The organism is Saccharibacillus kuerlensis DSM 22868 (assembly GCF_000378145.1).
GTDB classification, from domain to species: Bacteria; Bacillota; Bacilli; order Paenibacillales; family Paenibacillaceae; genus Saccharibacillus; species Saccharibacillus kuerlensis.
In genome coordinates, this window is record NZ_KB899280.1 from 230687 (window position 1) to 288357 (window position 57671).

50 protein-coding genes (2 of these 50 running past the window's edge) are annotated in these 57671 nt (G+C 50.3%); 12 read left to right on the plus strand and 38 right to left on the minus strand.

The features are described from left to right. The 4 genes from F456_RS0107180 to F456_RS0107195 form a co-directional block, all read right to left on the minus strand. Nucleotides 1-798, minus strand: the 5' portion of a protein-coding gene (locus F456_RS0107180; protein ID WP_018976330.1) for a hypothetical protein. Its footprint begins 294 nt before the window's first position; 798 of the gene's 1092 nt are visible here — the first part of the coding sequence; the start codon lies at nt 796-798; its stop codon lies off the left edge, out of view. A 32-nt stretch (nt 799-830) separates the two neighbouring features. Then, nucleotides 831-1925 carry a DUF3900 domain-containing protein gene (locus F456_RS0107185; protein ID WP_018976331.1) on the minus strand — a complete coding sequence of 365 codons (1095 nt, stop codon included), beginning with the start codon at nt 1923-1925 and terminating at the stop codon, nt 831-833. A gap of 311 nt (nt 1926-2236) precedes the next feature. Then, nucleotides 2237-2590 (minus strand): hypothetical protein, encoded by a 354-nt coding sequence (locus F456_RS0107190; protein WP_018976332.1) that lies wholly within the window; start codon nt 2588-2590, stop codon nt 2237-2239. 29 nt (nt 2591-2619) lie between these two features. After that, a complete protein-coding gene (locus F456_RS0107195; RefSeq protein ID WP_018976333.1) occupies nt 2620-3570 on the minus strand; it encodes a tyrosine-type recombinase/integrase in 951 nt (316 codons plus the stop codon). A 273-nt stretch (nt 3571-3843) separates the two neighbouring features. Between F456_RS0107195 and F456_RS0107200 the strand changes: the two genes are divergently transcribed. Beyond that, on the plus strand, nt 3844-5418 hold the full coding sequence (locus F456_RS0107200) for an outer membrane protein assembly factor BamB family protein (protein ID WP_018976334.1): 1575 nt from the start codon (nt 3844-3846) through the stop codon (nt 5416-5418). 186 nt (nt 5419-5604) lie between these two features. Then, complete coding sequence (locus F456_RS0107205) at nt 5605-6552, plus strand: alpha/beta hydrolase (RefSeq protein ID WP_018976335.1); 948 nt, start codon at nt 5605-5607, stop codon at nt 6550-6552. Nucleotides 6553-7157: 605 nt separating this feature from the next. On the opposite strand, the gene trpS is transcribed toward F456_RS0107205, so the two are convergent. From trpS to F456_RS0107240, 6 genes are all read right to left on the minus strand, one after another. Further along, nucleotides 7158-8171: a tryptophan--tRNA ligase gene (gene trpS / locus F456_RS0107215; RefSeq protein ID WP_018976337.1), complete on the minus strand. Its 1014-nt coding sequence runs from the start codon at nt 8169-8171 to the stop codon at nt 7158-7160. A 525-nt stretch (nt 8172-8696) separates the two neighbouring features. Beyond that, nucleotides 8697-9227, minus strand: a complete 531-nt coding sequence (locus F456_RS0107220) for a hypothetical protein (RefSeq protein WP_018976338.1) — start codon at nt 9225-9227, stop codon at nt 8697-8699. Next, the gene (locus tag F456_RS0107225) at nt 9220-10998 is read right to left on the minus strand and encodes a sensor histidine kinase (protein WP_018976339.1); all 1779 of its coding nucleotides are present in this window, start codon (nt 10996-10998) and stop codon (nt 9220-9222) included. The genes F456_RS0107220 and F456_RS0107225 overlap by 8 nt, the downstream gene beginning before the upstream one ends. Next, on the minus strand, nt 10995-11675 hold the full coding sequence (locus F456_RS0107230; protein ID WP_018976340.1) for a response regulator transcription factor: 681 nt from the start codon (nt 11673-11675) through the stop codon (nt 10995-10997). Before F456_RS0107230 ends, F456_RS0107225 begins: the two co-directional genes overlap by 4 nt. A 75-nt stretch (nt 11676-11750) precedes the next feature. Then, nucleotides 11751-12221, minus strand: a complete 471-nt coding sequence (locus F456_RS22010) for a hypothetical protein (protein WP_018976341.1) — start codon at nt 12219-12221, stop codon at nt 11751-11753. Nucleotides 12222-12309: 88 nt separating this feature from the next. Next, nucleotides 12310-13164, minus strand: a complete 855-nt coding sequence (locus tag F456_RS0107240) for a LysR family transcriptional regulator (protein WP_018976342.1) — start codon at nt 13162-13164, stop codon at nt 12310-12312. A 110-nt stretch (nt 13165-13274) separates the two neighbouring features. Between F456_RS0107240 and F456_RS22015 the strand changes: the two genes are divergently transcribed. Then, nucleotides 13275-13895 (plus strand): alpha/beta fold hydrolase, encoded by a 621-nt coding sequence (locus tag F456_RS22015; RefSeq protein ID WP_211223570.1) that lies wholly within the window; start codon nt 13275-13277, stop codon nt 13893-13895. Then, nucleotides 13876-14106, plus strand: coding sequence for an alpha/beta fold hydrolase (locus F456_RS25115; protein ID WP_373290952.1), 231 nt, complete (start codon nt 13876-13878; stop codon nt 14104-14106). Before F456_RS22015 ends, F456_RS25115 begins: the two co-directional genes overlap by 20 nt. 184 nt (nt 14107-14290) lie before the next feature. Here F456_RS25115 and F456_RS23515 read toward each other — a convergent pair whose 3' ends face one another. From F456_RS23515 to F456_RS0107295, 10 genes are all read right to left on the minus strand, one after another. Then, nucleotides 14291-15847, minus strand: coding sequence for a DUF1963 domain-containing protein (locus tag F456_RS23515; protein ID WP_157060016.1), 1557 nt, complete (start codon nt 15845-15847; stop codon nt 14291-14293). Nucleotides 15848-15975: 128 nt separating this feature from the next. Further along, on the minus strand, nt 15976-17388 hold the full coding sequence (locus F456_RS0107255) for an extracellular solute-binding protein (protein ID WP_229675687.1): 1413 nt from the start codon (nt 17386-17388) through the stop codon (nt 15976-15978). 204 nt (nt 17389-17592) lie between these two features. After that, nucleotides 17593-18444, minus strand: a complete 852-nt coding sequence (locus F456_RS0107260) for a carbohydrate ABC transporter permease (RefSeq protein ID WP_018976346.1) — start codon at nt 18442-18444, stop codon at nt 17593-17595. A gap of 17 nt (nt 18445-18461) precedes the next feature. Beyond that, the gene (locus F456_RS22020) at nt 18462-19358 is read right to left on the minus strand and encodes a carbohydrate ABC transporter permease (RefSeq protein WP_373290951.1); all 897 of its coding nucleotides are present in this window, start codon (nt 19356-19358) and stop codon (nt 18462-18464) included. Between the two features lie 417 nt (nt 19359-19775). Further along, nucleotides 19776-20048, minus strand: coding sequence for a hypothetical protein (locus F456_RS0107270; RefSeq protein ID WP_018976348.1), 273 nt, complete (start codon nt 20046-20048; stop codon nt 19776-19778). A gap of 164 nt (nt 20049-20212) precedes the next feature. Further along, nucleotides 20213-20992, minus strand: a complete 780-nt coding sequence (locus F456_RS0107275) for an ABC transporter permease (RefSeq protein WP_018976349.1) — start codon at nt 20990-20992, stop codon at nt 20213-20215. Next, nucleotides 20989-21633 (minus strand): ABC transporter ATP-binding protein, encoded by a 645-nt coding sequence (locus F456_RS0107280; RefSeq protein ID WP_018976350.1) that lies wholly within the window; start codon nt 21631-21633, stop codon nt 20989-20991. Before F456_RS0107280 ends, F456_RS0107275 begins: the two co-directional genes overlap by 4 nt. A gap of 314 nt (nt 21634-21947) precedes the next feature. After that, nucleotides 21948-22592, minus strand: a complete 645-nt coding sequence (locus F456_RS0107285; protein ID WP_018976351.1) for an HAD-IA family hydrolase — start codon at nt 22590-22592, stop codon at nt 21948-21950. Nucleotides 22593-22883: 291 nt separating this feature from the next. Further along, entirely contained in the window at nt 22884-23744 is an 861-nt protein-coding gene (locus F456_RS0107290) for a hypothetical protein (RefSeq protein WP_026293715.1), read from the minus strand. Between the two features lie 136 nt (nt 23745-23880). Then, entirely contained in the window at nt 23881-24786 is a 906-nt protein-coding gene (locus tag F456_RS0107295; protein ID WP_026293716.1) for a LysR family transcriptional regulator, read from the minus strand. A 221-nt stretch (nt 24787-25007) separates the two neighbouring features. Here F456_RS0107295 and F456_RS0107300 point away from each other — a divergent pair, with 221 nt between their 5' ends. The 4 genes from F456_RS0107300 to F456_RS0107315 are packed head-to-tail and all read left to right on the plus strand — an operon-like array spanning nt 25008 to nt 30106. After that, nucleotides 25008-26018, plus strand: a complete 1011-nt coding sequence (locus tag F456_RS0107300) for an ABC transporter ATP-binding protein (protein WP_018976354.1) — start codon at nt 25008-25010, stop codon at nt 26016-26018. A gap of 20 nt (nt 26019-26038) precedes the next feature. Next, nucleotides 26039-27124 carry an ABC transporter substrate-binding protein gene (locus tag F456_RS0107305; protein WP_018976355.1) on the plus strand — a complete coding sequence of 362 codons (1086 nt, stop codon included), beginning with the start codon at nt 26039-26041 and terminating at the stop codon, nt 27122-27124. A 4-nt stretch (nt 27125-27128) separates the two neighbouring features. Continuing rightward, on the plus strand, nt 27129-28805 hold the full coding sequence (locus F456_RS0107310) for an ABC transporter permease (RefSeq protein WP_018976356.1): 1677 nt from the start codon (nt 27129-27131) through the stop codon (nt 28803-28805). Then, entirely contained in the window at nt 28802-30106 is a 1305-nt protein-coding gene (locus F456_RS0107315; protein WP_018976357.1) for an MBL fold metallo-hydrolase, read from the plus strand. Before F456_RS0107310 ends, F456_RS0107315 begins: the two co-directional genes overlap by 4 nt. 173 nt (nt 30107-30279) lie before the next feature. Here the strand turns inward: F456_RS0107315 and F456_RS0107320 are convergent, their stop codons facing one another. From F456_RS0107320 to F456_RS22040, 13 genes are all read right to left on the minus strand, one after another. Next, nucleotides 30280-30993: a pyridoxine/pyridoxamine 5'-phosphate oxidase gene (locus F456_RS0107320; RefSeq protein ID WP_229675691.1), complete on the minus strand. Its 714-nt coding sequence runs from the start codon at nt 30991-30993 to the stop codon at nt 30280-30282. Further along, a complete protein-coding gene (locus F456_RS0107325) occupies nt 30956-31822 on the minus strand; it encodes an aldo/keto reductase (RefSeq protein WP_018976359.1) in 867 nt (288 codons plus the stop codon). The genes F456_RS0107320 and F456_RS0107325 overlap by 38 nt, the downstream gene beginning before the upstream one ends. 131 nt (nt 31823-31953) lie before the next feature. After that, nucleotides 31954-32871 (minus strand): Cof-type HAD-IIB family hydrolase, encoded by a 918-nt coding sequence (locus tag F456_RS0107330; protein ID WP_018976360.1) that lies wholly within the window; start codon nt 32869-32871, stop codon nt 31954-31956. A gap of 131 nt (nt 32872-33002) precedes the next feature. Further along, nucleotides 33003-34178, minus strand: coding sequence for an epoxide hydrolase family protein (locus tag F456_RS0107335; RefSeq protein ID WP_018976361.1), 1176 nt, complete (start codon nt 34176-34178; stop codon nt 33003-33005). Between the two features lie 192 nt (nt 34179-34370). After that, complete coding sequence (locus F456_RS0107340) at nt 34371-34784, minus strand: DUF3592 domain-containing protein (RefSeq protein WP_018976362.1); 414 nt, start codon at nt 34782-34784, stop codon at nt 34371-34373. Between the two features lie 61 nt (nt 34785-34845). Continuing rightward, nucleotides 34846-35787: an NAD(P)/FAD-dependent oxidoreductase gene (locus F456_RS0107345; RefSeq protein ID WP_018976363.1), complete on the minus strand. Its 942-nt coding sequence runs from the start codon at nt 35785-35787 to the stop codon at nt 34846-34848. A gap of 319 nt (nt 35788-36106) precedes the next feature. Beyond that, nucleotides 36107-36559, minus strand: a complete 453-nt coding sequence (locus F456_RS0107350) for a hypothetical protein (protein WP_018976364.1) — start codon at nt 36557-36559, stop codon at nt 36107-36109. Nucleotides 36560-37010: 451 nt separating this feature from the next. Next, nucleotides 37011-37841: a hypothetical protein gene (locus tag F456_RS22025; RefSeq protein WP_018976366.1), complete on the minus strand. Its 831-nt coding sequence runs from the start codon at nt 37839-37841 to the stop codon at nt 37011-37013. Nucleotides 37842-38057: 216 nt separating this feature from the next. After that, on the minus strand, nt 38058-39005 hold the full coding sequence (locus F456_RS0107365; RefSeq protein WP_018976367.1) for a phosphotransferase family protein: 948 nt from the start codon (nt 39003-39005) through the stop codon (nt 38058-38060). Nucleotides 39006-39026: 21 nt separating this feature from the next. Next, the gene (locus F456_RS0107370; RefSeq protein WP_018976368.1) at nt 39027-39653 is read right to left on the minus strand and encodes an NUDIX hydrolase; all 627 of its coding nucleotides are present in this window, start codon (nt 39651-39653) and stop codon (nt 39027-39029) included. A 129-nt stretch (nt 39654-39782) separates the two neighbouring features. Continuing rightward, on the minus strand, nt 39783-40073 hold the full coding sequence (locus tag F456_RS0107375; protein ID WP_018976369.1) for a hypothetical protein: 291 nt from the start codon (nt 40071-40073) through the stop codon (nt 39783-39785). A 35-nt stretch (nt 40074-40108) separates the two neighbouring features. Then, the gene (locus tag F456_RS23520; RefSeq protein ID WP_018976370.1) at nt 40109-41542 is read right to left on the minus strand and encodes a GNAT family N-acetyltransferase; all 1434 of its coding nucleotides are present in this window, start codon (nt 41540-41542) and stop codon (nt 40109-40111) included. Nucleotides 41543-41630: 88 nt separating this feature from the next. Further along, nucleotides 41631-43412: an ABC transporter substrate-binding protein gene (locus F456_RS22040; protein ID WP_018976371.1), complete on the minus strand. Its 1782-nt coding sequence runs from the start codon at nt 43410-43412 to the stop codon at nt 41631-41633. A 215-nt stretch (nt 43413-43627) separates the two neighbouring features. On the opposite strand from F456_RS22040, the gene F456_RS0107395 reads away from it, so the two are divergent. Continuing rightward, complete coding sequence (locus F456_RS0107395) at nt 43628-44866, plus strand: MDR family MFS transporter (RefSeq protein WP_026293718.1); 1239 nt, start codon at nt 43628-43630, stop codon at nt 44864-44866. 226 nt (nt 44867-45092) lie between these two features. On the opposite strand, the gene F456_RS0107400 is transcribed toward F456_RS0107395, so the two are convergent. From F456_RS0107400 to licT, 3 genes are all read right to left on the minus strand, one after another. After that, nucleotides 45093-46535 (minus strand): glycoside hydrolase family 1 protein, encoded by a 1443-nt coding sequence (locus F456_RS0107400; protein ID WP_018976373.1) that lies wholly within the window; start codon nt 46533-46535, stop codon nt 45093-45095. Between the two features lie 55 nt (nt 46536-46590). Next, entirely contained in the window at nt 46591-48453 is a 1863-nt protein-coding gene (locus tag F456_RS0107405) for a beta-glucoside-specific PTS transporter subunit IIABC (RefSeq protein WP_018976374.1), read from the minus strand. Nucleotides 48454-48576: 123 nt separating this feature from the next. Next, nucleotides 48577-49425 carry a BglG family transcription antiterminator LicT gene (licT, locus tag F456_RS0107410; protein WP_018976375.1) on the minus strand — a complete coding sequence of 283 codons (849 nt, stop codon included), beginning with the start codon at nt 49423-49425 and terminating at the stop codon, nt 48577-48579. 276 nt (nt 49426-49701) lie between these two features. Here licT and mgtE point away from each other — a divergent pair, with 276 nt between their 5' ends. After that, a complete protein-coding gene (gene mgtE / locus F456_RS0107415; RefSeq protein ID WP_018976376.1) occupies nt 49702-51078 on the plus strand; it encodes a magnesium transporter in 1377 nt (458 codons plus the stop codon). Between the two features lie 212 nt (nt 51079-51290). Here the strand turns inward: mgtE and F456_RS0107420 are convergent, their stop codons facing one another. Beyond that, entirely contained in the window at nt 51291-53618 is a 2328-nt protein-coding gene (locus F456_RS0107420) for a heavy metal translocating P-type ATPase (RefSeq protein WP_018976377.1), read from the minus strand. Nucleotides 53619-53834: 216 nt separating this feature from the next. Here F456_RS0107420 and F456_RS0107425 point away from each other — a divergent pair, with 216 nt between their 5' ends. Then, entirely contained in the window at nt 53835-54221 is a 387-nt protein-coding gene (locus F456_RS0107425) for an ArsR/SmtB family transcription factor (RefSeq protein WP_018976378.1), read from the plus strand. Between the two features lie 429 nt (nt 54222-54650). Further along, a complete protein-coding gene (locus F456_RS0107430) occupies nt 54651-56840 on the plus strand; it encodes an anthranilate synthase component I (protein WP_018976379.1) in 2190 nt (729 codons plus the stop codon). A gap of 116 nt (nt 56841-56956) precedes the next feature. Here F456_RS0107430 and yidC read toward each other — a convergent pair whose 3' ends face one another. Further along, a protein-coding gene (gene yidC, locus F456_RS22045; RefSeq protein WP_229675694.1) for a membrane protein insertase YidC crosses the window boundary here: on the minus strand, nt 56957-57671 show its 3' portion. 26 nt of this gene lie beyond the right edge of the window; the window shows 715 of its 741 coding nt (coding positions 27-741); the start codon falls outside the window, past its right edge; the stop codon is at nt 56957-56959.

A 57671-nucleotide genomic window follows, 5' to 3' on the forward strand; every position in this document is an offset into this window, starting at 1 on the left:
ACAAGCGCCAAGTACGGGCAGACCGTGTACCGTTCGATAGACTCTGACATGTACAAATCCCCCGCTCGATGCACTGAACGACGAACGTTCCCTGCCTGCCAGAAATGCCCAGCGGTAAGTGCTCGGACGATTGTTCCGGACCAGATAATCGAGCACCGCGGACCGGGCTTTGCGCAGTTCATCGCGGTTAAGAGGTTCCGGCTTTCGGGTATCGGCCGCCGGAAGATGTCCCCGCAGCGGACGAATCGGATCGGAAGCGCCTCGTTTTGCAGGCGCTGCACCACGTAAGTCGATCCACTCCCAAGGTCCGAGCTTCTGCTCCCGGTGAATAGGATGTCCTAACTTGTCGTAGACGCGCGGCGGAAAGAAATAAAACGGAAGCTCTGCCGACACATCCAAGGCATAGGTACCACGTAAACAGGAAGAATCCGTCGGCGGGCGAATGGCCTCCGGCGGGCTGCTGCCCACGCCCAATTCAAATCGACATGGCGCCCAGTCCGTTTGAAGATCGAGCAGTTCTCCGGAAGAATTCATCCGTACAAAAAGGTGCGGTCCCCGGTACATCGGGATATCACCGTAATGACGGCCGTATTCCAGAAGCTTTTCGTCATTATCAAGTTCCACTGCCCGGATCGGCAGCAGTTCAGCCGGATCGATGTCCGGTCGGATATGCGCGATATGCTCCTGCGCTGTGCAGGCATAATGCGCGCTCTCCGCATCAGATAGAAAGCGTGCACCGCCGGACAATTCACTGCGGATTCCCGTGAGTTTATCGCGACTGCCGCGTTTCGTCACCATTCTCACCCCTTGTGCCTATCGATAAACGCACCTTAATAAGGCAGCCCGTCATCACTTTCCTCATCGCGGCGTTCAATCAGACGTTTGGCTACCGTCTGAAAATCTTCGGGCTGCAGCAGTTCAATCGGGGAATGTCCCTTGTCGAACACGAACGATTCGCCTTCCAAGATCACCGCATAGCGTCCGTTCAGACGGGTAATGTGCACGCCATAGCCGAAATCGGCGAGCAGGCCTTTGACCTGAGTATTGCCAAGCTTGAAACGCACTTCGATTTCCGGTTGGAATTCGGTAATCCGTTCGGCTGCTTCCATCACCTGCTCAGGCTCCCACTTTTCTTGAATATCCCGCTTGTCGCTCGCCGTCCACAATTCCAAATCGTGCTCTTCGCGCTGACGTTCTTCGCTGTTTTCGTCTGGCCATTTTTCTTCGACATAAGTTTGTACAAATTCCATCACACGCTCATTTACGATCTCGGGCATGGACTGCTCGTAAACGACAAACTTCAAGAAGTCCTCGAAATAGCGGGCATGAGAAGGCTGATGAATTTTCAATTCCCATTCTTCCGTCATACCGGCTTCCGGCATATGCGGATACATAATCGACTTGATGCTTTTGGTGCTGATCGCCATTTCGACTTCGTCGATCAAGTTCTGTTCATCGGAAATACGCGCAATTTTATTCTCAAAGTCACATTTCATAACGAAAATAAATGGGTCATCGGAATGACTCGTCATTTTGGCTCGGGTTAGTACCAGTGCGCCTCCGCGTACAGAGCCGGTATCCAAATAATTGCGCACCAGATCGTCACAGGCATTTTTAAAATCCTCTTTGCCGTCCGCTGTCCGCATCCGGTTGAACATATTAAAGTTGGGGTTGCTGTCCAGCTCGTAGCCCGGTTCCACGATAAAACTTCCGATCTTGGTCGGGGCCTGCTCGGTCAGCGGATTTTTCTCTACCTTCCGCTTGGCAATCCGCGAAAATTCGCTGTCGAGAAACTTTTTAACCGGACTGTCTTCATAATCATAATCGTCCATCGTCTGGTAGTGCTTGTATCCTCTCGCCCCTTGGCCTTCGCGGCCTTCGACCTGGATGACGAAAAAGGATAAGTATTCGATATCAAAACGCATGTTATTGTTAAACCCCTTCTGCCTCCGATTCCCCTACACTGATCGGAAGGCGGTAATGACTGCCGTACATATCCGGCTTAAACCTGGCAGCAAACTGCCTGTCTGCCTACGATAGCACGAGTGTCGAAATTGGACAATCCGGCAAAGAGAAATCTCCACTATGCTCGACTATGATGAACATGCAAAAACGCGGCCTACCTTTGCAGGCACGGCCGCGATCCTATTCTCATTTAACTTTGATGCTGTACAGCCTGCCCAAACAAGTACGAGCGTTTGTCCCATGTTTGTCCAGGGCCTAGTTTATATCGCCTTTACTTGCCTTGGCGCTGCTGCATGAACTCCATCCCTTTTTGCAGCATTTCCTGCATGGAACCGAATTTGGTATTGGCATTCACTTTCTCGTCCAGTTCTTGAGGCGGTACATTCTGCAGCTCGTTTGGGTCGCTGCCGCCGATCCCGAACTTCTGAAGCATTTCGGCTGCCGATTTGAACGGTGTATGCTGCTGCAAGAACTCCGAGTTGAGCAGCTGCTCAAGCGGAAGCTTTTGCAGAAGCTCGCCCATCGGCAGCTTGTTCAGCAGGTCGGACAATCCGCCGCTTCCTCCGCTGCCGCCTCCCTGCAGTTTGCCCAACATATCGCCTACTCCTCCAAGATTGAATCCCATCGTTAACAGCCTCCTTCATATAATAAGTGTTAGGAGTCTTTACCCGCCGCTGGGGGGAGTTTAACATCAAGCCGATTCATCGCTTCTTCTTTTTCCCGGCTTGTAACGTGGGTATATACGGTTGTCGTCTGGATTGAGGAATGACCCAGCATCTCCTGTACCGTGCGCAGATCCGCGCCGCGGCGCAGCAGCATTGTGGCAAAAGAGTGTCTCAATTTATGGCTGGAAAACGGAATACGCTGATGCGGCTCCAAATCCTGCTGGAATCGGTCGAACGTATCGGAAGCCAACTGCTGGATCGCACGAATCGACATTCGGCGTCCTTTTTGCGAGACAAAAAGCGCTTCCTCACGGTCCGTCCACGGAGATAAACGCTGGGCAATCGCTTCCTCCAGCACTCCCGCCACCGCTTCCGGCACCGGCAGCGTCCGCCATTTCCGCCCTTTGCCAAATACTTGAAGTGTCCGCCGTTCGGCATTGTAATGGGAGACATTGAGCGCATGCACTTCACCGACACGGAGTCCCATGTAGGCCATCAGCAGAAAAATGGCCAGATTGCGCTCACGGTACTTGCCATCGACCGCTTCAAGAAACTCGCCGATCTGCTTTTCGTCCATATAAACGGGAGCACGGTTGGTCTCAGTCTTCGCTTTCTTGATTCCAAACGCCGGATTGTGCTCTAGCAGTTCCAGTTCAATCAGCGCTTTGAAAAAACACTGTACCGCCGCATGCTTCCGGTTGCGCGTCGCATCTCCTGCCCCATCGCGCCTTGCGCCCGAGAGGAATGACATAACATGAATCTTTTTCACCGTCTCCAGATCCCGTTCATTCAGTGCAATCAGAAAATGCCGCACATCGCTCAGATAATTTTTTTGTGTATAGTCGGTATACCCCGCGTCCTGCATCCAGATCAAAAAAGCTTCCAAGTAATCCGTATATTTCTCACAGGCTTCGTCGTACGGAATTCGGATAGTAGCCATCTCTTGAGTCGCTCCGTTCTTGAATTCAAAGTTTCTATTTATATATTGTGAACCATACGGGGCATGAAGTGCAAGATCTCTTCCGTGCGAAGGTGTTTATTGCGGCATGTATATGCTGAAGATTGACTTTTGAAAGAATTCTTCTATTTAAAATGAAACGTGCCGGGACGCCGCTCTTCACTTCTTCCCCCCATAAGTCGATAATATAGAGATAAAACTACTGGCTCGCTTGCTCCAATGAGCAAATAATCAGCCTACTGGGGGAACTGGATTATGAAAAAAACGAGACTCACAGCTGCAGCAGCGGCATTGTTGATTGCGGTAACCGCAGCAGGTACGCCATCCGCTTTTGCCAAAAACGAAGGCAAGAACGATCGGCCTGCCAAGGAAAGTGCAGCTAAGGCTTCAAGTGAATCTTCCGGCGAAGGGCAAGCAAAGAACAATTCGAAAACGAAGAACAGTTCGAAAACGCAAGCGTCGAAGCAGGCTCGAACCGCTTCATCTTCGGCACCGGTATGGAAAGCCAACTGGGAAATCTCGGACGTTTCATTTTCTGGGAATACTTCGGCGCTAACGACTGCTGTGGGTCTCGTCTTTCACGAATCCGATAATTCTCTGCGCGCTCTGGATGCTTCGACAGGCAAACTCAAATGGACCTATAAAGGAAGTGCCTTCCCTGCGGCCGAATTGAAAAATGCGGTGTTTCTGATTGCTGAAGACGGCCGTCTGCTCCGGATCGACACTAAGAAAGGAAAAGCGTCTTGGACTGTTAAAACAGCTGTAGAAAATCCGGAAGAAGCGTCGGCCGTGTTGATCAAAGGAACACTGTATGTTTCCGACTCCTCGGCAGGAATCAAAGCGTTCAATCCGGCTAACGGCAAACGTAAATGGACTTCTGCCGATGCCGCTTTGGACCTCATGAAGACTATTGTGCGTTATGACGACGTCCTTGTCGCCACCGGGCAATCTGCCGACGAATCGGACGTAATCTTCGGTATAGATGCGGAGAATGGTGATCTTCTGTGGAAACTGGAAGGTTCATACGATGTATTGACCGGAAAAGACGGGAAACTGCTGATACGTGATAAGTCCGGTTCTGCCCCTTCTTTTGATGAGACTCCGGCAGCTGAAGCCAATTCGGTGGAATCTGGCGATACCGATGTGACTTCGGAAGAGGACGCGCCGAAGACAGAGACAGAGACAGAAGACGACGCAGCGAAGGGTGAAACTGAACCGGAGGACGATGCGCCGAAGGTCGAAACAGCACCGGAAGACGACAGCGCCGAAGAGGCTAACGCCTATCTGGTCGAGCTTGCTTATGTGGATCTGGAAAGCGGGGAACTGTCGCCTGCCGGCCGTTATGGACCGCTGGACAGCGCTGTATCCGGTTTGGAGAACAGCCGCACCTTCCTGCAGGGCGGTACCCTGTATTCGGTGGATGAAGGAGATAAGGGAACGACACTGTCCTCTTTCCGTCTGAACGGCGATTCCTCCAAAAATTCCGCTAAAAATGACGAGGATGCAGGAAGCTGGCTCGCCGGACCGACCGGAGGTCTTCTCTTCTTCCAAAGCGGGACGGTTATGACGGCGATCAAAGCTGCAAATGGCGCATCCATCTCGTTCGGGGATCTCGCCTCCAAAGTGACTTATGGTCCTGTTGTCGTTGATCAGCGGGTATATGCAGGACTTGAAAATGGCGAAGTGCTGGCTTTCGATGCCAAGACTGGACGTACATTAGGGAAGCTGTCTGCTGATGGGGCGAAAATTAATGGAATCTCGGTCTCGAAATCTTCGGTCGTTGTTCGTACGGAAGACAAGCTGATTGGATTCGGCATTTCGAAGAAGTAAAAAAGCATTTCTCTTATTATATTTTGTGTTAATTCTTCTTATTTATGTTTCGCAAAATTTAATTTGGTTTTAAATAATTGGAGTAGGCCCAAGCAGCTAGCAAAACTTGAAATTCGCCAGAGCGGCGCTACAAAGTTTTCCAAATCTGCAGGATGTCGAGAACATCCAAAAGGAGTCCGTATTCCAATGACAAATGCCAACAAACCTGTACTTGAACCCGCTGCGCAGCAATTTGCCGATGATAACGCCAAGCCTCCGTTCCTTTCCGATCTGGGACCGGAAAAAGGGCGTGAAACAGTCGACGAAGTGCAATCCGGCGACGTGTACAAACCGGAAGTTGATATTGAGGATAAGAGTATTCCGGGGGGCCCAAAAGGCGAAGTTTCGATTCACATTCTGCGTCCAAAAGGCTCGACAGGTCCGCTTCCCGTCCTTCTCTATATTCATGGCGCAGGCTGGGTTTTTGGAAATGCGCATACACATGACCGTTTGATTCGTGAGCTTGCAGTCGGTGCTGAAGTCGCAGTCGTCTTCCCGAACTACAGCCTGTCTCCGGAGAACAAATATCCGGTTGCAATCGAAGAAATCTACGCCGTACTGGAATGGATTTCGGCACAGGGCGAGACAGAGCATTTTGATACGTCGAAGCTGTTTGTCGGCGGAGACAGCGTCGGAGGCAATATGACGGCTGCAATCACGCTGATGGCCAAAGAACGCAGCGGTCCAAAGATCACCAAGCAGCTGATGTTCTACCCGGTTACGGACGCTTCGTTCGAAACGGAGTCGTACAACCAATTCGCCGAAGGCTACTTCCTAATGAAGGAAGGCATGAAATGGTTCTGGGATCAGTACACGACCGATCCTCAGGAACGTGACCAGATTACCGCTTCCCCGCTTCGCGCTACGACGGAGCAGCTGCAGGGACTGCCTGAAGCGCTGGTTATTACCGGCGAAGCTGATGTGCTGCGCGACGAAGGCGAAGCATATGCGAATAAACTGCGCGAAGCCGGTGTGCCGGTAACGGCAGCCCGATTCCAAGGCATTATTCATGACTTTGTCATGCTGAACACACTGGCAGAGACGAATGCCAAAAAAGGCGCAATGCTGCTGGCCAATGCATGGCTGAAGGCTTAACGAAGCGGATGTAAAGGGTATAGATTCATTTAAATAGTATTGAAAAGAGCTGCTCCTCTGGGAGCGGCTTTTTTCCTTTTTCAAAAAACATTCAGCAATAAAGGAACCAAATCGCAATGAACGGCATATTAAGGGAGAAGTCGGCAGGCTGCTGATTACCGAGATCGAGCACATTAACGGACTTATTCGTGTTCATTATCGTGCGAAGGCAGCGACCCTTATGCGCAAGCTCGAGATCTTTTTATAGAAAATCTTTCAATAGAAAACAAAGAGTATGATCCGGTGTTTTTTGTAAGAGGCGTGCATATTATACCGGAGAAAACCATGGAGATCGAAAACGAAAAAACGTACAGCTTTATCCGTGAATTCTCAGCTTTCGATTTAAGAAAGCCTATTACATTTGTAAGTTGGGAGATTTCGAACCACGAGGCAGGTAAGCTGCTGGAGGTTGAAATCCCGCTCGAAAAATTGCAGGGAAATAAGAAATAACAAAAAAAGGCTCCGGCATCTGTCCGTTAAGTTACATGCGCTTGTTCATCACAAAGCGTATGTAACAACGGAAAATGACCGGAGCTTTTCGTTTTTTAATGACTTCTCTATATGTTCTAGTTAAACGTTACAAATCCCATCGCTTTTTGAGCTGCGCGCAGCGTTCTGCCCGCTTCTTCGGACGCTTTCTGCGCACCGCGCTTTAGAATTTCATCCAGTTCAGGCGAATTTACGACTTCGTGGAAGCGCTGCTGAATCGGCTCCAGCTTAGCGATAACCACTTCCGCTAATTCTTTCTTAAACGCGCCGTATCCCTGCCCTTCAAACCGCTTCTCAACCGCTGCAGTCGTCTCACCGGCGAATACGGAATAGATCTCAATCAGATTGCTGACGGCAGGTTTTTCTTCCCAGTCGTAGCGCACCTGTCCATCGGAGTCTGTAACCGCACGGGAGAACTTTTTGCGGATGACGGACGGCTCGTCAAGCATCAAGATGTAGCTGGCTTTGTTTGGATTGCTTTTGCTCATCTTCTTGTGCGGATCGTCAAGACCCATTACGCGAGCGCCGATATCCTGAACGATCGCTTCCGGCACAGTGAATGTCTTCCCGAAGCGGGTGTTAAAACGGTTGGCCAGATCGCGAGTCAGTTCCAAATGCTGCGTCTGGTCTTCGCCCACCGGTACATGCGTCGCCTGATACAGCAAAATGTCCGATGCCATCAGTGCAGGATAGGTGAACAGTGCGGAGCTTACTCCTTCTTTACCGTCCGACTTCTCTTTGAACTGCGTCATTCGGTTTAATTCGCCGAAATGCGCCTGCGTCTCCATGATCCATCCCAGCTCAGCGTGCGCCGAGACTTGAGACTGTAGGAAAATGGCGGACTTATCAGGATCGATACCTGCCGCTACGTAAAATGCTGCAATTTCTCTCGAACGCTGGTTCAGTTCTTTCGGGTCTTGGGCAACTGTAATCGCGTGAAGATCTGGAACGAAGAAGAAGCTTTCATACTCGTGCTGATATTTGACGAACTGACTCAGCGCGCCGAGATATCCTCCGATGTTCAAATCCCCACTCGGTTTAATTCCGGACAGAATGCGTTTCTTGCCTGTATTTTCGGTTGTACCGCTCATTACCATCTCTCCTTTTTGTTTGAAAATCAACAAAAACCTGCCGCCAAACGCAAAAAGAGCACATCATCCCCGTATAAGGGACGAAGTGCTCTGCTCCGCGGTACCACCCAAATTCGGCCGTGCGGCCGCCTCTTGGACCCGTCAAAACGACTAACGGGGCTCCCCGAGATAACGGAGGGATACCGTCGGCGCCTACTGACCGCTCATGCGGCGTTCGGACCGAAGCGAATGGACCCATTCACTGAACGCTGTCGTACCGGACCTCTCACCAATCGCCGGCTCGCTTTTTTCGATCGCCGGACTGACATGGGCACGACATGATCGATTCTTTAACGACATTTTATTTCAGCTACTCTTTCCATTCCTGGCTTTTTTGTATGGGCAGTTGTTTGTCATTAGTTTAAAAGAAGCGCTAGAAAAAAGCAAGCGGACGCCAATGAGATAGTCCATGTATTTTTGTTTACATAATATAATTATGGTAAACTAAAATTTCGGAGTAACGAAGCTGTCGCTGAAAAACGTTTCTTACAAAGTAATTTCTTTTTTCCAGGTCAACTCCTCTCCTGCTTCATTGCCGAACACAAGCACGATCTCTCCCTGCTCTCCCTGCATCGAATCGGGATAGATAAAACCGGAAAATTGGCCATCGCCGCTGATATAAAACCCTTCTTCGCCGGTTTGTCCATTCTGAACCGCCTCCAAAAGCGCAGTGGAGATTTGATTCTTGTCGGAGTTCCACTGCATCTCCTGCAGTGAATAGCCTTCCGGCAGCTTGCGTACGCTAAAATCGAAGCTGCTGCCTTCAATCGGTTTCTCGGTCTGATCGATCACAACCAAAATTTCCGAATTCTCTGCAGCGGTCGGTTCATTTTCTGCAGGTTCTGCACTTTCGGCTTGCGTTTTATCGTCATCGACCCCTCCAAGCGGCGCCTGTTCCTGAGAAGCCGCTGCTCCATTTTCCGCTTGTGTCTCTTCTATCTGCTGTCCGCCGCAGGCGGCAAGCACTAATGCGGCGATCAGCAGCATAGAAACGGCGAAGCCTTGTTTCTTATTCATCTTTATTTCTCTCCTCTTCTTCTGACGCAGCCTCTTCAAGAGTGAAGTGAAAAGCGACGCCTCTCTCTGTATTTTCCGCTCCATAAGGGCTGCCATGCAGCTCCAAAATATGACGCACAATAGCCAGACCCAGACCTGTTCCACCGGATTTACGGTCGCGAGAGCGTTCCGCCCGGTAGAACTGCTCCCAAATCAGCTCCAATTCCCGTTCGGGAATGGGCTCGCCGTCGTTTTCGATTCGCACGCTGACGGTACCGTTCGCTCCGCTCTTTATTTCGATACGAATTTCCCCGCCTTCCCGCGCATGACGTACGGCGTTGCTCAGCAGATTAAGCAGTACCTGTTCGATCCGGCGCGGGTCCGCAATGACGTACGGTGTCTGTTTTTCTTCGACAAGCGTCGCCCGCAGTCCTTTGCCCTCGATCTGCGCCGACAGCGCATCGAGAAGCGTGCGAATCTGCTGCGACAGCTGCATTTTTTCCGGCTTCAGCTTGATCGCTTTCGCTTCGAACCGAGACAGCTGCAGCATATCCAAAATGAGTGCATTCATCCGATCCGTCTCGCCGACGATCAGCTGCAAATAACGCTCTCGCTTGTCGGCAGCCACATCGTCCTGCAGTCCTTCCGCGAATCCTTTAACAATGCCGAGCGGTGTCTTCAGTTCGTGCGAGATGTTGGCAATTAGCTCTTTGCGAAGCTCTTCGGAGCGATTTTTCGCTTCCACTTCGCGGTTCAGCTCTTCGTTGGCCTGCGATAAATTACGCAGCGCGGCATCAAGATTATGTCCCAGCGTATCAAGATTTTGCGACAGCTCACCCAGTTCGTCGCTCGAGCGAATTGTCCGGCCCTCGTCGGGCGCAAAGTCCATCGATGCCATACGGGCGGATGTCCGACTTAAACGGACAAGCGGACGAGACAGCAGGCGCGAATACAGCAGCGATAGGATCAGCAAAACGATTGCAGCTGCAGGAGCCAGGTAAATCACATAGCGGCGCAGCATGTCGACCGCTTCTCCAACCGGTTGCAGCGATGCCAGCGCCAGGGCATAACCCCCTCCTCCTTCTCTGTCATTGCCGATCGGCACAGCAATTACCGCATAGGTCAGTCCGCTCCATTTATCTGTCCACTCGCTTCTTACGGTCTTACCGGAATTCAGCTGCGGCGCATACTGTTCCTGTCGCTGCCGCAGATCTACAAGCGCTTCGTCGATCAAGGCATTCGTATAAAAAGGATCGAGTGTCTGATTCGACGGCAGCAGCAGATCGGCGACCGTTCCGTCTACCCGGCTCAGTCCCTGCTCGGGCGACGGCGTATCCGGCTGTAATGTGGTCGGCTGCATGATCGTATCGTTCTGATCCATATAGATGCCGTCAACAGTCAGTGCATCGCCGCTCTGCAGACCGTCCGGCATCTCGTCTGCCATCGTACCCGCGGAAGACGGCAGCAGCGTCACTTCTTTTCCTCCGGGCGTTCGCAGCGTAATGAAATACGGGTCGAGACTGCGCCGGGCGAAGTCTTTGTTCAGAACAGCAAATGCCGCGCGGTTCTTATTCGTGAATTCGCCCAACAGACGCGCAGAAGCCGCCGGGGAGCCGGCCGCTTCCGCATATTGATCTGCTGTTTGTTTCAAATCCCGTTCGATCTCCCGAATCTTCTCGTCTTGATAAAAAGACTGGAAAAATAAACTTTGAGCAAGCAGAAGCAGGAAGAGCATGCCCAGCATGACCGCCGAGGTGATCAGAAATAGCTTAAATGCAATCCCTCTCTTCATGACTCTACCTCAAATTTATACCCCGTGCCGATCACAGTTCGAATATGCCGCCCTTCTTCACCCAGCTTAGCCCGAAGCTTTTTGATATGTGTATCTACTGCTCGCGGATCGCCGAAGTAGTCGATTCCCCATACGGCATTCAGAATCTCGTCGCGGTCCAGCACACCTGCGTAATGTCGAGTCAGCAGGATAAGCAGGTCGTACTCTTTTGGCGCGAGAGCAATACTATCTTCTCCGATCCGCACCGTATGCGAACGTTTGTCGATCGAAATTTGACCAAAAATCAGCAGATCGTCTTCGCGTCCCATATTTCCCTCCGCCCGTTTGAGCAGTGCAGCTGCACGGGCGACCAGTACCTTGGGACTGAACGGCTTGGTGACATACTCGTCCGCCCCCAGTTCGAAGCCCATAATTTGATCGTCGTCGTCCGTTCGAGCAGTAATGATGATGATCGGCACGCCGGACTTTTTGCGCACGCGCCGGCAGACCGACCATCCGTCGATCTCCGGCATCATAATGTCCAGCACAATCAACTCAACCTCATGCAGATCGAACAGTTCCAGCGCTTCGCGGCCGTTGTTGGCTTCGAGCACATGCCAGCCGTCTTTTTTGAAATAATCAGTCATAAACTCGCGCATCAGCACGTCGTCTTCGACCAGCAGAATCGTTTTCTTCATTATATACACTCCGTATCTCCGGATTCGCTGCACCGTTTATGCTAACCGGAGAACGGTGCGGCTGTCAAAAACGTTTTACTTATTCACCCCATAAACGGCTATTTCACCGTTGAATTGGCTGATCCACAGCGCGCCGTCACCGACCGAAACGCCTTTCCAGCTGACGAACAGATCGTCCTCAATCGCGTAACCTAGCGTTTTGCGAACTTTCGTTGTCATGATTGCATCATATTTGGCAATAAAACGTTCCGGTGTCCAGAATTTATATGTTTTGCCGCCCGTATTGACATTGAGCGGATAATGCATCATCGACGCTACCGCTTTTTTGTCATTCTTTTTCACAGCCCGCTGCAGTTTCAAGAAGAAGTCATGGAACTCTGCCGGATTGTCGATCCCTGCTACTTCATAAGGGTTGTTTGCCTGCGAAGCGGAGATTATTGTCCGATTCGCAGAAGACGTCGCGTCGGCCTGCTTAGGCGCCGCCAAGGAAGAACCGGTAGCTGCTGCTGCGATGGCAAGACTCAAAATCAATTTGGATGTTTTCATAGTAGAAGGCCTCCTGTTTGGTTGGAATGTTCTCAGTATAGCGAGGCGATGTGTAGATCATGTGTACGGGAAGTGGAGAATAGCATCTTCAACGAACGCTTATAAAACGCAAAAACTCTTTTACAGCCGGAGAAGATTCGTTCCCCCTGCTTATGCCTGCGTAGAGGCTTCGGGAGATTCGAGGGGTAAGCGGCAGCACTTTTACCCGATTGGATACCATGGACGCCGTTCCTTCGGGCACGATCGAGATACCAAGGCCTTGCGCAACCATTCCGATGACGGATAAAGAGTGTTTAAGCTCGTATTCGATGTTGGGAGAGATTCCATACTCGTTGAAAAGAGGCAAAAATACCTGTTCACAGCCGTCTAAAGGCAAAATGAAGGGTCGGGCATCCAACTCCTCAATAAACAGTTTCCCTTCCTCGCGAGTCGGGAAATCCAAAGGAGCAACCGCGACGTAAGCGTCTTCGAAAAATAAACGCGAATCGAATTTCCGGTTGTTGTAAGGCAGAAAAACAAGATCGAAAGCTCCTGCAATCAAACCTTGCTCGATTTCGCCGTAGCCTCCGTCATGGATCGAAACAGAAATCCCCGGATACTGCTGACGAAACGATCGCAGCAAAGGCGGCAGCACCGTAGAAGTGACACTCGGAAATGAACCCAAGCGGATAGAACCCCGCTTCAATTCATGACGCTCATCTACAAGCTGCTGGATATGCTCCTGTCGGGCAACAATGGTATGAATATGCGGGAGAAGCTCTTCTCCGATTTCCGTTAGCTCCAGTTTTCCGCCCCGATTGAGCAGCTGTACGCCTAATTCTTTTTCCAATGAACGGATTGAATGGCTCACCGCCGGCTGTGAGAGCGAGAGTTTATGGGCTGCCCTTGTAAAACTTCCAGTCTCTATAACCGTTTGCAGCACCGTGTAGGCATGAACAGACATTGAATCCCCTCCGTCATTCTTTTTATTTATATCAATCATACATAATATTCATTTTACTAATAAGAAACTTCTCTGTAAAATTGCCTTATCCAAACTCAAGGAGGTACTCTATGCGGGAATGGAATTCACACGAACGGTTTCAATCAAGCTGCGGAACGATAAATTACGGGGTTGAAGGCGAAGGCGAGGCTGTCGTGTTTGTACACGGTACCCCTTGGTCTTCTTATAATTGGCGGCATGTGATCAGAGAGTTGTCTTGCTGTTATAAAGTCTACTATTACGACCTGCTTGGATACGGTCAATCGGAGCAAATCGAAGGGCAGAATGTTTCTCTCGGCATTCAAAACAACATTTTGGACGAGCTTCTCGATCATTGGCAACTTCGGCGCCCCATCCTGATCGGACACGATTTTGGAGGGACAACTATTCTGCGAACCCATCTATTGAATGGCCGCGATGCGAAATGTATGATTCTGATTGATCCTGTAGCGACAAGCCCTTGGGGATCGCCGTTTTTCGCTCATGTCCGTGAATACGAGGAAGCTTTTGCGGGTGTCCCTTCCTCCATTCACAAAGCCATTGTATCCGCCTATGTCAGAGGCGCGCAATTTCATGCCATGAGCGACGAGACTCTGCTTGGAATCCTAAAACCCTGGACAGGCGAACGAGGCCAGCGTGCTTTTTTACAGACAGATCGCTCAAGCCGACCAGATGTATACCAAAGAGATTGAATTGAGGTACGGAGAGATCGACCTTCCTGTGTTATTAATATGGGGAGAGAAGGACGAGTGGATTCCAATTGAAAAAGGAGCTGCTCTTCAGAGCCAAATTCCAGGAGCGATTCTGCAGACCATACCGGAAGCGGGTCATCTTGTGCAGGAAGATGAACCTGCCGTCCTTCTTCAACAAATTTTTCGCTTTCTTCATTCTGTTAAAAGATAGTGAAGCGCTAGAATTACCATAATAATATTATGTAAACTAAAATCCAGTATAATGTTAAAAATGAATAATTTAGATGTTCATTATGATGAATAAGTGGGCGTAAAAAGAAATCTTGATCGATTTAAAACGAAACAGCGTATAATTTATATTATACGCTGTTTTTATATCGTGCTTTTTCATATCTCTACGTGTTCTGTACAATGCAAATGACTCGATCAAATACCTGTTGTACTAGATCTTCTTCCCTTATCCAAAAGTAAATCCGTCCCGCGCCAACCCACTCGATATTCGCTGCTTCGTCACAATCGATCTGAAGCAACAGTCTCCATTCAAGCGCGTCACGTGCAAAACGCTCCTCTTCCTCCGCACTGATACTCGTATCAAACGAACTCCATCGAAACATTTTCGCGCATTGAATCTGCATGTCGCCTTGGATCTGATCAGGATGACCTAACAAGCGATGAAGAGGGACATGATAGGTTTGGGGATCGTCCAAGTTTCCCTTAAAGATATTCCAGTAACGTTCGTATTCGATATGATCTCCGCCCCACCCGAGTCCTAAAGCTTCCAGATAAGCCGATTCAGATTCGGGTACACACAGGTCCGGATTAAAAATAATCTTTGCCGGAGACAATACGACTTGCGGATCTGCCTGTAACAGCGACTCAGGTATAGAGAGGGTGCTCAACCACTTAAATGAAGAAGGAGGTGTATAGATGACTCGGCAGGTAGTCGGATCGCCATGGAAAGCGTAGTCTTCGTACATAGCCGCAGAAGCATAGAAAAAGGACAGCAACCCATCTTCAGGGAGTAGTAACCCATGACCCTCAGGAAGCTCCGATAAGTTGATTTGTGCAATAAATGTATAGGGACACTCATCCCATTCCGGCCAATCCGCGTCTCCCGGCAGGTCAGCTCCGCCGCCGACTCGGCTTGATCCGATCACTATTTCTGTATCTGACACAGCATGCAGCTTCATTTTCAATGAAGGAAACAGCAGCTTGGCGATATCTGGTCGATACTTGGCAAGTCCTGCATCTTCAAGCTTACGCAGAATAAACTCAGGATCCAAACGCTGCTCAGGAGTCGGTCTTTCATAAACGTAAAAATGATTATCTTCGATCTTGAGCAGCGGCTCCGGTCTTTCAATTGAAAATTCCAACAATTCGATCACAGACTCCCGTTCTTCATAACGATTGCTGTTCGGCAGCACGATCGCCTGCACAAGTTCGAGTCCGCTGAAGTCAGTCAGATTTGAAGAATTGCTTTCTGTATTCAATAGAAGGAAATGTTCAATTGTAGTCCCCAACACGGCGGCTCCTGCACTGTGACCGATAATCAGATGTCCCTTTTGATGTAAGTCCTGCAAAATACGATCGGCTCCCGAATTCTTCAATTCGGCAAGCAGAATAAACGGATTTCCGCCATTCAAATAAATAATCGAATAATGTGCCAATTGCCCTGCCGGTTCGGTTGCGAGATCAAGGAAGTCGACAACAAAGTTCAAACCTTCAAACATGTCACGGGTTTGTACCGTATGACCATTCCCGGCTGCATGTTCCGGATCGGCAGTAGTGATAATGACCGCTTTTCGCTCTAAACCTGACTCTTCAACGATTTGCATAAAACGCTTTTGCGCCTCTAACGAATACAAACCGCTGGAATGAAGTATGATTGGCATAAAACCTCTCCTAAGCGTCATAATGTTAGTTATGTAAACAATGATTATTCTTCTTCCCAAATGTTCCCTCTGTTCCTATAAACGCAATCTCTGGTTCGTTCGTTACACACAAAAAAGCGAAGAGCCGCAGCCCTCCGCCTGTAATCCTTTGTTTCAACCTATCTCCTGATAATGAATGGCCTACCGCTTTACTTCTGACTCACAATCCATTCCGCCGCATCCTTCTGTGCTTTGTCCAGCGCTTCCTGCGAAGATGTAGACTCCAGCAGTGCTTTCTCCACATTCTCGGACAGGATATAACGAGGTTGTCCGGAACGGTACGGATAACGTGGTGCCCACAGGCGGCCCATGGCATCCAGCACAACACTCATTTGCGGGATTTCTTTCACGCTGGCCCATTCTGTAGAAGCTTTCACGACCGGTGTGCTTTCGTTTCTGTAGTTATCCCACATAAACTGCTGGAAGAAGTCGCTCGAGCTGAACTTCAGCCATTCCCAAGCCAGTTCTTTTTGCGTACTCGACTTCCCGATCGAGAATGGACTGCCGGCGAACATGCCACCCATTTTTTCTTCAGGATTGACGAACAGAAGCGCGGCGTCATAACGATCCTCAGTACCGTTCGCCTTAATGTCCGTAATAAATCCGGGAGCCGCACGCAGATTGATCGCAACATTATTTTTCTCGGTCAAGAAGTTTTCTGCTCCCTGCCCGGCCAAAACACCTTCAGGCGCATATTCTTTCGCTTTTTTCAACAGATCCAGCGCTTCGACCATCGTCGGCGTGTTGAATTCCAGCTCCATGTCTTTCCATAGGAAGCCCGTTCCCCACTTGCCGCCTTTGGACTCGTTGATGTTCATTACGGTATCTGCGGCATCCGATTTGTTAAAGGTCAAGCCGTAGTTTTGTTCACCGGTTTTCGGGTTTTTCCCTGTCATCTTTTCGGCTTTTTCCAAAATTTCTTCGATTGTCGGCTCCTTGGACAGATAAGGAACGCCCCAATCGTCAAAAATCTTCTTGTCGTACACGATGACGCGGGTGTCCCCGATAAAAGGCAGGCCGTAGATTTGCAGATCAGTATCTTCTGGTCCCATCGCCTTCCAGCCTTCCACCTGCCCGCCGAAGTATTGATCCAGATCAAATTTGTCGCGGTCAATATAAGACTGAAGAGGTTCCAGAAGCCCTTGTTCCGCGAAAGTCGCAATTCCGGGAAGTTGGTAGACGTCCGCGGCATTGGATTGCAGCATCGTTTGGGTTTTCTCGTTGTAACTGTCCCAGCCCATCAGGACGAAGTTCACTTCCGCACCCGGGTAAAGCTTCTCGAATTCTTCTTTTAAAACGCGGACTCCGGTTGTTTTCAGGCCTGTTTTCGGGTCGGTCTTATCTTCTTCCGTAAAACCGCCGATCATTTGGACATTCAGCGTTCCGGTCAGTCCCGCCGTCTCTGCCGGAGAAGCTGCTGCGGTGGAGTCTCCCGTTTTTGCGGAGGGTTGAGTCGCAGTTGCCGCACTCGATGATAGATTTCCGCCGCCGCATGCGCTCAGCAGTGTGCTGAACAGTAAAAGAAAGGTTAATGCCAGTGTACTGTTTTTCTTTTTCATCATTAGAGCCTCCATTTATGTGTATGGTTTATTCCCACTCCTGCACGATTGTCTCTCATGCTGTCAGGTGAATCGGCTTCCGGCTCGGCTGCCAAACGGTCAATCGAGTATCTTTTCAAATAAATATCTTATTCAAACAAATTGCGTTCCAACTGCGATCAAGCTGCATGTCTTATGTACTCTCTTTCCGCCCTCTTTTGCCCTTTTTCACTCTCCTTTCAGTCCGCTTAGCGCGATACTTTGGATGATATATTTTTGCATAATCAGGAAAACGACCATGACCGGGATAATGCTAACCGCAGCAGTTGCCATGGTTACCCCCATCAGAGGAGTGCCGCTTTCCTGGGAAAACTGAGACAAAAAGAGCGGAACGGTCTTCAAATCCTGGCTGTTAATGACCACAAGCGGCCAGACGAAGGAGTTCCAGCTCCCTTGAAAAGAGAGAATCGCAAGGGTCGCCGTAATCGGCCCTGCCAAAGGCATGAAAATGTGAAAGAAAATCTTGAATTCTCCCGCTCCGTCGATCTTGGCGGATTCCCGCAATCCTTCCGGTAATTGATCGAAGAACTGCTTACAGAGCAAAATACCCATCGCATTGATGATGCTCGGCAAAATAATCGGATACCGGGTATCGATCAGGCCGAAGTTGTTGAACATGATAAACATAGGGATCAGGGAGGTTTCGAAAGGAATCATCATTGTAGCGAGTATGAGAATAAATAGTAACTTCTTTCCTTTAAAACGTCCCCGCGAAAAAGCATAACCGCCCAACAGGGCCGAGGATACACTGAGAATGACGCTGAAGAACGCATTTACTCCGGAATTCCAATACGCTCTTAAAAGATGACCGTTTTCGAATACAAGCTCGAAGTTAAATAGGCTGAAGTCGTATGGAATAAGTCTTGGCGGAAAAGGAGCATTCACATTGGCGGTTCGTTCAAAGCCGACGCTTACCATCCACAGAAAAGGATAGATCAGAATGGTCCCAAGCAGCAGCAGGGAAACTGCGACTAGGCCATCTGCCCATTTTCTACGCGCATTTGCGACCATGGTCTTCATCTGTAAGTGCCTCCCGTCTATATCTTCATTCTGAAGAATTTGATATTGATAAAGGTGAACACAAGAATCAGAATCAGAAGCAAATAGGAAGCTGCCGAAGCGACCCCGTACTCCAATCCGCCAAAGCCGCGTTCATAAATAAACCCGACCAGCGTATATAAGGAACGTGCCGGACTGCCTGTATGACCTCCCAGCATAAAAGCTTCCGTAAACCGCTGCAGCCCGTCGATCCATCCCAGGATGATCAAGATGGTGAGACTGCCAAGCATATTCGGAATGGTGATATACAGCCACTGTTTGAATCGGGAAGCGCCATCGATCGAAGCGGCTTCATAATAGTCCGGCGAGATCGCCTGCAGATTGGCCAGATTGATGATAATGCCAAAGCCAAGCGCATGCCAGCTCGCCAGCAGGATGACGCTCCACCGGGCAGAAACCGGATTCGCAAGCCAGATCGTCTCGGGAAAACCGAATGCACTCAATACATAATTCAGTAATCCTTGAGGGTGAAGAACGACCAGAAATACTGTAGCAGCAGCGACCATGGATGTGATGTTGGGAATGTAAAAAAGGATTTTGAAAAAGTTCTGACCTTTACGAAGGGAATGAATGAGGCTGGCGATGATGAATCCTAGAGGAATGACAATCAATAACTGAAAAAATGCGATGTAAAAGGTGTTGAATATGGCTTGATGAAACGAATCCGATCCAAGAACATGCTGGTAATTCTCAAATCCTACATACCTTTCTTCGGCTCCTCGGGTAAAGCTCAGACGAAAAGATTCGATCATCGGATACACCGTAAACAAGGCGATTCCGAGCAAAGTCGGCAGTAGGAAGATGAACCAGACCCAGCCATTTAAAAAGGATTTTCCTGTTCGTTTTTTCTTTCTTCCGATGGTTTCATTCAACACAATTTCACTCATTTTGATCGGACAAAACTGTCCCTAAACCTCCTTTTGCAACAGTTGGTATCGATACCAATGGGGTCAATACCGTCTATTGAGCATAAATTCCTTCCGCCTAATACTTTATCTGCCTTTTGTGAAGGGAAACGATAGCTTGTATAAATGGAACATTAAATATTTTCTTGATTTAACAGTCTTTACAGCTTTCTTTTCCACCAATCAGTGAAGAACCCATCCAGCTACCGTTTTTTATACATAACTATTATTATGTAAACTAAATCTCTTGTAACCTATTTTCCTCTCGATCTTTTTGCGATATTCGCTCCTTCCACTTCCTCTTTCCAGCATAATCCACGAATAACAGGGCAATATCGATGAATAGAAGGACAACACTCAAACATACTGCGGATTTGCCTGGATTGTTCAAGTGTAATCACACCAAGATGGATCAGAGGATCGTTGTCTGTCAAAAAGCTTGTTCCATGCACTATTCTCTTTAAGAAACACTTTTTCTGCGTATGGGTCTTTATCATTTAGGCGAACAATGATCTTTTCTCCTTCCGATTCGGCAGTCCAAACTTCATTCATAAAACTTTTACCGATGATTGGGAGAACAGAATGCGGTCTTTTTTGAAAAAAGGCCTCGGCGATAAGATGGGCTTTCGCATGTTCGAGACTATTTTCCCTCATCTCCACTAACCGTCTTCCTGCTGAATCAAGTTGTTTAGCTGCACTATTCATCCATTTGGTATATATAATTATTATTATGTATACAAAAATCATGGAGAATGATTTGACTTTTCAGAAATATATACATGAACAACACAATATCGCCAGACAGAAGTATTTCTGCTGCTGCTTTATTCGATTAATTGTGCCCGCTTATTGAAAAACTGTTTATAACCCAGCTGAACGAATAAAATGACCGACAATGATACACTGCCGACCATGCTCAGCATAATGGCAATCTGATATTCGATCGCCATCAGCGGAGAAGCACCTCCAAGGATCTGACCCGTCATCATCCCCGGCAGAAATACGATTCCCATGCCGATCATCGAATTGAGAGTGGGCAGCATGGCGGCATCGAATGCATCGTTAACGACGCTGCGGCAGGCCATTTTGGGCGATGCACCGAACATCAAAGCCGCTTCAATCAGCGATTTTCGAGCCCGCATGCCTCCCGTTAACGTATTCACTCCAAGCGCAATACCGGTCATTGAATTGCCAATAATCATACCTGCAATGGGGATTACATAACGAGGCTCGTACCATGGGCGAAGACCCAATATGACAAATAAAAACACGCACAGACTGACAATAAAGCCGCTTAACATAGACAAGGCGATCAACTGCTTCATTTTGCGGGAAAGCGGATTTTTCGAACGTTTAATAATCGTATGTACAGCAAAAGCAAGCATAACGGCAATGATCAGCAGTGTCGTATACGGATTGGCATGACCAAAGACGTACTCTAGTATGTAGCCCACAGCAATAAGCTGCACCGTCATGCGGATCGAAGCAATGGCAATTTCCCGTTCCCGGCGAATGCCTTTGATCCGTACAATCAGCATAAGAATCAGGACGAAAATATAAGCCGCTCCCAACTGCCACCAGACGATATCGATTGTTCCGTTCATTGAGGCACCTTCCCGTTTCCGACAATCCGGCCATGGTCGATTGTGATCAAATGGTCGCCAAATCGGCGGATCATATCGGGAGAATGGCTGATCATAATAATCGTTCTGCCCTTTTTCTCCGCTTCGTTAATTATATTTCGCATGATGCGCTCCGCCGTTCCTTCATCCAACGAGGAAGTCGGTTCATCCAGCAGCAGCACGGACGGATCTAATAACAGAATCCGGGCAATAGCGAGCCGCTGCTGTTCTCCTCCGGACAGCGAGCCGGCATCCTGATCCAGCGAAACTTTCAGCTCAGCAGCTTCGAGAGCACGCTTCAACGCAGACTCTTCCGCATCGGGACGCTCCGTATATCGAAGGCCGAGCTGCAGATTTTCGCGTACATCGCCTTCAAAGATTGCCGGTGCTTGAGGAGCCGTAACGACCTCTCGTCGATGAAGCACCGGGTCAAGCCGCGCCATAGGCGTTCCTCGGTAACGAATTTCTCCGCTGTCCGGACTGATCATGCCGCTTAGCATGCGCAGCAGCGTGCTTTTACCGCTTCCACTGTCCCCCGCGATGCAGGTTGTGGCGCCCTCGGGTATGATCAGTTCGTCGATATCTAATATATGTTTCCAGCGGATCTTATGTAGTGCGAACAAGATATGACCTCCTTCAAGAATATCAATGTCTGGAAATAATCCGACTGATCAACTGCAAGAAGATAATTGGAACAGAAGCACTTTGCATCTTCCGTTAATAATCGCCGTCCACCTTCTATCAACGTTCAGAACGCTCTCCTGCTGATCATCTGCTTTCAATGTCAATTGGCTTCTTTTTATTACCCTATTTCTTTCCTCCATGTCAATATCCGGTTCAGCACCTCGCAAACTCCATACAAAAAGGGCCATCTCGGATTCGCACCCGAAACAACCCAGTCACCCCTATAAAGATAGCGCTTACATACTCTCTTTTTCTAAATAGCCTCTGTGTTGAAACCCTGAATCGCCGCCGACACTTCGCCAGGGTACAAAGCCATAAAGTCGGGGGAAAATCTCTTCATCAATTCAAACGAATCATAGCCCCATCCTGCCGCAATCATCTTGATCCCGGAACGCTGACCCGCTTCAATATCACGCAGTTCATCGCCGATATAAAGCGCTTCCGTAGGATTCAATTTATTATCGCGAAGGAATGAATGGATCGCCCGGTGCTTGCCGAACAGACTGAAGCACGAACGCACCTGGATGAATTGATGAATCTCGTTATGCCGCAGGAACAAACGGATATTGCTTTCCAAATTGGACGAAATAATGCTCAGCTGATAGCCCTGTGCATTCAATTCGCGAATCAGTTCGCCTACACCGTCTTTGATTTCCAGCGTTTTGATCTGACGACGGTATTCCGAGAACAGCTGAAAGCCGAGCATGGGAAGCCGGTACAGCGGAATGCCCAGTTCTTTTGCGCGCTGACGTATGGACCGTCCGGCAAAAGGCTCCGATTCACCGTCGCCGATCGCTTGATATCCGTGCTTAGCCGCCAAATTGTTGTAGAGCTCGACAATAAGCGGGCGGGAATTGACAATCGTACCGTCGAAATCGAAGATCACATGCCGAATCATAGTCCATACCTCCTCGAAAGATAAGTTCGTGTACTTTTTATTAACCTGCAGCTTCTTCCGCCTACCTTAAATTTTACTAAATTTTGGTGAAGGAGCAGTGTTCTTCTTTCTATTATAACGGTTTTCACGGACAAGAAATGAAGATTTTTTAATTTTAAACAATTTATTTGGCGTTTTATTTTTAATTTGTCACATATGAAAAAGAAGCCGGCGTAAGCCGACTTCGAAATCTCTTCATTTTCAAGTATAAGCCTTATTTTCAAGTCCGAACTTACCTTTACTAAACTTACCTTAGTATCGGTCTAACACCATATTGGTTTTAAACGAATCCGCATGGATCAGCCAGCCTTTTGCGTCGAGCAGATCGGCTAGAAGACTTCGCTTAATAGCCGCATCGGTGTATTCATCCGTTTTGAATGAGATTTCGATAATTGGCTCTTCGCCCGTTCCCGCTTCGTTCTGAACCATCCAAACTTCAATGTCTACTTCCAGACCTTCAAACTCTCCTTTGTATTTGGTAACGGATACCGGTCCACGGGCCCTCGATTGAGACAGCATGTCTTCGCCCCATCCTCTGTAGAGCGTCTTGTTCATTTTGCCCGGAATCCGGTCAAGCAGCATGTCGAGCGCTTTCTGCTCGCTTGGCAGAACCAATCCGATAGGCGCCGATTCTTTCTTTGTATTGGAGAAACTCAACGTCTGCTTGCTGTAGCCCCAGTCCACTTCCGCTTCATAGTTGTCATCATCGGAAGAAAATCCGGCTGCATTGGCAGCATCAAGTGCAGCTTCGATATTCCCGTTTTCAATTGGAAACCTTTTTTTGTATGTCAGCTCGTAATCGGTTTTATCCGCTTTTTTACGGAATCTGACGTTCCACCCTTCCTGGCCAAGCTCTTGGGAATCAGTATCAAAGTATTCCACCAACCGGTATGTAGGCTCTTCGGTTACCGAGAATTCCGAGCGCAGCTCAGGCTGCAGCGATTGATTCGATGTCAGCACCTTTTCGGCATCAAGCAGAAATTTCACTTCATACGAAGGGACGGCATTGGAAGCGGCTTGGGCTTGGGAGGCTCCTCCAAGTCCTGTTACGGCAACGACAACAGTTAAAGCAGCGGCGGTTATCGAGCGGGCAAAACGGCTGCGGATCTTCATGTTCAACACATCTCACTCCATTTCTCCAAAGTAGTGGCGTACCCGTTTTACTCTAGAGGAAAGGGGTCAAGGCAGCATCAACATGAAGAGGGAAAGTTGTAAAATCTTCCAAGACTCCCTCTATAGTTTCCAAGATTTATTCAACGCTTGTCCGCATCCATTCCGTCAAGTGATCGGTAAAGCGCCCCAACATAGCCGAACGGTAGCGCTGTTTGTTCGTTACCATATAGATGTGCCGATTCAGCCGTCCGCCCGGAATAGAGCGCATCTGCAGCAGTCCCCGTTTAATCTCGTCTTGAACAGCCAGATGCGAAACAAAAGAAACGTGTTCACCGAGCATGACCGTTTGCTTGATCGCTTCCAGCGAATCAAACTCCAGATACGATGGCAGCCGGCGGGAATGGGCAGCCAGCCAATTTTCCGTCAACCTACGTGTGCTCGATTCTATTCCGTGCATCACAAAATAGCAGGAAGCGATCTGTTCGGGGGTCGGCTCGCCGATTGCGGCCAGCTTGTGCGAGGGAGCAAAAATAAGTACAAGTTCATCCCGCCCCATCGGTTCTGATAGCAGTTCCGGCGACTCGAAAGAATCTGTCGAAGCGATCCCCAGATCAATCTCATGCCGCTCCAGCATCTCTCTTACCGCAGGAGCTGTCTTAACGGACAACGCAATATGGACGCCCGGATAGAGACTGGAGAAGCGGTGCAGTACGCCGGGAAGCAGATAGGTAGCCGGCACATAGCTGGCACCGATCCTCAGCGTTCCTCTGCGCAGCGTATCAAATTCGCTAACCGCCCGTTCGGCTTCTGACGCCAATGCGCCTATTTTGACCGCATAATGCTGAAGCGCGTAACCGGCGTCCGTTAGAACGATTTTGCCCATCTTCGTCTCAAACAGCTTAACGCCGAAGTCTTTCTCCATATTTTTCATATGAAAAGTAACGGTAGGCTGTTTTAAATTCAGAATTTCGGCTACGGTCGTAATCTTGTTATGCTTCTCTAACAGTTCCACAATCTTCAGTTTGGTTAGATTCAAATTCATCATCACTTGATCTTCCTTCCTGTTCGCTTTTATTTTCCCTCTATTTTTCCTCTATATGTACACTCCACTATCAGTAAAATCTATGAATGTTAACAGTATTCATTGGAAAAATTAATTTTGTTTTGACATTGTACTGACATGGGCTTTGAACAAGAGCGTTAGACTGAGTTTGTGAGCGAGAGACCGCTGACCAGTTAACTGAAGCAAGGAAGGATATCCAAATGGACTTACACATTCAAGGATTAACGAAAACGTTCGGCCAAACAACGGCTCTTCATCCTACCGATCTTACCGTTCGCTCGGGAACTTTTACGACACTGCTTGGTCCTTCGGGCTGCGGCAAAACGACGCTGCTGCGTATGATCGCAGGGCTTGAAACGCCGGACAAAGGCACGATCTCTATCGGCAGCGATACGCTCTATGACGCAGGCCGCAAACGAGATACTCCGGCACATAAGCGGGGCTTCGGTATGGTCTTCCAGGATTTTGCGCTGTGGCCGCATATGACGGTGTTCGAAAATGTCGCGTTCGGTCTGCGCACGGCGCGCCAGACCCGCGATCTGCGGGAAACGGTCATGAAGGCGCTGGATAAAGTCCAGCTTGCGCCGATGGCCGAGCGTCATCCGCATCAGCTGTCCGGAGGCCAGCAGCAGCGAGTGGCTTTTGCCCGCGCCGTTGCGGTACAGCCCCGTCTTGTGCTGTTCGACGAACCGCTCAGCGCCCTGGATGCTTCACTGCGAGAAGAGATGCGGGTCGAGATGCTTTCGCTCGTCCGGGATCTGGGTCTGACCGCTCTTTATGTCACACACGATCAGACCGAAGCCATGTCCATGTCCGACGAGATTGTCGTGATGCAGACTGGACGTGTGCTCCAGACGGGAACACCGGAAGAAATCTACAGTCGGCCCGCCGATCCGTTCGTCGCCCGTTTTATCGGACGATCCAACTGGTTGAGACCTTCAGGAGATTCGGAGAGATCCGAAGAAGCCATCATGTTCCGTCCGGAACATCTGCGTTGGGAGCCGATGAACGGCTCGAAATGCCAAGCTTTTGAAGTCGAAGTGCTGCAGTCCAGCTATATGGGAGACCGCTACGAAGTACATCTGCAGGCAAACGGCCAGCAGGAACGCTGGACCGCCTATTCTGCCAACCGCATTCCTCCGGGTAACCGGATGATTGTGTACTTACCGGAAAGCCAAATCCGTTCCATGAAACTGCAAGGCCAACTTTAAATTAATGGGGGAAAATTACAATGTGGAATCCGAAATTCGTTAAACCTTCTAAATTCGCTAAAGACGCACCGCTCGCACTGGCTCTTGCTTTTGGCATGGCTTTAACTGGCTGCGGAAACGCCGGTAATTCGAATACGGCAGCGGCCGATCCTTCTTCCGCTTCCGACAGCACAAAAACGGAACAATCTCAGCCGGCGGACAACAAGCTTGTCGTTTATACAGCCGGACCGGAAGGACTGGCCAACAAGCTGATCGAAGGTTACCAAGCAGAGTCCGGTGTTCAGGTCGACATGTTCCAGGGAACGACCGGTAAAATCCTCGCACGGTTGGAAGCCGAGAAATCCAATCCGGCAGCGGATGTCGTTATTCTGGCTTCTCTCCCTGCCGCACAAGGGCTGAAAGATGACGGCTTGACCCTGGCTTATCCGGAAGCGAAAAATGCCGATAAGCTGAATGCCGACTGGTCGGATGCGGAAGGCAATTACTTCAGTTCCAGCGCTTCTGCCCTCGGTATCGCCTACAATACAAGTCTGATCAGCACACCGCCGACTTCTTGGGCCGATCTGAGCAAGCCGGAATACAAAGATCAGGTCAATATTCCGGACCCTTCGCTGTCGGGCTCCGCACTCGACTTTATGACCGGATACCTGAACGCGAATGGCGACAGTGGATGGGATCTGTTCCAAAGCTATAAAGATAACGGAGCTGTTCTGGCAGGCGCCAACAAAGAAGCGCTTGATCCGGTTATTACCGGAGCAAAAGGCATCGTCGCTTCGGCTGTCGACTATATGACTTACAGCGCCAAAGCCAAAGGAGAACCGATCGATATTGTGTATCCAAGCGAAGGCACGATCATCAGCCCAAGACCGGCCGCTATTTTGAAATCGACTCAGCACAAAGAAAACGCCAAAGCGTTCATCGACTATCTGCTGTCCGACGAAGCGCAGAAAATGGTTACCAATGCTTACCTGATGCCGGGACGTACAGACATCAAAGCCGACAACCGCGCCAACCTGGACGAGATCCCTCAATTGAAAGCGGACTGGAACTGGATGAGCGAAAACGGCGCTGAAGTTACGGAACGTTTCCTGAAGCTGTTCAAATAAGCGTATGTTCAACTCTTTCTCCCTTAAACCAATTCGCGGACTGTCGGTCCTTCTGGCCCTGCTTGTGCTGGGTGGACTGATCGTAGTCCCGCTTGCCGAAATCTTTATCCAAAGCGTATACCGGGACGGGGAGCTGCAATGGGCAGCTCCCTTCCGTACGATTGCGGACTCCGATTCAGCCAGAGTGATGCTAAATACGGTATGGCTTGGTCTCTGCGTCATTCTGGGCACCACACTGCTTGCTCTGCCACTGGCATGGATTATGGCCAATACGGCGATTGGCCGCAAACGCTGGCTTGATATCGTTCTGCTGATTCCGTTTATGACACCGCCTTATATCGGCTCCATGGGCTGGATTCTGTTTATGCAGAAAAACGGCTATCTGTCGCAGCTGATTCCCGGTCTATCCAACTTGACTCCAGCTTTCTTCAGCTTCATGGGTATGGTCACGATTATGAGTCTGCATCTGTTTCCGTTTCTGTATTTGCTGCTGCGCGGTGCACTGGAACGGATCGGAGGCAGTCTGGAAGAAGCGGGGGCGGTTATGGGGGCGACTCCTTTCTACCGGTTTCGCCGCATTATCGTTCCGCTGCTGCTCTCTTCCTTCGGAATGGGCGCCATGCTGGTCTTTGTCAAAACGATTGCGGAATTCGGTACACCGGCAACTTTCGGCAGAAAAATCGGCTATGACGTCATGACTTCGGAGATTCACCGGTATATCTCCAGTTGGCCGATCAGCTTCGGCACAGCCACATCGCTCTCTTCCCTGCTTCTGACCGCTTGTCTGCTCATGTGGTATGTCCAGTCCGTACTGAGCCGACGATTCACTTACAGTCTTGTAGGCGGCAAAGGTTCGAGACGTTCTTCTCTGCGCAGCGGCGGGCCTATACTCTGGGTAAGCATCCTGTTTGTATTCCTGCTTCTTCTCTTCTCGATCGGCATTCCGTATTTCTCGATTATCGCGGCTTCGACGATGAAGCTGCGCGGAGTGGGGCTTTCTTGGAATAACCTGACGCTGGATGCTTATCGGGAACTGCTGCGCTGGGGCAATCCCGGTATGAAAGCGCTGATGAGCAGTATCTGGTTGTCGCTTGCCGCTTCTACCATTGCGGTCGTGCTCGGCACCTGGTGCGCGCTGCTGATTCGCCGGTCGCAGACCGCATCTCAGCGTATGGTCGATCTGATCAGTCTTATGCCCAATACGGTGCCAGGCATCGTCATGGTTGTGGGTCTAATCCTGCTGTGGAATTCGCCTTGGATGCCGATTCCGCTGTATAACACCTACGGAATGGTTGTGCTGACTTATGTCGTTCTCTTTCTGCCTTATACGGTACAGTATGTGAAAAGTGCAGCCGGGCAAATCGACGGCTCTCTCATGCAGGCGGGCCAGGTATTCGGCGGACGCCCCGCTTATCTGCTGCGGCGGATTACTCTTCCGTTGATTCTCCCCGGTATGCTGGCCGGATGGATGATGACCTTTACGATCTCGGCACGGGAATTGGTCGCTTCCCTGCTGATCCTTCCGCCTTCGGTGCAGACGTCGGCGACCTTCATTTTCGCCCAGTTCGAACAAGGCGAAGTTTCATTGGGTATGGCTATGGCCGTCGTATCCGTCGGATTTACAACCCTGATCTTAATTACTATGGAGAGCCTTGGCTCGAGAAGAAAGTGGAATAGATGATGATGAATGTGCAGGTATGGGGTGGCTCTGGTGAGCACGGTCGTTCCTGCTATCGGATCGCCGGAGCCACCCGCCGCATCCTGCTGGATTGCGGCATCAAAAAAGACGAAAACGGGCAGTATCCGCTGCTGAATATGAGAGAAATTCCGAAGTTGACGACCGTATTTCTGTCTCATGCGCACGAGGATCATGCCATGGCGCTGCCTCTGCTCTACAAACACGGCTATGTCGGGGTGATCTGGACGACCCGGGCGACTGCTTACCAGCTTGAAGCCGGTTTCCGCAGCTGGCGGAAGTTTGTTGAGTCCCGCGGCGGACATCTGCCTTATGAGGAAGCGGATATTGAGAAGATGACATTTCGATATCTCGAAGATTATGCACAGCCGCTGGAATGGTTTGAGCTTCCGGAAGATCCGATACGTGTTCAATGGGGCCGCAGCGGACATCTAGCCGGATCTGTCTGGCTAAAAGTGGAGCTTGAAGGAAAGCGAATCTTCTTCTCCGGCGATTATAGTCGGGAGTCCGAGCTGTTGGCCGCCGATCTTCCCGGAATATCTGGCGAAATGGTGCGGCCGGACGATCTCGCTATCTTGGATAATGCTTATGGACCGGATACTGAACCGCAAAGTGTGAAGATCGAATCCCTATACCAGGCAGCTTCGGCTTCCCTGGATAACGGCGGCCGAGTGCTTATGCCGCTGCCGGCATTCGGACGAAGTCAGGATCTGCTGGTCTGGGTCTGCGAACGATTTCCCGACTATCCGGTTATCGTGGAACGCAGCATCTGGACAGGTCTGGAGAATCTGCTCAAAGATCCGACCTGGCTTCAGCCGGGTGCCGCGGAACGAATCGCCCGCACGCTTGATCTTCATTCAGATCGCGTTCTGATCACAGAGACCAAAGAACAGCGGCGGCAGGCACTGGATCAGACAGGTCCCTGTCTGATCCTTTCCAACGACGGGATGCTGGAGTCGCCGGCTTCACGCTGGTATTTGGATCAACTAGCCGGAGAACCTGATAATCTGATCCTGCTGACCGGTCATGTATACAAGGGGACTTTCGCCCATCGTCTAGTGAAAGACAGACAGCCGAATACCCGGTGCCGGGTACTGAATCTGTGCTATAAAGTGCATCAGGGAGCTGATGACGTCCGCCTTATGTTGAGAGAGTCTCCAGCCGACAAAGTTATGCTTGTACATGCACCGGAACCGTCTGCTTCTGCCGGCCTAAAGGCGATTGAGAACGGTGCATGCTTTTCGGAACTCTTCGTTCTCCGGCCGGGCATGGGACTTTCTATTTAACAACAATGGACTTTTCGATTTAAAAAACCGGATGACTAACAGCTGAATCATAAAAACAGCCCGCAGACCATTTTGAGGTCTGCGGGCTGTTTTCTTTTGAACGTGCATTTTAACGCTCATTGTTTCTTGTTTTCCGGATTCGTGACGATTTCTCTTCTTTGTTGAAAAGGCTTCTAAGGCCAGAGCAGACCTGATTCCCATTGTCCGTCTTCATCCAATCGGTACTGCAACCGTGTATGCTTGCGCCCGGAATGTGCCTGCCAGAATTCGGCTTCGAAGATCTGCATCGCATACAGCCGCCAATACGGCGACACGGCTTCGGGATCCCGAACCAGCTGTTCCCGATATTCAGCAAGCGCCTGCTCCAGCTGTCGTTCGTTATCGAGCGGCGCGCTCTGCCGGCCGGTCATGGCAATCGCACGGGCTTCGTCAGGACGCCGCCGAAGGTCTTCCGCCCCTTCTTCCGCTCCTGTATCGGATACGGTTCCCCGAAGCCGAATCTGTCTGCCGAGGGAAGGCCAGTAGAAGGTCAGTGCCGCGTGGGAATTGTGCTGCAGCTGCTGCCCTTTACGGCTTTCCATCCCAGAGGCAAAATAGAACGTTTCACCGTGGACGTCTTTGAGAACCAGCACTCTTGCATCCGGACGTCCTTCACTGTCGACCGTAGACAGGGTCACCGCATGAGGCTCTGTAACGTTTTCTTGAAGTGCCAGCGCCATCCACTCCAGAAACAGTTCCCCCGGTCTCTGAGGAATCTTGGATGTATCAAATGCGGCAAACGTTCCTTCGAGCGCCTTCAATCCTCGAAATAACGGATTGCGGTTATCAGACTGATCTGCAGACATGGGCTTAAGCCAGGTTGCTGAGTGTGTCGTAATCCTCGTCACTCAGCTGCAGTCCTGCCGCGGCAATATTGTCTTCCAAGTGGGACACACTTGAAGTACCCGGAATCGGCAGCATAACCGGTGAACGGCGCAGCAGCCAAGCAAGTGCGATCTGCGCAGGCTTCGCATTCAGACGTTTGGCGATATCGTCGAGCGGTCCGCCTTCGCGAGCCAGCTCGCCGGTTGCAAGCGGGAACCATGGAATAAAGGCGATTCCGCCTGCTTCCGCTTCCTCCAAGACATCTTCCGCTTTGCGGTTAGAGAGATTGTACAGATTCTGAACCGATACGATCTCCGTAATTTCGCGTGCTTCGCGCAGTTCCTCCACGCTTACTTCACTTAGTCCGATATGTCGGATTTTGCCTTCTTTGCGCAGCAGCTCAAGTTCGCCCAGCTGTTCGGCCAACGGTACTTTAGGATCGATCCGGTGCAGTTGGAACAGATCAATCCGTTCTACGCCAAGGAAACGCAAACTCATCTCAGCCTGCTGACGCAAATACTCCGGACGTCCTACCGGACGCCAATCGTTGGGACCCGAACGGGTTAGTCCTGCTTTGGTTGCGATAACCATATCGTCCGAATACGGATGCAGCGCCTTGCGGATCAGGGGCTCGGCTACCGCCGGGCCGTATGAATCTGCCGTATCGATAAAGTTGACACCAAGTTCCGCCGAGCGCTTCAGCACCCGAACCGCTTCTTCCGGATCTTTTGGGTCTCCCCAAACTCCGGGTCCGGTCAGCTGCATAGTGCCGTAGCCCAGCCGATTAACCGTCATGTCTCCGCCAATTGTAAATGTGCCGGAATCGGCAGCTGTAATGTTTGATGCAGTCATTGGGATCGCTCCTCTCGAATGAAAAACTTGAATTGCAAAGTCCTCCACTCATTACCCGCGGCAAGCTTACAGCAATCCGACATCATAGGCGGCATGCCATTTTCCTTTTACCATTCTTGTTCTTTTTCTTGTTAGACGAAGGTTGCGCCTTCCGCATATCCAGATGCAGAGACTTTTTTCGCAGACTCAAGATTTTCCTCTTCGATCAGGCCGACTTTCACGAAACTGTGGTACAGTCCGTCTTCTTCGAGCGTACCGGTCACATGATCCGCAACTGCCTTCAATTCTTCCCGTGCATTGCCCATTGCAATTCCTACTGCACAGTACTGCAGCATCTCCAGATCGTTGAGTCCGTCGCCGATCGCTACTGTGTCGGTCACCGAGCGTCCCAAGTGGACCAGCACATCGGCGATCGCGACCGCTTTGTGAACGCCGGGCACGGCGAGTTCTCCGCTGTTTTGTCCGAACATCGGAACGGTGCATTGAAGCACTTCGAATTTGCCGGTAAACTCAGCCTTAATTCGTTCAAATGGCAGAGAACCCTCCAGGAAGCAGACTTTGTTGACGTCGCTCTTGTACAGATCCTGTTCCCCGTAAGTCAAGGCATCAAGGAATGGGTGAGGAGACGCTTCCATCCGCTCACGTACATCAGGATCACTATTCACATCCCCGTAAATGAGCCGAATCAAATGTTCCCGCAGATGACGGCTTGCATACAAACCGTCATTCGATTCCAGATAGAAGTCGATCCCGTTTTCTTCGAAAAAGTCGACCATATGCCGCACATCTTCCGGAGCAACCTGCTTGTGATACAGTGTATTCGTTCCGCATTCCACATACCCGCCGCCTGCACCGATCAGACCGTCAAATCCGATTTCCCAGATGACGTCGTAGATTTCCGGTTTGGAGCGTCCAGTACACAAGTAGAGCAAATGTCCGTTTGCACGTGCCTGCTGGCAGGCGCGAATAGCAGATTCCGGAACACGTCCGTCATCGGCAACAAGCGTACCGTCAATATCAATGAAAACCAACTTGGAAGATGCGTTCATGGTTGTGAAACCTCCTGGTTAAAAGATCGGATCATACACACTTTCGATCCTGCATTTCCACCGTACAGTCTGGAACGCGTTTCACGTCAAGCCCGGTTTCTTGATATTTTTGCGGACCATCTTGCTTCTATCTACCCACGTATTTTTCGGAAAAATTCGAGAATGTCCCTCGTCAGCAGTTCCGGCTGTTCCATGGCTGCAAAGTGTCCCCCTTGTTCGAATTCTGTCCAATGTTGGACATTGTAACGGTCTTCCGCCAAAGCACGGATCGGATAAGAGACGTCTTTTGGAAAAACGGCGACGCCAAGCGGAGGCCCTGGGTCCGCAAATGTCTCGTCAGGAAGCGGAGAACCGTCCATATGCATCGTTTCGTAATATAAACGGGCCGACGATCCCGCGGTGGCCGTCAGCCAGTAGATCGTGATGTTGGTCAGCAAACGGTCCCGGGAAATTTTTTCTTCCGGAAGCCCTTCTATGTCCGTCCATTCGTAAAACTTCTCGATAATCCAGGATAGCTGTCCGGAAGGAGAGTCTGTCAGCGCGTAAGAGAGCGTCTGCGGCCGTGTTCCCTGCTGAACGGAGTAACCGGACTGCTCCTTGGCATAGTGCTTGATTTTCTCCAGTGTCTCGCGGTCTTTGGGCTTCAGCTTGGCGAGTTTCTTAGGGTCTTCCGGTGGAGGAGTCACCAGCATGTTCACATGGACACCAACAACGGATTCCGGATCTTTATGACCAATCTCCAGTGAGATAAAGGAACCCCAATCTCCGCCCTGCGTTCCGTAACGATTATAGCCCAGCCTTTTCATCAGGGTAACGAACATGCCGGCGATTCGCTTGTAATCCATGCCGGACTGTGAGGTCGGTCCCGAGAAACCGTATCCCGGAAGAGAAGGAATAACGAGGTGGAATGCATCCGAAGCTTCACGTCCATAATCGCGGGGACGCGTCAGCGGTCCAATCATATCCAGAAATTCGACGATCGATCCCGGCCAGCCATGGATAAGCAGCAGCGGCAGCGCATCAGGCTCGGGCGATTGGACATGCAGGAAGTGTACGCTTTCTCCCCCAATCTCCGTTTTAAACTGAGGATACTCGTTCAGTTTGGATTCATGTATACGCCAGTCGTATTCCGTCCGCCAGTATTCGGCCAGTTCTTTCATGTAGGACAGCGGAACGCCATAGTTCCAGCTGTCTCCCGGAGCCTCCTCCGGCCAGCGGGTGCGCGCGAGGCGATCTTTCAAGTCGTCGAGATCAGCTTCGGGTATGTCGATGCGAAAAGGCTGTACGATCGGATCTGCGTTTTTCATACGTTTTCCCTCCTGTTCGTCTTTAGAGCGCCTTTCATCTTCTCCTCCCTTCATTCTTACCCGATACACAATTGCTTAATGATTGGTAAAGATATTTTGGCTGGTACGCCTTTTTTATTTACACAGTTAATGTTATGTAAACTGAATGGCTGAGTAACATAAACACAAAAAAAGGCACCCTAAGGGGCACCTTCAGAAGAGCAAAGCAAAGCCGATCGCCAAAAAAACAACGCCCAGTACGATCGGAACATTCTGTCTGCGCACCGCTTCATCTCCGCCCAGCATTTCAAAAGCCGCAGGATCATTGGGGTCGTAATGAACTTCGACTTTTGTACCGACCTCAGGCGGACGCATCGTGTTTCCGGTTCTTGCCATATGTTCGACCGTACCGGAATGGGTCTGGAAACGTACGACCGGATGGTACTTGATACCGGTACTCCCTCTTTCGATCCCTGCATCCGGCATTTCTTCGTATCGGATGATTTCTCCTTGTACGGTATGTTCGCTCTGTGCAAGCTTACGCTGCCGGATGCCGGAGTAAACACCGAACATAATAAATGCCGCCCCGAGTATCCAGAAAATCATTTCGCTGCCCGATCCGTTCAACGGCCTTCCTCCTCCGCCTTGTAGTCTACTCGGTTATTTACCTCGGAGGAGCGGTGTTCAATCAAATATGAATTTTCTGCTGCCAATCGGATTCCAACAGTTCTACATTGATGCCAACGCCGGCCATCGAGCCGGCAGCCACAGCGAGGGAAAGTTGATACTTTTGCGAAGCGCCGTCGCCCGCTCCGAAAACTCCTGCGACGCTGGAATGGCCCATTTCGTCGACAATCATCGCCCCCGATTCCATCGCTTCACAGCCGAGCACAGCCGGAACATCGGAACCAGGTGCAAGATGTGGAGCAAAAAAGATCGCGCTTCTGGCAATTTCCGTTCCATCCTCGAGCCGTATAGCTTTTGTCTCGCCTTCTTCAGAGAAAATTTGTCGAACGGGACTCTCATATAAGGGGATATTTCTAATCCGAAGTTCTTCCTTTTCCTCGTCGGAAAGAGTATCACCGCTGCTGAATAGGGCAAGATCATCTGTCCAACCGGCAACCGTACGGACCAAATGCAGCGCATGCTTTCCTTCCGCAATAATGGCGATCGCACGATCCTGCATTTCCCATCCATCGCAATAGGGACAGACATAAGCGCTTTTTCCATAAACGCTTTCCAACCCTTCGATGTTCATCGGTAGGTCCTTCATCCCGACTGCGAACAGCAGCTTACGGCACAGATAGATTTCTCCTTCAGCAGTCGTAATCTGAAAATCTCCGTCACTTCCTTCGGCTTTTAAAACGGCACCTTGAACAAATTGAACCGATGGATAAGCCGCAATCTGTTCGCGCGCAATTCTGCGAAGTTCGAATGGCTCAATGCCGTCGCGTGTAAGAAAACCGTGTGATTCGCGCGTAACCCGGTTACGCGGCAGAGCCTCGTCAATAAGCAGTACACTGCGCCGTGCTCTTCCCAAGACGAGTGCCGCGCTCATTCCGGCTGGACCGCCTCCGATAATAATAACGTCAGTACGATTGGGGAATGGAACTGAAGCAGTCGAAATCATATTCACGCTCCTTAAAGTCTATTATAGACATTTTATATCTCTGATTAAAGCAAAAGAAAAGCAGCTTTCTTATCCGGTTATTGAAACCGATCTGAATTTGCTGCTGCATTTACATCAGAGACTACATGTATCTATAATATTCGTAATCATTGCAATCTGTCAACGTTTATTTGTTTGTTTTTGCTGAACATTTGTATTGTTTTTTGAGTTTGGTTTTGTTATTTTGGCTCTTTTTCTGTATTTTTGTTTTATTATTGTGAATTTTTCATATGATGAAATTTAATTTTATTGTTATTCAATACTGTGGTGAAAATGTCTTTTATGGCTCTTCAATCTCGATCGAGAGTGCATAAGTGGCATAATCTTTATTCTGCCATACCGCCCTCACATTCAAAGCATAATATCCCGGCGTTTTCGGCAGTGTAATGGCTGTTCCGTTTCCAACGGGTATGGCAGCCCCCTGCGGATTTTCCATATCCCAGAGCTCCGCCGATACTTCAAATGGCTCCTCTCCCTCAAATTCAAGCCGAATCCCGCCCGTAGGCGGAAAGGCCAGAACGTCCTCCATGCGAATCAGCTCGGGAGGCGTATCTCTTTCAACCTCATTTCCTTTCCAGTGATAACTGCCCTGCACCATCTCCATTCGCTCACCGCTCAATGTCTCGGCTGCTGCTTTTGGAGGTACACTTGCTTGCCCGCATCCGCTTATCGCAAGTATAAGGGCAAATAAAATCAACACGCCGAAAATCTTTTCTGAACGGCACTTTTTCATTTGTTGTGTACTCCTCTCATCTAGACGATCCAAGTGTACAAACTTACAAATAATATGAAAGATCCAATAAGCAAGAATATGGGAAAGAAAGCTTTGTGCTGTTTCCCACGGCCTTCAAATCCTGTTGCAATCATCATGAACCCCAGACATAACATCATGAGACTCGACTTCGAAAAATCTTTCGTAATCAAGCTGTATCCTGCAAGTACGAATACTCCTGCGGCAAAAATGATTTTGAGCATCAACCACGTTTTTCTAGCGGACAATATAACCCCTCCCAATTCAGAAATCATGCCTGTCTTCTATCAACGCTGCGGGCATAGGTTTAGTTTTCCAGAATTGGTTTTTCTAAAAAATAATCCGCGCAATCAAATAAAACGGCCCTTCCAATTGAAGGACCGTTGGTTTGTTTCTATCAATCAATGTGCTTCTTCATCCGTGTGCTTCTTTATCAATGTGCTTCTTCACGCTCGGTTTCGGCATCTGCTTCGCGGCTGCGCCGTGCTCTCCGCTCCGACGGCGTCTCTCCCGCTTTTCGGAATCCGTCCCGGGCAAAGATCAACTCCAGTTCCAGCAGGCGGTCGGCAAGGCGCAGCGGAATCGCTTCACGAAGTTCCCGCCATGGCATGAACTGCTCAGGCAGCAGGCGGCACTCAATGTACTCCAGCGCCGGCTTGAAGGCAAATGAACGCAGATACCGCCGCACCCGACAGTGAATCTCGTCCACTTCCTCTCCAGCGGGCAGGAGGCAGGCGACCTCTCCTCCCGCGTAGAGGCCGTCCAGACCGGCTCTGGGACCGGCTGCGAGATAAAGATCGGGCAGAAGCTCAAACAGCTCGGGCATCGGCGACAGCGCATGCTTGCCGGGCTGTGCAAACAAGCGCACATGAGTGCCGTCGCTAAGGTTGCTCCGATTCTTAAGTAATCCCTTTAATATTCTTCCATGGAAGGTGACTTCACAGTCAAGCACTTCTCCATTCGGTCCTACATAAATCCAGATCTGCTCCAATTGGTGGATATGACCGATCTCGTAGTCCCACCAGATCGCATACTCCAGAATAAAGTCGGTACGCGGGTCGGCATCTTCAAAAGATCTCGAAAACGAAGGGGATTCTCCGGCCGCCTCCAGACGTGTAAATCCGACCAAATTAGGCAGGAAAGGTTCGCGCAGATCGAACATTAAATAAGGTGCATAACGCTCGCACAGCATGCGATCTTCTTCACCGGCGCTTTTTGTCATGCCGTCAAACCCTTCCCATTCATGCGCCGCCGACTCGCTCATCTTCTCAACTCCTTAACATTTTACTGCATCCGCATCGAATATTTCCTACGGAATGCGGATTCATTTTTCCCATACTCCTATTTTGCGGGTAAAATGTTCGGTGAATGTTAAGGCGGGTTGAAGGAAGCGTTAAGTTTATGGGAATGGGGGACAAAAAGTTTCGCTGAGACCAAGTAAGTTTTCTTCATGCCTTATCGGGATTTTGCAGTCTTTCTTTCACTGTCCGGTTCTTTCCTCCGCATACATCTCAAGGCCATAGGCCAGTATTTCGTCGTCTCCTTCATCCAAACCATGCAGTGCTTCGCGCAGCGGCATCAAACACGCATAGAGACGGCTGCGCTGCTCCAATTCATCGTTTATTCCGTAGAGGGTCAGAACTTTGGCAAAAAAGCCCGGACCGTATCCGATCAGAACACCAGCCAGGTCGATCGCCGGATCGCCTGCCCGAGTCGAACCGAACCCGATGACACCGGCAATTTCTTCATTCTCATCATCCCATATAATATGTGCCGGGCCGAACGCTCCGTGAATTAGTGTGCGATCCGTTGGCTCTGCTTCCGTAAGCTCAACCAACGCCGCAAGATCCTTTTCTGCGAACTTTTGCTTGTTTTCATTCATAAGCGGAAACAGCTCTTGATGCACCCTTTTCCTCAGCCTTTTTGCAGGAAGGTGCGCAGCGTCATTTCTATTTCCAGTCCCATAAGGCTCTTCGCAGTTATCTGCATCCCTATCATCTCCATCTTCACTTTCCGGCGCATCTTGAGGAAGCCTTACTGTATGGAGTTCGCGTAAAAATCCGGCAATTGCTGCTGCAGCACGCTCTTCTGCTTCCGTACCGGCCAACGCTTCAAGCGTATTGGGCCATAACGGTTCTCCCTCGATTCGCTTATAACCTATGAAAGCAAATCCAGGTTCAAGATGTTCAAGCGATTCCATCATTACGACCGGAATTCGTATATGTACCGCTTGCGAGATCGCCGGCAGCAGCTCCCGAGCTTCAACCTGCAGCGCTTTAGCGCCAGCCTTGTCCCGTGCAAAACGGAAAACGAGCGAATAGTTCACCGTAAAGACGATGTAATGCTGTGCAGACCTTTCGGTCTGCACGTCAGTAATCAGCATCTCTGGATAAACTTCCTGAAGACGCCGGGCAAACGGATTGCTCATTGCGACAAACTTCCTTTCTCCTTACAGCTCTGCCAACTTGTCGAACAGCAGCGCATAATACTCAGCCGTATTATCCGTAAAATCGTTCATCGTGAGTACACGGCGTTCCTGCACAGCTTGAAGATGCTTGTCGTAAGTTACGCCTTCAGCTTCGATTCTGTCACGATCTCCGCTCACCAGTTCGCGAAATTGTTCCGCGTCAATTCGGAATAATCCGGATACCTCGATATGCTGTACACGATAAATTTCCAATGGCTGCTCGCATCGATACAGATACACATGCGTGAATTCGCGGTCCATATAATTCTCGGAAATTCGATATTCTTCCTGATGCAGTCCGCAGTAAACCAGATCCTCGTATCGGACAGCCAGCCCAAGTTCCTCTTCGAGTTCCCGCATCCCTTCCCGGGGTCCTTCCCCGGCGAGCAGATGACCGGCGCTCGACGTATCCAGCTTATCGGGAAACGTCTCCTTGTCCGGATGCCGCAGCTGAAACAGCAGCTTCCAACCCTCTTCCCGGGAACCGCTTACGACCCAGCAGTGAAAGACTTGGTGCCACAATCCCTGCCGATGTACTTCGCTGCGAGAGGCCGTTCCGGTATGTTCATGTTTATCGTTGAATACATCCAGTATTTCCGTAACCGACATAGACGCTGTCCTTCCCCTTTCGCGCGCAGACCAACTGCACATCGAATTTAATCCGCTCTATTCTCTTCTCTACTCTTGATATGCAGTCTGCTAATAGCTAATACTCCTTCTGCTGCAGTCTTACAGTTTCTACAGCGTACAGCGATCCTCGCTCTGCATAACCAGGCCCGTTCCCCGCTCGTCGACAAGCAGGTCCAATGTAACCGATTCTACGAAACTTACAGCATGCGGCTCATAAACGACTTCAAGGCCGTTTACTGTGCATCTGCGGTCGTTCAACTCTGCAGCTCCGAGTTTGACGAGAAAGCCCGGTCCGCAGCAGCTGCAGCTCTGCCCACTGGAAAGTACACGCAGCGACGAAATTCCTGTCTTTTTCATTTCTTGTTCGATAAATGCTTTGGCGCTGTCGGTGATCATCATGCTGCATCCCCCTTATTTCTGTCTCTGTGCTTATTTTACACGTGATCTGTATGCTGATCAGACTCCATATCTTTGGGATTCACAATGCCCAGAGAAACATGATCCTGCCAGCGGCCATCGATCTTGACATTTTGCCGTGCCAATCCTTCACGCTGGAAACCGGCTTTCTCCAGTACACGGAGCGAAGCTTCATTGTGGGGCATAACGCCCGCTTCAAGTCGATGAAGAACCAATACTTCAAAGGCATGGCGTACAATGAACTGGACGGATTCCGTCATATAGCCTCGGCCGTTGTGATCCTTATCCAAAAAATAACCGAGCCAAGCGCTCTGCAGGCTGCCTCGGTTGACACCGGTCAAATCGACAGTACCGATCAACTCGCCGGTTTCCCGAAGCCGCACCGTAAACAGATAACGCTCATCCACAGCCGCTCCGTCGATCGCCCCTCGAACTCTGCGCTCCTGACCTTCCTGCGTATAAAAGCTTTCTTCGCGCGTTTCCGCAAACTGACGAAAGAAATCTCTATTTTTCAACTCCAGCGCCAGCAGGTCTCCGGCATCCGTATCCGTGACCGGTTGGATGCGAAGCCTTACGGTACCGTCGGTAATCAGACTTCCATCTTGATCCAACAGCCCATAAGCATTACCGGCATCAGAAGCTTCAGAGATCGTATTCTCGTCAGACCCCGAAACTTCCGGCGAGTAAGCATACGAATCGGTTGACGCTTCGGCGCCGATCTGCTTTGTCGGGTAGCTTCCCATCTCTTGACCCTCCTCTGTTCTGTGACGTTCAATTTTTTCTGATCTGCTCGAAATTTTATGCTCCAGAAACCAGCGGTATAACGCTTCGCTCGCATAAACTTTTTTCCAGCAGTCGTGTCCGCTTCCCGGGTATAGGGTCAATTCCACTTCCGCTCCGACTTTGCGCATTGCTTCCGCAATCTTCTCCGACTCCGAGGCATGGATGACCTCGTCGTCCGTTCCGTGAAAAATCCATGCAGGCATCTCTTGCAGATCACGGGCATAAGACGGATCGCCTCCGCCGGATACGGGAGCAATCGCGGCAAACCGCTTCGGGTAATGAACGGCAAGATGCCAGACTCCGTAAGCGCCCATGCTGTAGCCGGTCAAGTATACCCGCTCGGGATCAACATTCCAACGCTCTGTCACTTCGTCCAAAATCGCGATCACTTCGTCTTCCTTCGTATTCCAAAAGACGCCGATTGGACATTGAGGCGCTACGACGATAAAGGGAAATTCCGACACATGTTCGACGTGATCGGGCAGCCCTTCCCTGCGCACCAAGTCCGGTTCCGATCCGCTGCCACCCGCTCCGTGCAGATACAAAATGAGAGGGGGTTTTTCCTTCACTGTCTCTTCATCTTCATGGGACGGAGGGATATAGAGCTGATAGTCCATACGGACCGTTTTCACGATTTCTTTTTCGATCCGGAGTTCCTGTCGTTTCATTTCCCTTCGCCTCCTTGTCTGCCGCCGCGGCAGAACTGCAAGTGTCAATTATCGCTTATCGTAAGTATAGATCCGAGGTCTTCGTGATTCAATGCTTGCCGTCCGTGCTGCAGCCGCAGTCCTCACCTTTGACCCAAAGTCTGGAGAGATTCGGAAATCCGAAAGAACCTATGCGAAGCCCATACAAGCTGCGGTTAAAGTAAGCGCGGTGACTTGTATGCGCACCAAACAGCAGCCAGTTTTCTTTGTCCAGCAGCCTCTGAGCAAGACCGAATGTTTTCAATCGCTCTTGCTCTTCTTTCATCATGAAACCTTCGAACAGTTCTTGAATCCGTTCCCGCTGTTCATCTCCGAGCATCCGGTTTAAGCAGTTGGCATCGTTGAGAAAGAAATTAAGCAGGTCCAGCTCCCAATCGTCCTCCAGCACTTCGGAAGAGATTGCAAGTTCGCCTTCTTCCGCTTGAATATATCCTTCCGAAGGCTTTTGCGGACACAACTCCAGATCCATTCCGATTTTCTCCGCTCGGCGGCGCAGCCAATTGGCTTCGATCCACTCTTCTTTTTTGTCTGTAAAAACGAGTCGGATCGCTTGTCCCCCGTAACCGCTGGATCGAAGAAACGTCGCGGCTTCGGCAAGCGTTCCCGATTCGATTGCAGATTTTGCACTGAATTGAGGAAGAAAACTTGCTGCAGGAGCCAGACGATCTCCGCCCAACTCTTCGACCAACAGCTTACGATCGTATACGAGGCGCAGTGCTTTGCGAAAATCCGGATGGGTATGCGGGCCTTCTTTTCGGAAATTGATAATCAAATAACGACAGCAGAGCGCGTCTGTGTCCACCTCCCGACTGCCTTCGACCTGATCCGCTTCCGAAAGATGATAAGTGCGTTCCCCCGTTTCCATATTCGGCATAAACCATACGTCTACCCGATCAAGCAGCGGCCGATAGCCGTAGTACCCCTCAAATGCTCGCAAAGACAGCTTATGCTCGCTCAGTTCAGAGATCTGAAAAGGTCCGCTTCCAATCGGAATGTCCTGTCCGTCCGACTCCGGCGGTACGACCGCCATGTACAGACTGCCTGCCAGATGCAGGAAAAACGGATTAGGCTGCGACAAGCGAAATACGACGGTGTAATCGCCCGGCGTTTCCACTTCTTCGATATCGGTCAGCAGACGAAGCGCAGGCGAATTTTTGCGACGCAGGCGCAGCAGCGTGTCGCGTATATCGGAGGAGGTCAGCAGTCTTCCGTTGTGAAAACGAACCCCCTTACGAAGATAAAAGGTCCAGCGGTCCTGTTCCGTATTGCTTTCCCAGCGGTGCGCAAGCTTTGGCAAAAATTTGCCCGAAGACGATTCATAAGTGACCAGCGTATCGAAAATTTGACCCAGTATGTAGACTTCGAAAGCCGTATATACCGAAGAAGTATCCAACCTCTCCATTTTGCGGTAGCGGATCATGCGCAGCACATCGCAGTCCTGGTTGTCTTCGGGTTCACTGTGCAGGCCCAGATAAACATTGAACTGCGACCACAATCGGGTTTTCACCAGGTCATCCATCCCTGTTTCGGCAATCAGATCCAGCGCTTCGCTCATTCTTCCTTTCTCCAGGAGGTTCTGCATGCGCAGCTCCAACACTTCTTCGGGAGGACGAAGAAAACGCAGCTTCGAACCGTTACCACGCCCTCGTCCCGGCTTCCATTCGATCCAGCCGAGCATTTCAAGTTTTCGCAGGACAAACTTTACATTTCTCGGCGTACAGTACAGCATCTCGGCGAGCTTTGCGACCGTTACCGTTACTTCCTTTCCTTTGGAATGCTCATATCGCAGTTGATCGTAAATTCGCAAATACTGCATCGTACCGTTATCCATATGCGATTCCTCCTTATCCCATTCTCCTTGTCCGATTCTTTTCTTTTTGCTCCATCGGTTTTCCGCTTCTTCTCACGCTGATTGTCTCCTGATGAGCTCTGACTCTATTCCAGCATATAAAAGGTGAAAAAAGCAACCGGATTCTTGCCCTTTTTCTTCCCCTTTTACAGCGGTACAATGACAGAAGTTCATTAAGAAGGGAAGTAAGGCCAATGATTCCCAAAGCACTTCAGTCTATTCATCCTCTGGCTTGGACGATCATTGTAGGTACGATGTTCGGTCGCCTCGTCACTTCGATGAGCATTCCGTTTCTCGCGATCTACCTGACCGGAAGCCTTGGGGTCTCTTCAACCCAGACCGGTCTGATCGTTGCGGCCAGCGCCCTTGCGGGCGTATCAATCAGCTTCTACGGCGGTTATATCTCCGACCGGATCGGACGAAAAAAGGTCATGCTTGTCTCCGTATTTTGCTGGGCCGCCGTGTTTTTCGGATTTGCCGCCGCAAGCGAGATCTGGATGTTCTTTGTTGTCAATGTATTAAACGGGATCTGCCGCTCCGTGTTCGAGCCGGCTTCCCGGGCTCTTCTGTCCGATACAACACCGCCGGAGCACAAACTGCTGGCTTTTAATTTGCGCTATGCCGCCATCAATATCGGTGTCGTTTTCGGTCCCATTCTGGGCCTGCGGCTCGGATCGGCGGAATCGACCTTCCCGTTTGTCATTGCCGGTGTCGTCTATATCCTGTACGGATTGGTGCTGATCATACAGTTTGCCGTATACCGCAGCGTTCTGCCGCTTCCGAGTGAAGCCGCTCCCCCGAGGATTCGCGAAGCGCTCGCCGTAACGAGCCGCGACCGGATCTTTATGCCCGTACTGATCGGAACGACTTTCTGCGTGCTCGGCTACGGACATTTCAGCTCAACACTGGCTCAGTATTTGGCGCTGACGCCAAGTATAGAGAAAGGCAGAGAACTGTTCTCTTACATGCTGGCGATGAATGCTGCGGTTGTGCTGATCGTTCAGTTTCCAATTGTGCGCACGGTCAGCCGTTTCAAACCGGTCGTACCGCTTATTCTTGGCAACGGGCTTGTCGCCCTCTCGCTGCTGATGTTCGGAATGGGACACAGTCTTGTGCTGATGCTCACTGCCGTATTTGTCTTCACGGTCGGCGAGGTGCTGCTGTTCACCATGATGGATATGCTGATTGACCGAATCGCCCCCCTCCAATGGAAAGGGACCTATTTTGGGACAATCGGCTTTAACAACATCGGCAATGTCGCCGCGCCCATTGTTGGCGGTCTTCTGCTCGACCGCTTTGCGCTGCAGAGTGGGCTTGCCGTATTTGCTCCACTGGCTCTGCTGACCGCATGCGGTCTACCGTTTCTGCTTGCCGCGCATAACCGTTTGTCGGCAAGAGAAGCGGCGGTTTCGACAGAAGTTCGACAGTCGGTCTGATTCACAGGTATACGGCACAGAGTGCCTGCAGCGCTCTGTGAAACGTATCTGGATTCTACGATCAAAAAAGCTGCGCCGGCGTCCGGAAGACGCCGCGCAGCTTTTTTTGATCGGTCAGTTTTGTCCTTTTACCGGAAGAGGGTCCGATAATGAAATCTTCTAATTATAATGAGATCTTCTAATTATGAGGTATTCTAACTATGAAATATTTTGGACATGAATTATTCTAGTTATCGCTTAGTGAAGCGCCGTTTGTCGCAATCACTTCTTTGTACCAATGGAAGCTCTTCTTACGAATTCGGCGCAGCGTGCCGCCGCCTTCATTATCGCGATCGACGTAAATGTAGCCATAACGCTTCTTCATTTCGCCAGTGGACGCGCTGATGAGATCAATGCAGCCCCAGCTTGTATAACCGATCAGCTCTACGCCTTCCTCGATCGCCCTGCGGGCTTCAATCAGATGACGGTTCAGATAATCGATCCGGTAATCGTCATTGACGATATCGCCCGGCTCCAGCGTGTCCGATGCGCCGAGTCCGTTTTCCACGATAAAGAGCGGCTTCCCGTAACGTTCGTACATCTGATGAAGCGCGCAGCGCAGGCCGAGCGGATCGATCTGCCATCCCCAGTCGCTCGACTGCAGATACGGATTGACGACGCCGCCAAACAGATTGCCGGACGCTTTGTCGGGATGGTCGGGATCGCTGCTGACTGCCGTACTGGTGTAGTAGCTGAACGAGATGAAGTCGACGGTATGATCGCGCAGCAGCACTGCATCTTCCGCTTCTGTCACAAGTTCCACATTCTTTTTACGGAAAAAGTTCTCGGTGTAATACGGATACTCGCCTTTCACCATAACGTCCGTGAACAGCTGGGTGATGCGTGCATGCTCCATCGCCTCGATCGAATCTTCCGGTTTGGAAGTGAACGGGTAAATCGCTTCCCCCGCTACCATACAGCCTACCATCGCCTCGGGCATCAGCTCGCGCGCCGCCTTGACGGCCAGCGCACTGGCAACAAACTGATGATGGGCGGACTGATACACAGCCTGCGCCTTATTCTCGCCTTCCGCAATAACAATTCCTCCGCTGATAAACGGAATATGCGCAAGCATGTTGATTTCGTTGAATGTAATCCAGTATTTGACCCGATCTCCATAGCGCTTGAACAGCGTGCGGGCATACCGTTCGTATAAAGCGATCAGCTTGCGGTTACGCCAGCCGCCATAGTTCTCCAGCAGCGCGAGCGGCATATCGAAGTGCGACATCGTGATTAGCGGCTGGATGCCGTATTTAAGCAGTTCGTCGATCACATCGTCGTAAAATTTCAGTCCCGCTTCGTTCGGGTGTTCGTCGTCACCACTTGGGAAAATGCGAGACCAGGCGATCGAAGTCCGGAATACTTTGAATCCCATTTCTGCTAACAGCGCAATGTCTTCTTTGTAGCGATGATAAAAATCGATGCCTTCGTGCGAAGGGTAGTACGTGCCTTCCTCAATTTGCGGAATTTCTCCTTTGCCATGGAACAGGAGTTTGAAACGGGCCGGAGCCGGCGGCAGCACATCGGATGTGCTCAGTCCTTTTCCATCTTCAAGGTATGCGCCTTCCACCTGGTTGGCGGCTACCGCTCCTCCCCACAGAAATCCTTCGGGAAATTGATTGTTTGTCATATCCTCATCTCCTTGATTGACCTCAGAGTGTGCAGGACACCCTGAGGTCATTTTTTTATTGTAAAAGGGTCAGCAGCTTCTCGCCGCTTACTGCCTTCTTATCCTGTGTTTCCAAGATTTCGAGATAACGGTCCCCATTTGTAACGATGACTGGCGTGATCACTTCGAATCCGGCTTCTTGAATTCTGCCGAGATCGAAGCGAAGCAGAATATCTCCTGCCGATACGCGGGCTCCCTGCTCAATCAAGGCCGTGAAGTATTCGCCTTTGAGCTTGACGGTATTGATACCGACGTGGATCAAAATCTCCGCTCCGCCGTCTGACGTGATACCAATTGCATGCTTGGAAGGGAACACATTGGTTACAATTCCGTCGACCGGAGACACAACTTCCCCTTTGTTCGGAACGATAGCAATGCCCTGCCCCATAGCGCCCGACGCAAATGCGCCGTCGCTCACGCTGCTGAGCGGCTGGATTGTGCCGGACAGCGGGCTGAATACCATTTCTCTCTTCGTCAACGGTGAAGCTGCCGGAGTTGGAATAGGCGCAGCATTTTCCTCTCTCGCGTTGTCGGCATCCGTTCTCCGCTTGTCTTCATACCCGAGGAAGTAAACAAGTCCGGCAGCCAGCAGGAACGCGATGCCTGATCCGATCGCATAACCGAGCATTGGACTGAATGTCGGAATGGCAAAGATGCTCGGGAAGGCGAATGCCATCGATTTGCTGCCCATTGCCCCATTGATTGCTCCGCCAAGTGCGCCCGCGATCACGACGTAAGGAATTGTACGTTTGTAACGAAGGATGAAGCCATAGATGATCGGCTCCGTTACCCCTGCCAGCAGACCCGGAATAGCCGTGGAGCTGGCAAGCGAACGAGTTGTTTTATCGCGAGCACGCAGTAGGATACCGACAGCAAGTCCCGTTTCCGCGAATACGGCCGGTCCGAACATGGCACTCAGTGCATCGCCTCCCTGCGATAGGTTCTGAATAATGATCGGAATAATTCCGTTGTGAATACCGAGGAGCGTCAGGAACATCCACGATCCTCCGAGTACGAGACCGGCCAGCCAGCCGCTCTTATCAGCCAGGAACGTAATCAATTCTGCAATTCCGTTCCCCGCGTAGACACCGAACGGACCAAAAACCAATACGGTGAGCGGTACGATGATGAGCAGACACAGCATCGGTACGAGGAACAGCTGTACGCTTTGGTGGATCACTTTTTTCAGAAACTTGTTCAGCAGCGCATAGAAGCATACGGCGATAAATACCGGGAATACTGTCGACGAATAGTTTGCAATGATAACCGGAATGCCGAGGAATGTGACCGGCGCTTCGAATGCCGCAAGCCCTGTCAGATTCGGCTCCAGCAGTGCAGCGCCGATAATCCCGCCGACATAGGCGTTCGCGCCAAGCTTCGTCGCCAGAGTGATGCCAAGGAAGATCGGCAGGAAGTAGAAGACGGCGTTGGCCGCAGCCTGCAGGATCAGATACGTCGAAGCATGGTCATCCAGCAATCCTGTCATCGACAAAATGATAAGCAGGGCTTTCAGCATACCTGATCCGGCGAGGGCGCCAAGCAGCGGCGCGAAACTGCCTGAAATGACGCCGAAAATGCGGCTCGACAGCTTCTCCTTCGCCTGCTTCGCGTCAGCGTTCCCGCCTCCTCCCTGTACGCCGCCTTCGGTCAGAAGCGTCTCATACACTTCCGAGACGTGAGAACCGATGACGACCTGGAACTCATTTCCTGCCGATTGGGCAGTCAGCACGCCGGGCATATTATTTAGAGCATCTTTGTCTGCTTTCGCTTCATCCTTCAATGTGAAGCGAAGTCTCGTGGCACAGTGGATCAGACTGATGACATTGTCTTTGCCGCCAACTTCTTTCAAAATATCACGGGACAGTTCACTGTATTTCATGAATAATTCCTCCTCGAATGCTTATGATTTCCGCTTCTGCAGTGGGTATTCCGGCAAAATGGATACAAAAAAGCCTAAATCAAACCTCTTGGTTTGATTTAGGCTTGCCCTCGCGGTAACACCCTAAATGGTGGTTGATTCTTTTTTGTACACGACCCGCTGGATATGGATCGTTAAATACATCAGTTCTTCGTCCGACAGCTGGTAGCTGTGTTGATTCTCAACGAATTTGCGGATTTTAACTGCACACTCGTACGCATTCGCATACTTTTCCCGAATAACCGTCAGCATATCCTCGAATTGATCACGATTATAATGCGTCCCTTTGACGAGCCGCTGCGCGAAAAATTTCAGATGTGTGATAAAACGGTAGTATCCGAGCGAGCTCTCGTCGAACTCGATCCTAAAGTGATACTTGATGATCGTCAGAATGTCCTGCATGATCTTCGTCATTTTTTTGACAACAGGCATTTCCTCGTTCATCCCGGCATTAACGATGTGTAGGGCCAGAAATCCAGCTTCGTCCTCGGGCAGAATCACGCCGAACTGTTCCAAAATCATGTTCAATGCTTCAAGCCCGATTTCGTACTCTTCCTTGTACAGCTGCTTGGTCTCCCAGAGCAGTCCGTTCTTGATGATCATTCCGCTGCGCGTTCGTTCCACTGCGAAGTGGATATGGTCAGTCAGATGAATGTAAAGGCTTTCACTCAGTTTCTTGCCAAGCTTAATTGTCGCATAATTTACAATTCGCTCGGACAGCTCCAAATACTCGATCGGCATATCCGCTATAAGCGCCTTATACTTGCGATTCATCTCTTCGTTTTCCAGCGTAAAGACCTTTTCGATCGTTTCCTCGCTGACATGGTCCCCTACGCGCTTGTTATAAGCAACGCCTCGACCGATTACAATGACTTCTTCATTGCCTTTGGACGCTACAACTGCATTGTTGTTTAAAATTTTTTTGATTTCCAAAACATCACCCTCTTTGCTACGAAAAAAGACAAAACCCGACCTTGCGAAAGGTCACGGTTTTGCCTGATTTAACAGTAACAACCCGTTCTGTATACGCTTACTCAAGTGTAGCACCTAACTGTCTTGATGGCAAGAGGGACTCTCAAAAGCTGTTCCTTTTTTTCTCTGGAATCCAAGACTCCCTCTGAAACCAAAGGGTTTGACCCCGGCTCCTCAAGGTTATTTTAGATAGTAAGCAATTGAGAATTTTTCGGTTCGAGGAGGTTCATGGTTCATATGCCACCCAAACAGCAGCAAACTTCGGAAGAGCGTTATGTCGCGCAGCTTACCGAAGAGACTCACAGATTGCTTGAACATCAAGATTTCACCGAATTTCACGCTTTCGCCCGCGATTTGCATCCCTACGATCTAACGCAGATTTATCGGGAACTTGATCCGGAAGATTCGGGTCACTTCCTGATCCGCCTGCAAACGGAGCAGCTTGCGGACATGATCGAGATGATGAGCGGTCAAGAGCAGGCTGATATTTTCCAGGCGCTGGGGCCCGACCGTTCCGTCGACGTCATGGAGCAGATGGATGATGCGGATCTAACGCGTTTCCTGCAGGATTTGCCGCCTGCAAAGCGCGAAGAACTGCTTTCTTACATGCATTTGAGCAGCTCGAGTACCCTTCGCAAGCTGCTTGGCTATCCACCCGAAAGCGCCGGCCGTTTGATGTCGGATCGCTTTATTTCCATTTCGGCGGAGGATACGGTGCAAGAAGCTACCGAACATATCCGCCGCTCAGCTGCAATGTCCGATACGATCAGTTATCTCTATGTCGTGGATCAGGAGCGGCGCCTTGCAGGCGTTGTCTCCTACCACGATCTGTTCTTCGCGGAGGATCATCAATTAATTGGGGATCTGATGAAAAAGCGCATCGTCTCCGCTTCGGTCACCATGGACCAGGAGGAAGCGGCACAGCTGATCCAGCGCTATGAATTTCTTGCGCTGCCTGTCGTCGATGAAGAATCGCGGCTTTGCGGGATTATTACCGTCGACGACATTTTGGATATCGTCGTTTCCGAAGCCGATGAAGACATCGCCAAAATGGGCGGCGGCAGCAAAGATATCGACTTTGATACGAAGGCGATCGTCGCCGTTCGCCGCAGATTGCCTTGGCTGATTTTGCTGCTATTTATCGGTCTGATCTCGGGAAGCATCGTCAATTTTTTTGAAAATACGCTGAATCAAATTGTTGCCCTCGCCTTCTTTATGCCGATGATTGCAGGGATGACGGGCAACACCGGCACTCAGTCGCTGGCAGTCGTAGTTCGGGGTCTGAATGGGCGTAAGCTGAACGCGAAGACCGTGTGGAAGCTGATTCGGCGGGAACTGATCGTCGGCATTGTGATCGGAATATCCTGCGGTCTACTCATCACCGTGATCGCTTACTTCTGGCAGGGGAACCTGGTCCTCGGCGGAATTATCGGCGTATCCCTGCTGGCTACCCTAATCATCGGAACCTTAACGGGAACCTGCATTCCGCTGCTGCTCAGCCGCTTCAAGGTTGACCCTGCCGTCGCTTCCGGGCCGCTCATTACTACACTAAATGATATTCTTTCCTTGTTTATCTACTTCGGAATTGCCAGTCGTTTTTTGGGCATGCTCTAAAAAGGCTGATCGTCTGATTTCTTATAACTGCAAGCGGGAGAATAACTGCAGGACAAGCAAAGAACACCAGATTCCTTTGTGAAGGAATCCGGTGTTCTTTTTGTACGGGGCATGGAAGATTGTGTGGAAGATCGTATAGATCAAGAAAGATTACTCTGTGTGAAGTGCTAAGCATAGATTTGACAAACTGTATGCTGGTCTTACTGTTGCCGTTACACAGCGGAGTTCTGGGCCTGAGCCTTGCTCTGGCTGCCGATTGTACCCGCATCCGCATACTGTCCGCGCAGCACTCGCATGGCATTGAGTACCGCTATAATCGTAACGCCAACGTCGGAGAATACGGCTTCCCACATTGTCGCAATACCGAATACGCCAAGAATCAGGAAGATCGCTTTTACACCGAGCGCGAAGAAAATGTTCTGCCAAACGATCCGGCGTGTTCTCTTGGCAATTCCGATTGCGGTCACAAGTTTCGAAGGTTCATCTGTCATGATCACGACATCCGCCGCTTCAATAGCAGCGTCAGATCCAAGTCCGCCCATCGCGACGCCGACATCGGCTCTTGCAAGCACGGGCGTATCATTGATTCCGTCGCCGACGAACAGAATTTTTTCTTTTGGCGATTTGGATCCGATCAGTTTCTCGATCTCTTCCACTTTCTGTTCGGGCAGAAGCTCGGCATGAACTTCATCGATTCCGAGGCTGCGGCCGACTTTATCGCCTACTCGGCTTGTATCGCCGGTCAGCATTATCGTGCGTCGTACGCCAAGTTTTTTCAGACCTCGAATGGCATCCGCAGAATCTGCCTTGATCTCATCGGCGATCAAAATTTGTCCGGCATAGTGCCCGTCAACTGCTGCATGAACAACGGTACCGAAAGAGTCTTCTTCGCCGAACGAAATCCCTTCCTTCCTCATCAGCTTTGCATTGCCGGCCAGCACGGTTTTTCCACTCCACTGAACCCGGATACCGTAGCCTGATATCTCTTCATAATCGCTCACTTTCGACTCGTCGAGTTCTTTGCCGTAAGCTTTGCGGATCGAATCCGCGATCGGATGATTGGAGTGCAGCTCGGCATAGGCGACCATCTCCAGCAATTCACTGCGTTCAACATTGTCGGCAGGACGTACTTCCGTTACATCAAAACTCCCTTTCGTCAAGGTGCCGGTCTTATCGAACACGACAATCCCGACGCTGTTGAGCGCTTCGAGATAGTTGCCGCCTTTGACCAATATGCCTTGTCTGGAGGCTGCTCCGATCCCGCCGAAGAAACCTAGCGGAATTGAAACGACAAGCGCACACGGGCAAGAAATAACGAGGAAAATCAAAGCGCGATAAATCCAGTCCGAGAACGTTGCACCGGGAACAATCAATGGCGGTACAACGGCCAGCAGCAGCGCTGTAATCACGACAACCGGTGTATAGCCGCGAGCAAACTTGTTGATGAAAGTCTCTGTTGGAGCTTTGCGTCCCGCCGCATTTTCTACCAGTTCGAGAATTTTGGCTACCGACGATTCACCGAACGGACGCGTGACTTCAACAGTCAGCACTCCGTTTTTGTTGATGAATCCGCCGAGAACTTCATCTCCGGATTTTGCACTGCGGGGAACCGATTCACCTGTCAGCGCCGATGTATCAACCAACGAAGAACCTTCTATAATACGACCATCAAGCGGTATTTTTTCACCCGGCCGCACCAAAATATGATCGCCGACCGCGATTGACTCCGGACTTACCTTCCGCGTCTCTCCATTCGTCTTCAGATTCGCATAATCCGGTCGGATATTGAGCAGCGAAGTGATCGAACGGCGTGAACGGTTGACAGCCAGACTCTGGAACAGCTCACCGATCTGATAAAACAGCATGACGGCAACGCCTTCCGGATATTGTCCGATTGCAAAAGCACCAATTGTCGCTACCGACATCAGAAAGTATTCGTCGAAGACCTGACCGCGAAAAATGTTCTTGGCTGCCTGCAGCACGACGTCTCCGCCGACTGTCAAATAGGCCAGCAGGAACAGGGTCAGCTCCCATCCTGTGCTTAACGGAGCCAGCAGTGCGGCTGTCAGCAAAATTGCACCGATGCTCAGCCTTGCGATCAATATATTCCAGCTTCCCCCGTGCTCATGAGAATGGGAATGGCCTTCATGATTCGAATCGCTATGTTCATGATCTGCATGTGAATGTCCGTAGGTCGTTTGCTGTTGGTTGGATTTGCTCCGCCCTCCTCCGTGTCCAAGCCTGCGTGCCGCAGAACCTTCGTCAATTCTTCCTGAGGCATCTACAGTCTGTCGAGAACCTTTGACCAGGATTTCGATATGCGGCTCCAACTTCTTGATTGTCCGGACAGTCTTCGAAGACACTTCTTCTTCATATCCTGGATCGGTTTCAAATGTAAGCGTCTTGTTGACAAAATTCAGTGAACAGGCCGATACACCGGGCATCTTCTGTATGCTGTTTTCGATCTTAAGTGCGCAGTTCGCGCAATCCAATCCCTCAAGTATCCATTCTCTTTTCGAGCTTTCTGCGGCGGTTCCCATAATGATCCCTCCTAACAGTCTCTTTTAACTCTTCGGGAAATTCATTAAAAGTTATTCAAAACCTTCACGAATACATATGAGCATGTATTCATTTGTTGATTTGAGTATAGTCTTCTTCCTTTCAAATGTCAAAGAAATCATCGGAAAATGGTTATTCGTAATCCCTATGATATTTGATATAATGAATCTACGACGCATACGGGAAGGTGATAACGCGTGACACAGGAAACACTGCGTGAAGATCTAACGGACGAATGCGGCCATGACGCAGATAGCGCGGCCCCCCGAGAGACGCTTGTCCGAATTAAAGATAACTTTGTGGATGATTCTACCGTGATCGATATGGCCGAGCTGTTCAAAACTTTGGGCGACCCTACTCGAGTGAGATTGATTTATGCGCTGCTGCAAAGGGAATTGTGCGTACACGACTTATGTATCGTACTGGACATGACGCAGTCGGCGGTATCGCATCAGCTCCGTTATTTGCGCAATACCCGCATCGTAAAGCGGCGCAAAGTCGGAAAAACTGTCTTCTATTCATTGGACGACCGGCATGTGGAAGAGATATTCGCTCAGACCCTTCAGCATTTGAAGCACGGTTGAGCGAAAATCGATGCAGACGGAACTTTGCAAGCATGAAAGGAAGCTCGAAGACGAGCTTCCTTTTTTGTATATCCCACTTTTCTGCCTATCGTTATAGGGGTATATCCATTACAGCCTCATTGCTGTATTGCAACTGTATTGCAACTGTATTGCACTCGTAATTAGCTGCCTGCCGAGTGTAAAGCCGATAATCAATCCGACCATTGACAACCTTCTGCCGACCCGGTATCATTTCCGTAAGTCCGGAGAGCCGGGCGCCTGCGGAAGAGTCCGCATGTTTTACCGAGAAGCATTACCCCTGAAGCTGAGCCTGAGCAGAGACTAGAGCAGAGACAAGTTGAGCGGAGCCGAGTCCCCTTTTTAATCGCATATCCATCACTTTCTTTCTCTTTTCTCTCCAAACCTTTTACAATTGAAGGAGGAGAAAAAGTGAAATTCCAAGCCACCCTTTCCCCACAGCAGTCTATTTATGCTACGCGGGGCAATCTTGAAATCACCCGTATCCTAACCCCTCTTGACTCGTCAGAGGCGGTATCACCCATTCTTGAAGGTATCGATCGTTATAGAGGTGCTTTATTTACGAGCGGCTATGAATTCCCTGGTCGTTATTCGAGATGGGACGTCGGTTTTCTTAATCCGCCGATCGAACTTCGTTCTTCACGCGGCAGTTTTGAGATTCAGGCAATTAACGAACGCGGCGATTTGCTGCTCGATTTCCTGTTTCATCATCTGTCCGACAATCCCGTGTTTACCATGGAGCGCGAAGGCCGTTTGATTACCGGATCTGTACTGCGAAATGAAGATGAAGACGACCTGCTGTCCGAAGAAGACCGCACCCGCCGTCCGTCAATCTTTACTTTGATGCGCAGTATCAAGGAGCTGCTGGAAGCACCGGAAGATTCACAGCTGGGTCTGTATGGAGCATTCGGTTATGATCTCGTGTTCCAATTCGAACCTATGCCGCTTAAGCATGAACGTACCTTGGAACGGCCGGACGTTGTCCTGTATCTGCCGGATGAGATCGTTATGGTCGACCGTCAGCTTGGTCAGGCTTACAAGCTGAGCTATGATTTCGCTTATAACGGCGGCTCTACAGCGGGATTGGATCGTTCTACTCCGCCTACAGCCAATGCAGCACAGCCTCAACACTCTGCTCCTGAACTGCCGGATTATGTACCGGGACACTACGCGCAGTTGGTCGATACCGCAATCGAACAGTTCAAAGTCGGCAATTTGTTCGAAGTTGTGCCAACTCAAACGCTTTACGAGCCGTGCCCGGAAGCACCTTCCGCCGTATTTCTTCGCTTGAGCGAGATTAATCCAAGCCCTTACGGCTTTATCGTGAACCTCGGTACCGAGCATTTGGTCGGCTCGTCGCCGGAAATGTACGTGCGTGTCGAGGGCAAACGCATGGAAACTTGCCCGATCTCGGGTACGATCAAACGCGGCGCATCTCCGATTGAAGATGCGGAGCAGATCCGCAAGCTGCTGAATTCCCACAAGGATGAGGCAGAATTGAATATGTGTACCGATGTGGACCGCAACGACAAGTCCCGTGTTTGCGAGCCAGGGTCAATCAACGTGATCGGTCACCGCCAGATTGAGACCTATTCACATCTCTTTCATACAGTCGACCATGTCGAAGGCACACTGCGTGAAGGATATGATGCCCTTGACGCATTTATGACTCATATGTGGGCGGTAACAGTGACCGGTGCACCGAAGAAAGCGGCTATCCGTTGGATTGAAGACCATGAAGATTCTCCGCGTGACTGGTACGGAGGCGCTGTCGGCTTTTACAGCTTCGACGGCGGGCTGAATACCGGATTAACACTGCGTACGATTCGTATCCGCGGCGGTGTAGCCGAAATTCGGGTTGGGGCCACTCTGCTCTACGATTCGATCCCTGCCGAAGAGGAAGAAGAAACGCTCACCAAAGGAGCAGCCTTGCTCAAAGCCGTTCGCGGAACCCGCGCCGGGACCGCGGCAGTGCAGACGCAGAGCAAGCCGGGCACCGGCAAACGTCTTCTCTTTGTCGACCATGAAGATTCCTTTGTACACACCTTGGCCGGATACTTCAAAGAAACCGGAGCGGAAGTGCGTGTACTTCGTACTTCGGCTGCGCTGCGTGTACTGCGCAGCGGCGAATCTTTTGACGGAATTGTCTTGTCACCCGGACCCGGACGTCCCGATGACTTCCGGATGCGCGAAGTGCTTGACTTGGCACTGGATCACGAAATGCCTATGTTCGGTGTATGTCTCGGTCTGCAGGGCATCGTCGAGTACTACGGCGGAAACTTGGGAGTCCTTAATATACCGCAGCATGGCAAGCCTGCCTTGGTCACCTCTTCCGCAGGCTGCCCATTGTTCGACGGTATCGACGGATCCTTCAAAGTCGGCCGCTATCACTCTCTATATGCCGAAACAATGCCGGACTGTCTGGAAGTTACGGCCCGTTCGGAAGACGGCGTCGTAATGGGCATCCGCCACCGTGAGCTTCCCGTCTATGCCGTACAATTCCATCCGGAATCGCTGCTAACTGCTGGCGGCCGGATCGGTCATCAAATTATCGAAAACTTTATGCGGACGACAGCTCTAAGCAGTTCTGCAGCGCGTTAAGCCTTCGATCCCAAATATTTTATACAAAAAGCGCCCCTTCTCATTTCTACGGAATGAGAGGGAGCGCTTTTATCTATTTCAGCAGTCCAGCATCTTTTTTCTTTTACACATTCTCATTAGATCTTTGCCGTTTTGTTAATCGCTTTCCCTAATTTGGCGGATGCAGTCTTGTCCTTCTTCGTCTCATCCAGCTTATCCGACTTGGAGAATGCATCTTCTTCTGCTAACGCATTCGGAAGAATCGGCGGATACATTTTGCGGAACAACAGGGTCTGAATGAGAAGGAACAAGGCACTTACCATCCAGTAGAGCGGCATTGCAGCCGGTGCATTAAACGAGAAGAACAGCATCATCAGCGGAGAAATATAACTCATGACCGCCATTTGCTTACGCTGTTCCAGCGTCATGCTGTACTGCGATACCTTTGCCTGTACCAAGTACAGCGAAGCGACCAGAATTGCCATCATCCAATCCGGTTGACCCAACTTGAACCACCAGAAGGAATGGGAAGACAGTTCTGGCGTCAGCCGAATCGCTGTATAGAGGCCCGACAGAATCGGAAGTTGAATCAGAATCGGCAGACAGCCGATATTCAGCGGATTGAAGCTGTGCTTTTGGTAAATCGCCAGCATCTCCTGCTGCATCTCCTTCTGCTGCTCCGGATTTTTCTGATTCTCATATTTTTTCTTCAACGCATCCAGTTCCGGCTGCATGCTGTTCATCTTGATTTTCATCTGCTGCTGCGATCGTGCCTGCCGCATCATCAGCGGAAACAATACGATCCGGACGAGCACCGTAATCAAAATAATTCCGATTCCGTAACTGCCGCCG

What these genes read in the sequence shown, in the direction of transcription:
- F456_RS0107255 (WP_229675687.1), bottom strand. Translation starts at nt 17,388, where the DNA reads ATGATGAAAAAGAAAAACAGTACACTGGCATTAACCTTTCTTTTACTG.
- F456_RS0107375 (WP_018976369.1), bottom strand. Translation starts at nt 40,073, where the DNA reads ATGATGATCACCGACAGCGCCAAAGCATTTATCGAACAAGAAATGAAA.
- F456_RS22040 (WP_018976371.1), bottom strand. Translation starts at nt 43,412, where the DNA reads ATGGATAACGGTACGATGCAGTATTTGCGAATTTACGATCAACTGCGA.
- F456_RS0107300 (WP_018976354.1), top strand. Translation starts at nt 25,008, where the DNA reads ATGGACTTACACATTCAAGGATTAACGAAAACGTTCGGCCAAACAACG.
- F456_RS0107290 (WP_026293715.1), bottom strand. Translation starts at nt 23,744, where the DNA reads ATGAAGATCCGCAGCCGTTTTGCCCGCTCGATAACCGCCGCTGCTTTA.
- F456_RS0107230 (WP_018976340.1), bottom strand. Translation starts at nt 11,675, where the DNA reads ATGAAGAAAACGATTCTGCTGGTCGAAGACGACGTGCTGATGCGCGAG.
- F456_RS0107295 (WP_026293716.1), bottom strand. Translation starts at nt 24,786, where the DNA reads ATGAATTTGAATCTAACCAAACTGAAGATTGTGGAACTGTTAGAGAAG.
- F456_RS0107200 (WP_018976334.1), top strand. Translation starts at nt 3,844, where the DNA reads ATGAAAAAAACGAGACTCACAGCTGCAGCAGCGGCATTGTTGATTGCG.
- F456_RS0107195 (WP_018976333.1), bottom strand. Translation starts at nt 3,570, where the DNA reads ATGGCTACTATCCGAATTCCGTACGACGAAGCCTGTGAGAAATATACG.
- F456_RS0107190 (WP_018976332.1), bottom strand. Translation starts at nt 2,590, where the DNA reads ATGGGATTCAATCTTGGAGGAGTAGGCGATATGTTGGGCAAACTGCAG.
- F456_RS0107365 (WP_018976367.1), bottom strand. Translation starts at nt 39,005, where the DNA reads ATGAGCAATCCGTTTGCCCGGCGTCTTCAGGAAGTTTATCCAGAGATG.
- F456_RS0107325 (WP_018976359.1), bottom strand. Translation starts at nt 31,822, where the DNA reads ATGACTGCATCAAACATTACAGCTGCCGATTCCGGCACATTTACAATT.
- F456_RS0107310 (WP_018976356.1), top strand. Translation starts at nt 27,129, where the DNA reads ATGTTCAACTCTTTCTCCCTTAAACCAATTCGCGGACTGTCGGTCCTT.
- F456_RS0107275 (WP_018976349.1), bottom strand. Translation starts at nt 20,992, where the DNA reads ATGAACGGAACAATCGATATCGTCTGGTGGCAGTTGGGAGCGGCTTAT.
- F456_RS0107420 (WP_018976377.1), bottom strand. Translation starts at nt 53,618, where the DNA reads ATGGGAACCGCCGCAGAAAGCTCGAAAAGAGAATGGATACTTGAGGGA.
- F456_RS0107350 (WP_018976364.1), bottom strand. Translation starts at nt 36,559, where the DNA reads ATGAAAAAGTGCCGTTCAGAAAAGATTTTCGGCGTGTTGATTTTATTT.
- F456_RS0107405 (WP_018976374.1), bottom strand. Translation starts at nt 48,453, where the DNA reads ATGAAATACAGTGAACTGTCCCGTGATATTTTGAAAGAAGTTGGCGGC.
- F456_RS23520 (WP_018976370.1), bottom strand. Translation starts at nt 41,542, where the DNA reads ATGAAACGACAGGAACTCCGGATCGAAAAAGAAATCGTGAAAACGGTC.
- F456_RS0107335 (WP_018976361.1), bottom strand. Translation starts at nt 34,178, where the DNA reads ATGAAAAACGCAGATCCGATCGTACAGCCTTTTCGCATCGACATACCC.
- F456_RS0107345 (WP_018976363.1), bottom strand. Translation starts at nt 35,787, where the DNA reads ATGATTTCGACTGCTTCAGTTCCATTCCCCAATCGTACTGACGTTATT.
- F456_RS0107305 (WP_018976355.1), top strand. Translation starts at nt 26,039, where the DNA reads ATGTGGAATCCGAAATTCGTTAAACCTTCTAAATTCGCTAAAGACGCA.
- F456_RS0107225 (WP_018976339.1), bottom strand. Translation starts at nt 10,998, where the DNA reads ATGAAGAGAGGGATTGCATTTAAGCTATTTCTGATCACCTCGGCGGTC.
- F456_RS0107315 (WP_018976357.1), top strand. Translation starts at nt 28,802, where the DNA reads ATGATGATGAATGTGCAGGTATGGGGTGGCTCTGGTGAGCACGGTCGT.
- F456_RS0107240 (WP_018976342.1), bottom strand. Translation starts at nt 13,164, where the DNA reads ATGTCTGTTCATGCCTACACGGTGCTGCAAACGGTTATAGAGACTGGA.
- F456_RS0107260 (WP_018976346.1), bottom strand. Translation starts at nt 18,444, where the DNA reads ATGAAGACCATGGTCGCAAATGCGCGTAGAAAATGGGCAGATGGCCTA.
- F456_RS22010 (WP_018976341.1), bottom strand. Translation starts at nt 12,221, where the DNA reads ATGAAAACATCCAAATTGATTTTGAGTCTTGCCATCGCAGCAGCAGCT.
- F456_RS22025 (WP_018976366.1), bottom strand. Translation starts at nt 37,841, where the DNA reads ATGAGCGAGTCGGCGGCGCATGAATGGGAAGGGTTTGACGGCATGACA.
- F456_RS25115 (WP_373290952.1), top strand. Translation starts at nt 13,876, where the DNA reads ATGTATACCAAAGAGATTGAATTGAGGTACGGAGAGATCGACCTTCCT.
- trpS (WP_018976337.1), bottom strand. Translation starts at nt 8,171, where the DNA reads ATGAGCGGTACAACCGAAAATACAGGCAAGAAACGCATTCTGTCCGGA.
- F456_RS0107400 (WP_018976373.1), bottom strand. Translation starts at nt 46,535, where the DNA reads ATGACAAACAATCAATTTCCCGAAGGATTTCTGTGGGGAGGAGCGGTA.
- F456_RS0107185 (WP_018976331.1), bottom strand. Translation starts at nt 1,925, where the DNA reads ATGCGTTTTGATATCGAATACTTATCCTTTTTCGTCATCCAGGTCGAA.
- F456_RS0107285 (WP_018976351.1), bottom strand. Translation starts at nt 22,592, where the DNA reads ATGATTCGGCATGTGATCTTCGATTTCGACGGTACGATTGTCAATTCC.
- F456_RS0107220 (WP_018976338.1), bottom strand. Translation starts at nt 9,227, where the DNA reads ATGAATAAGAAACAAGGCTTCGCCGTTTCTATGCTGCTGATCGCCGCA.
- F456_RS22015 (WP_211223570.1), top strand. Translation starts at nt 13,275, where the DNA reads ATGCGGGAATGGAATTCACACGAACGGTTTCAATCAAGCTGCGGAACG.
- F456_RS0107330 (WP_018976360.1), bottom strand. Translation starts at nt 32,871, where the DNA reads ATGAACGCATCTTCCAAGTTGGTTTTCATTGATATTGACGGTACGCTT.
- F456_RS0107370 (WP_018976368.1), bottom strand. Translation starts at nt 39,653, where the DNA reads ATGTCGGTTACGGAAATACTGGATGTATTCAACGATAAACATGAACAT.
- mgtE (WP_018976376.1), top strand. Translation starts at nt 49,702, where the DNA reads ATGCCACCCAAACAGCAGCAAACTTCGGAAGAGCGTTATGTCGCGCAG.
- F456_RS0107205 (WP_018976335.1), top strand. Translation starts at nt 5,605, where the DNA reads ATGACAAATGCCAACAAACCTGTACTTGAACCCGCTGCGCAGCAATTT.